The organism is Rhizobium sp. WW_1 (genome assembly GCF_003610155.1).
GTDB classification, from domain to species: Bacteria; Pseudomonadota; Alphaproteobacteria; order Rhizobiales; family Rhizobiaceae; genus Rhizobium; species Rhizobium tropici_A.
This window is the reverse complement of record NZ_RAIN01000002.1, coordinates 112,217-169,633: the sequence shown is the minus strand read 5'-3', so window position 1 is coordinate 169,633 and position 57,417 is coordinate 112,217. Positions and strand designations below refer to the sequence as shown.

At 59.6% G+C, this 57,417-nt stretch carries 53 protein-coding genes (2 of these 53 only partly in view); 35 read left to right on the top strand and 18 right to left on the bottom strand.

The genetic code is table 11. The annotated features are described in order from the left end of the window. On the bottom strand, positions 1-1,495 hold the 5' portion of the coding sequence (locus BJ928_RS08255; RefSeq protein ID WP_082011976.1) for an MFS transporter. 50 nt of this gene lie to the left of the window's left edge; only the first 1,495 of its 1,545 coding nucleotides appear in the window; the start codon lies at positions 1,493-1,495; the stop codon falls past the left edge of the window. A 412-nt stretch (positions 1,496-1,907) separates the two neighbouring features. Here BJ928_RS08255 and BJ928_RS08250 point away from each other — a divergent pair, with 412 nt between their 5' ends. From BJ928_RS08250 to BJ928_RS08240, 3 genes are read left to right on the top strand one after another with little or no spacing between them, the layout of a single operon-like run. After that, positions 1,908-2,888 carry an HlyD family secretion protein gene (locus BJ928_RS08250; RefSeq protein WP_047635459.1) on the top strand — a complete coding sequence of 327 codons (981 nt, stop codon included), beginning with the start codon at positions 1,908-1,910 and terminating at the stop codon, positions 2,886-2,888. A gap of 1 nt (position 2,889) precedes the next feature. After that, entirely contained in the window at positions 2,890-4,107 is a 1,218-nt protein-coding gene (locus BJ928_RS08245; protein WP_047635458.1) for an ABC transporter permease, read from the top strand. Then, positions 4,104-5,258, top strand: a complete 1,155-nt coding sequence (locus BJ928_RS08240) for an ABC transporter permease (RefSeq protein ID WP_047635456.1) — start codon at positions 4,104-4,106, stop codon at positions 5,256-5,258. Before BJ928_RS08245 ends, BJ928_RS08240 begins: the two co-directional genes overlap by 4 nt. A gap of 30 nt (positions 5,259-5,288) precedes the next feature. On the opposite strand, the gene BJ928_RS08235 is transcribed toward BJ928_RS08240, so the two are convergent. Next, positions 5,289-6,296 (bottom strand): LacI family DNA-binding transcriptional regulator, encoded by a 1,008-nt coding sequence (locus BJ928_RS08235; RefSeq protein ID WP_047635454.1) that lies wholly within the window; start codon positions 6,294-6,296, stop codon positions 5,289-5,291. Positions 6,297-6,514: 218 nt separating this feature from the next. On the opposite strand from BJ928_RS08235, the gene BJ928_RS08230 reads away from it, so the two are divergent. From BJ928_RS08230 to BJ928_RS08200, 7 genes are all read left to right on the top strand, one after another. Beyond that, on the top strand, positions 6,515-7,819 hold the full coding sequence (locus BJ928_RS08230) for an alpha-L-fucosidase (RefSeq protein WP_281024123.1): 1,305 nt from the start codon (positions 6,515-6,517) through the stop codon (positions 7,817-7,819). 34 nt (positions 7,820-7,853) lie between these two features. Next, positions 7,854-8,639 (top strand): DUF4037 domain-containing protein, encoded by a 786-nt coding sequence (locus BJ928_RS08225; RefSeq protein WP_047635452.1) that lies wholly within the window; start codon positions 7,854-7,856, stop codon positions 8,637-8,639. A gap of 86 nt (positions 8,640-8,725) precedes the next feature. Next, entirely contained in the window at positions 8,726-9,940 is a 1,215-nt protein-coding gene (locus BJ928_RS08220; RefSeq protein WP_047635451.1) for a sugar ABC transporter substrate-binding protein, read from the top strand. 75 nt (positions 9,941-10,015) lie between these two features. Beyond that, positions 10,016-10,942 (top strand): sugar ABC transporter permease, encoded by a 927-nt coding sequence (locus BJ928_RS08215; protein ID WP_047635530.1) that lies wholly within the window; start codon positions 10,016-10,018, stop codon positions 10,940-10,942. Further along, a complete protein-coding gene (locus BJ928_RS08210; RefSeq protein ID WP_052227909.1) occupies positions 10,932-11,786 on the top strand; it encodes a carbohydrate ABC transporter permease in 855 nt (284 codons plus the stop codon). Before BJ928_RS08215 ends, BJ928_RS08210 begins: the two co-directional genes overlap by 11 nt. Before the next feature lie 31 nt (positions 11,787-11,817). Then, positions 11,818-12,885: a sn-glycerol-3-phosphate ABC transporter ATP-binding protein UgpC gene (gene ugpC / locus BJ928_RS08205; protein ID WP_047635449.1), complete on the top strand. Its 1,068-nt coding sequence runs from the start codon at positions 11,818-11,820 to the stop codon at positions 12,883-12,885. A 139-nt stretch (positions 12,886-13,024) separates the two neighbouring features. Beyond that, positions 13,025-13,717: a class I SAM-dependent methyltransferase gene (locus BJ928_RS08200; RefSeq protein ID WP_047635447.1), complete on the top strand. Its 693-nt coding sequence runs from the start codon at positions 13,025-13,027 to the stop codon at positions 13,715-13,717. Here BJ928_RS08200 and BJ928_RS08195 read toward each other — a convergent pair. From BJ928_RS08195 to BJ928_RS08160, 8 genes are all read right to left on the bottom strand, one after another. Continuing rightward, positions 13,707-14,495 carry an ABC transporter ATP-binding protein gene (locus BJ928_RS08195; RefSeq protein ID WP_047635446.1) on the bottom strand — a complete coding sequence of 263 codons (789 nt, stop codon included), beginning with the start codon at positions 14,493-14,495 and terminating at the stop codon, positions 13,707-13,709. The two genes, BJ928_RS08200 and BJ928_RS08195, sit on opposite strands and share 11 nt — an antisense overlap. 7 nt (positions 14,496-14,502) lie before the next feature. Then, positions 14,503-15,531 (bottom strand): iron ABC transporter permease, encoded by a 1,029-nt coding sequence (locus BJ928_RS08190; RefSeq protein ID WP_245432273.1) that lies wholly within the window; start codon positions 15,529-15,531, stop codon positions 14,503-14,505. A gap of 2 nt (positions 15,532-15,533) precedes the next feature. Next, positions 15,534-16,538 (bottom strand): iron ABC transporter permease, encoded by a 1,005-nt coding sequence (locus BJ928_RS08185; RefSeq protein ID WP_047635445.1) that lies wholly within the window; start codon positions 16,536-16,538, stop codon positions 15,534-15,536. Between the two features lie 24 nt (positions 16,539-16,562). Next, positions 16,563-17,531 carry an ABC transporter substrate-binding protein gene (locus tag BJ928_RS08180; RefSeq protein ID WP_047635444.1) on the bottom strand — a complete coding sequence of 323 codons (969 nt, stop codon included), beginning with the start codon at positions 17,529-17,531 and terminating at the stop codon, positions 16,563-16,565. A 92-nt stretch (positions 17,532-17,623) separates the two neighbouring features. Further along, positions 17,624-18,910: an ABC transporter permease gene (locus BJ928_RS08175; RefSeq protein ID WP_047635443.1), complete on the bottom strand. Its 1,287-nt coding sequence runs from the start codon at positions 18,908-18,910 to the stop codon at positions 17,624-17,626. Beyond that, entirely contained in the window at positions 18,907-19,593 is a 687-nt protein-coding gene (locus BJ928_RS08170) for an ATP-binding cassette domain-containing protein (RefSeq protein WP_047635526.1), read from the bottom strand. Before BJ928_RS08170 ends, BJ928_RS08175 begins: the two co-directional genes overlap by 4 nt. Before the next feature lie 5 nt (positions 19,594-19,598). Next, positions 19,599-20,063 carry a hypothetical protein gene (locus BJ928_RS08165; protein ID WP_047635442.1) on the bottom strand — a complete coding sequence of 155 codons (465 nt, stop codon included), beginning with the start codon at positions 20,061-20,063 and terminating at the stop codon, positions 19,599-19,601. A 77-nt stretch (positions 20,064-20,140) separates the two neighbouring features. Continuing rightward, positions 20,141-21,895, bottom strand: a complete 1,755-nt coding sequence (locus BJ928_RS08160) for an alkaline phosphatase (RefSeq protein WP_047635441.1) — start codon at positions 21,893-21,895, stop codon at positions 20,141-20,143. 325 nt (positions 21,896-22,220) lie between these two features. Here BJ928_RS08160 and BJ928_RS08155 point away from each other — a divergent pair, with 325 nt between their 5' ends. From BJ928_RS08155 to BJ928_RS08110, 10 genes are all read left to right on the top strand, one after another. Then, complete coding sequence (locus BJ928_RS08155) at positions 22,221-22,715, top strand: Lrp/AsnC family transcriptional regulator (protein WP_047635440.1); 495 nt, start codon at positions 22,221-22,223, stop codon at positions 22,713-22,715. 175 nt (positions 22,716-22,890) lie between these two features. Then, positions 22,891-23,607 (top strand): class I SAM-dependent methyltransferase, encoded by a 717-nt coding sequence (locus BJ928_RS08150; RefSeq protein WP_047635439.1) that lies wholly within the window; start codon positions 22,891-22,893, stop codon positions 23,605-23,607. Between the two features lie 171 nt (positions 23,608-23,778). Then, the gene (locus BJ928_RS08145; protein WP_047635438.1) at positions 23,779-24,762 is read left to right on the top strand and encodes a TerC family protein; all 984 of its coding nucleotides are present in this window, start codon (positions 23,779-23,781) and stop codon (positions 24,760-24,762) included. Positions 24,763-24,831: 69 nt separating this feature from the next. Then, on the top strand, positions 24,832-25,143 hold the full coding sequence (locus BJ928_RS08140) for a hypothetical protein (RefSeq protein WP_047635436.1): 312 nt from the start codon (positions 24,832-24,834) through the stop codon (positions 25,141-25,143). Positions 25,144-25,191: 48 nt separating this feature from the next. Then, complete coding sequence (locus BJ928_RS08135) at positions 25,192-25,821, top strand: exopolysaccharide biosynthesis protein (protein ID WP_047635434.1); 630 nt, start codon at positions 25,192-25,194, stop codon at positions 25,819-25,821. A gap of 171 nt (positions 25,822-25,992) precedes the next feature. Next, the gene (locus tag BJ928_RS08130; protein WP_047635524.1) at positions 25,993-26,709 is read left to right on the top strand and encodes a hypothetical protein; all 717 of its coding nucleotides are present in this window, start codon (positions 25,993-25,995) and stop codon (positions 26,707-26,709) included. Positions 26,710-26,810: 101 nt separating this feature from the next. After that, complete coding sequence (locus BJ928_RS08125; protein WP_047635432.1) at positions 26,811-28,133, top strand: flagellar hook protein FlgE; 1,323 nt, start codon at positions 26,811-26,813, stop codon at positions 28,131-28,133. A gap of 206 nt (positions 28,134-28,339) precedes the next feature. Then, positions 28,340-28,759, top strand: coding sequence for a GFA family protein (locus BJ928_RS08120; protein WP_047635431.1), 420 nt, complete (start codon positions 28,340-28,342; stop codon positions 28,757-28,759). A gap of 119 nt (positions 28,760-28,878) precedes the next feature. Next, entirely contained in the window at positions 28,879-29,487 is a 609-nt protein-coding gene (locus tag BJ928_RS08115; RefSeq protein ID WP_147413894.1) for a hypothetical protein, read from the top strand. Positions 29,488-29,883: 396 nt separating this feature from the next. Then, complete coding sequence (locus BJ928_RS08110) at positions 29,884-30,885, top strand: murein L,D-transpeptidase catalytic domain family protein (protein ID WP_047635429.1); 1,002 nt, start codon at positions 29,884-29,886, stop codon at positions 30,883-30,885. Positions 30,886-31,291: 406 nt separating this feature from the next. Here BJ928_RS08110 and repC read toward each other — a convergent pair whose 3' ends face one another. The 4 genes from repC to BJ928_RS08090 form a co-directional block, all read right to left on the bottom strand. Then, positions 31,292-32,587, bottom strand: a complete 1,296-nt coding sequence (gene repC / locus BJ928_RS08105; protein WP_047635428.1) for a plasmid replication protein RepC — start codon at positions 32,585-32,587, stop codon at positions 31,292-31,294. Positions 32,588-32,743: 156 nt separating this feature from the next. After that, on the bottom strand, positions 32,744-33,745 hold the full coding sequence (repB, locus tag BJ928_RS08100; RefSeq protein ID WP_047635427.1) for a plasmid partitioning protein RepB: 1,002 nt from the start codon (positions 33,743-33,745) through the stop codon (positions 32,744-32,746). 4 nt (positions 33,746-33,749) lie between these two features. Then, complete coding sequence (gene repA / locus BJ928_RS08095) at positions 33,750-34,943, bottom strand: plasmid partitioning protein RepA (RefSeq protein ID WP_047635425.1); 1,194 nt, start codon at positions 34,941-34,943, stop codon at positions 33,750-33,752. A gap of 544 nt (positions 34,944-35,487) precedes the next feature. Beyond that, a complete protein-coding gene (locus BJ928_RS08090; protein ID WP_047635424.1) occupies positions 35,488-35,970 on the bottom strand; it encodes a ProQ/FINO family protein in 483 nt (160 codons plus the stop codon). A gap of 1,026 nt (positions 35,971-36,996) precedes the next feature. Here BJ928_RS08090 and BJ928_RS08085 point away from each other — a divergent pair. Then, positions 36,997-37,533, top strand: coding sequence for a hypothetical protein (locus BJ928_RS08085; protein WP_047635423.1), 537 nt, complete (start codon positions 36,997-36,999; stop codon positions 37,531-37,533). Between the two features lie 406 nt (positions 37,534-37,939). Then, positions 37,940-38,473 (top strand): AAA family ATPase, encoded by a 534-nt coding sequence (locus BJ928_RS08080; RefSeq protein WP_245432255.1) that lies wholly within the window; start codon positions 37,940-37,942, stop codon positions 38,471-38,473. 191 nt (positions 38,474-38,664) lie between these two features. Here BJ928_RS08080 and BJ928_RS08075 read toward each other — a convergent pair whose 3' ends face one another. Then, a complete protein-coding gene (locus tag BJ928_RS08075; protein WP_052227907.1) occupies positions 38,665-39,081 on the bottom strand; it encodes a hypothetical protein in 417 nt (138 codons plus the stop codon). A gap of 550 nt (positions 39,082-39,631) precedes the next feature. Here BJ928_RS08075 and BJ928_RS08065 point away from each other — a divergent pair. Beyond that, on the top strand, positions 39,632-41,485 hold the full coding sequence (locus BJ928_RS08065) for an ABC transporter ATP-binding protein (RefSeq protein WP_047635420.1): 1,854 nt from the start codon (positions 39,632-39,634) through the stop codon (positions 41,483-41,485). 300 nt (positions 41,486-41,785) lie between these two features. Beyond that, the gene (locus BJ928_RS08060; RefSeq protein WP_147413893.1) at positions 41,786-42,340 is read left to right on the top strand and encodes a DUF4946 domain-containing protein; all 555 of its coding nucleotides are present in this window, start codon (positions 41,786-41,788) and stop codon (positions 42,338-42,340) included. Between the two features lie 76 nt (positions 42,341-42,416). On the opposite strand, the gene BJ928_RS08055 is transcribed toward BJ928_RS08060, so the two are convergent. Next, positions 42,417-43,304, bottom strand: coding sequence for a LysR substrate-binding domain-containing protein (locus BJ928_RS08055; protein WP_047635418.1), 888 nt, complete (start codon positions 43,302-43,304; stop codon positions 42,417-42,419). 111 nt (positions 43,305-43,415) lie between these two features. Then, positions 43,416-44,375: an HD-GYP domain-containing protein gene (locus BJ928_RS08050; protein ID WP_047635417.1), complete on the bottom strand. Its 960-nt coding sequence runs from the start codon at positions 44,373-44,375 to the stop codon at positions 43,416-43,418. Between the two features lie 318 nt (positions 44,376-44,693). Here BJ928_RS08050 and BJ928_RS08045 point away from each other — a divergent pair, with 318 nt between their 5' ends. The 4 genes from BJ928_RS08045 (at position 44,694) to BJ928_RS08030 (ending at position 49,323) form a co-directional block, all read left to right on the top strand. Continuing rightward, positions 44,694-45,563 (top strand): LysR substrate-binding domain-containing protein, encoded by an 870-nt coding sequence (locus BJ928_RS08045; protein WP_047635416.1) that lies wholly within the window; start codon positions 44,694-44,696, stop codon positions 45,561-45,563. A gap of 405 nt (positions 45,564-45,968) precedes the next feature. Next, complete coding sequence (locus BJ928_RS08040) at positions 45,969-47,330, top strand: chloride channel protein (RefSeq protein WP_052227906.1); 1,362 nt, start codon at positions 45,969-45,971, stop codon at positions 47,328-47,330. Between the two features lie 215 nt (positions 47,331-47,545). After that, positions 47,546-48,247, top strand: coding sequence for a GntR family transcriptional regulator (locus BJ928_RS08035; RefSeq protein ID WP_047635415.1), 702 nt, complete (start codon positions 47,546-47,548; stop codon positions 48,245-48,247). 113 nt (positions 48,248-48,360) lie between these two features. Next, the gene (locus BJ928_RS08030; protein ID WP_047635414.1) at positions 48,361-49,323 is read left to right on the top strand and encodes a dihydrodipicolinate synthase family protein; all 963 of its coding nucleotides are present in this window, start codon (positions 48,361-48,363) and stop codon (positions 49,321-49,323) included. A gap of 95 nt (positions 49,324-49,418) precedes the next feature. Here the strand turns inward: BJ928_RS08030 and BJ928_RS08025 are convergent, their stop codons facing one another. Continuing rightward, positions 49,419-50,456 carry an Ldh family oxidoreductase gene (locus BJ928_RS08025; RefSeq protein WP_047635413.1) on the bottom strand — a complete coding sequence of 346 codons (1,038 nt, stop codon included), beginning with the start codon at positions 50,454-50,456 and terminating at the stop codon, positions 49,419-49,421. A gap of 367 nt (positions 50,457-50,823) precedes the next feature. Between BJ928_RS08025 and BJ928_RS08020 the strand changes: the two genes are divergently transcribed. From BJ928_RS08020 to BJ928_RS07990, 7 genes are all read left to right on the top strand, one after another. After that, a complete protein-coding gene (locus tag BJ928_RS08020) occupies positions 50,824-51,630 on the top strand; it encodes a transporter substrate-binding domain-containing protein (protein ID WP_047635411.1) in 807 nt (268 codons plus the stop codon). Between the two features lie 69 nt (positions 51,631-51,699). Next, positions 51,700-52,365: an amino acid ABC transporter permease gene (locus BJ928_RS08015; protein ID WP_047635410.1), complete on the top strand. Its 666-nt coding sequence runs from the start codon at positions 51,700-51,702 to the stop codon at positions 52,363-52,365. Between the two features lie 11 nt (positions 52,366-52,376). Next, on the top strand, positions 52,377-53,030 hold the full coding sequence (locus BJ928_RS08010) for an amino acid ABC transporter permease (RefSeq protein ID WP_047635409.1): 654 nt from the start codon (positions 52,377-52,379) through the stop codon (positions 53,028-53,030). After that, on the top strand, positions 53,023-53,745 hold the full coding sequence (locus BJ928_RS08005) for an amino acid ABC transporter ATP-binding protein (RefSeq protein ID WP_047635407.1): 723 nt from the start codon (positions 53,023-53,025) through the stop codon (positions 53,743-53,745). Before BJ928_RS08010 ends, BJ928_RS08005 begins: the two co-directional genes overlap by 8 nt. Continuing rightward, entirely contained in the window at positions 53,745-54,986 is a 1,242-nt protein-coding gene (locus BJ928_RS08000) for an FAD-binding oxidoreductase (RefSeq protein WP_047635406.1), read from the top strand. The genes BJ928_RS08005 and BJ928_RS08000 overlap by 1 nt, the downstream gene beginning before the upstream one ends. Positions 54,987-55,059: 73 nt before the next feature. Further along, entirely contained in the window at positions 55,060-56,748 is a 1,689-nt protein-coding gene (locus tag BJ928_RS07995; protein ID WP_047635519.1) for an aconitase X, read from the top strand. 189 nt (positions 56,749-56,937) lie between these two features. After that, positions 56,938-57,417, top strand: the 5' portion of a protein-coding gene (locus BJ928_RS07990; RefSeq protein ID WP_120296476.1) for a GntR family transcriptional regulator. 195 nt of this gene lie beyond the right edge of the window; 480 of the gene's 675 nt are visible here — the first part of the coding sequence; the start codon lies at positions 56,938-56,940; the stop codon falls past the right edge of the window.

The window sequence follows — 57,417 nt, the reverse complement described above, 5'->3', positions numbered from 1 at the left end:
GTAGCATCAGCAGCAGCATCGAGGCGGCCACCATCAGGAAGCCGGCAACCGAGAGGCCGACGGCAAGGGCGATGCGATAAGCTTCGAGAACGGCGGCTTGTATGGTCGGCGGCAACTCCCTGATCTGCTCCACGTTGGCGACGATCATGGCGTGCGGATTCATGGCCAGACCGATTGTCGCAAAATCCTGCGTCAGCCACGCAACCATCATTCCGCCCGCCAGCGTCGCGCCCAAAGAGCCGGCAAGCGAGCGGACGTAGGATATCGCCGCAGTGCTCGTCCCGATATTGGCGTCTCCCACCGAGTTCTGCACGACGACCGTCATGCAGGGGGCGAACATTCCCATGCCCAGGCCGAGGCAGATCAATGCCAGGGAGAGTGCGACGCCGTTAGCCCCAATGGCGATGAATACGGAGAGGGATATCAGTGCGACGGCTTCCAGAAATACGCCCAGCAGAACGAAGGGTTTGAAGAGGGCGAAGCGAGACGACAGATAGCCACTGGCAATGGCTCCGATCGCCATTGCGGCAGCTTGCTGCATCAGCATGATCTCGGTTTGACGAGGATCTTGCACAAGCACTATCTCGAAGTAACGCGGCAGGAAGACCAAGGCTCCAAGCATCGAAAACGTCGTGACGCCCGTTACCGCAACCGCAACCGAGAATGCACGGCGGCGAAAGAGATTGAGATCGAGCATCGGCTGTGCCGTATAGCTTTGCTGCAGCAGAAACAGCATCCCGATCACCGCCACAAAGCCGACGATCGCCACCGTCATCGGCGAGGTCCAGGCAATGAACGAGCCGATATTGGCGAGCAGGAGCAACAGTGCCGTGCTTCCCGCGGAAAACAGCAACGCGCCGGCAATATCGAACCTTTGGCTGAGGCGGCGCGGTACGGAACGCAATCCCGTGAGGATGAGCGCGAGCGACAATGTACCCAAGGGCAAATTCGCGTAGAATATCCATTGCCAGGACAGATGCGCCGTCACAAATGCACCGATGGTCGGTCCGGCCGCACTGGACAGCATGAAGGCGCCAACCAATATCCCCTGATACTTGCCGCGTTCCCGCGGCGATGCCAGATCGGCGATCGCGATCTGCGAGAGTATCAATAGGCCGCCCCCTCCAAGCCCTTGCAGGGCACGCGCCAATATAATCTGCGTTTCAGACATCGCCAGCGAGCAGAACAGGGAGGCGGCCAGAAAGATCGCGAAGCTCGCGGCAAACACGCGCCTGCATCCATATATGTCGCTAAGCTTGCCGTAGAGCGGCGTGGCCGTGGTCATGGCGATCATATATGCGGTGATAGCCCAGCCGATGTATTGCGACGCATCGAACTCCATGGCCATTTGCAGCAGCGCACTATTGACGATATTCATATCGAGAGCGCCGAGAACCGTCGCAATCACGGCTCCACTACAAACAATTCCCAAGCTGTTGAACCCGACATCCACCGGGCGATAAGGCTTGATATGACTGAATGTATGATTGTCCATCTTAGACCATGTACCCGTCGGAACAACGATATTTAAATATTACCCCTATCAGTTCCGCTGGATTCCATGTGTTAAGTAATATTATTTCTTATTTCGGATCTATACTTAGGCCTATAATTCTCGGTGCGTGAGTTGATCGCGGCAGCTTTCCATTGTCGCGTGTGCCGATCCGTTTGATCCAATATGGAAGCCGGCCGGCCCGACGCATATCCCGATCTTGATCGCCGCTGCAGCAAGCCGTTCAAAACCAAGTGCTTTTGTCAATTTCCTCTGCTACAGTCCGTCGGGCAGGGACTGCTGAGACGTGGCCGGACGACGGGTAAAGCCTCTTGGTGCCGATTGATGTCGGAGCTCGCGCGATGGCCGTTACGGTGTGACATACGTTTCGAAAATCGGAGTGGGAGGCGACTGGATGTGGCGCGTGGTTCGTGTTCTGATTGGCATCGTGATCCTCGCTGGACTTGGTGTCCTCCTATGGTTTGCCACAAGGCCACCGCCGCTCATCGTGCAAGGTGAGGTATCCGCCAACCGCGTCGACATCAGCCCTCGTGTTTCGGGCCGTGTTGCGAAATTGAACGCCGATGTCGGCGACAACGTTGAGCGTGGTACCGTGATCGCCGAGCTGGAAAGCCCGCAGCTGACGGCCGCTCTTCACATGTCCGAGGCAGCACTTGCCGTCGCGCAGGCCGATCTCGTCAGGGTCAACAGCACCAGACCGGAAACGATCGCAGCACGCCAGGCCGAGCTGGCTGCGGCGGACGCGGATGTCACGCTCTATCAGGAAGACTCCGGCCGCCAGGCAAGGCTGATTACGACAGGGGCGTCGACGCAATCGCGCGTCGACGAAACGACCCGCAACCTCGAGGCCGCCATCCGCAAGCGTGAGTCCGCCCAGGCCAATCTCCAGCTTGCCGTCGTGGGTGCGAGCAAGGAAGAAAAGGCCTTGGCGGCGACACAGGTGGAGCAGGCGAAGGCTTCGCTCAACCAGCAGCAGACCGACGTTCACGAATTGACCATCGTCGCGCCGATTTCAGGGCAGGTCACCACGCGTGTCGCCGAACTCGGCGAGAATTTTTCGGCAGGGGCGCCGATCTTCTCGCTGATCGACCTGCAGAATCCGTGGTTCACCTTCAATCTTCGCGAGGATCTGCTGAAGGGTTTGAAGGTCGGCGACACCTTCGACGTCACCGTACCCGCGCTCGGCGACAAGACGATCGCGGTCAAAGTGACTGTTATCAATGCCCAGGGGCAATATGCGACCTGGCGTGCGACACGGGCGACCGGGGACTTCGATCTTCGCACTTTCGAGGTGCGGGCGAACCCCGTCCAACCGGTGCAGGGCCTGCGTCCGGGCATGAGCGCCATTGCGTCCTGGCCGCCGGCGGGGCGTTGACATGATCGGGAAAGGGCGGTTGCGCCCCGGCTTCCTGACAGTCTTTAGAAGGGAGTTCGATCGTCTCTGGCGCCGGCCCTTCCTGCTGTTCCTCACCACCATCCTGCCTCTGTTGCTGATGGGAGTGCTGGCCGCAGTCTTCAGCGCCGGCCTTGCCACGCGCCTGCCGATCGCCGTGCTCGATCTCGACAATACCGATCTTTCGCGGACGATCATCCGCACGGTGGATGCCACGCCGGATACGGCTGTCGTCCGCAATGTCAGCGATCTCGCGGAAGGCAGGCGGCTCATCTTGTCCGGTGAGGTGCACGGCCTGCTGATGCTGCCGATCCATCTTGAGCGCGATGTCCTTTCCGGCCGCCGCCCCGAGGTCGTCTTTTTCTACAACACCCAGACGATGACGACAGGCAATCTAACGCTGCGCGGCGTTAGCGCCGCTGTTCCCTCCGTTGCAGCCGGCATTCGCCTGGCGCTCAGAACGGCCGAGGGCCAACCCGTCGACGCCGCGCAAGAGGCGCTGGCGCCGATACCCGTCCAGGTCAATCCGCTCTTCAACCCGACGCTCAACTATGCGCATTTCCTGCTCGCCGCCCTGCTGCCGAGCGTATTGCAAGTCATTATCGTCACGACGATGGCCTATACGATCGGGCTCGATGTCGAAACGGTGCATCGCCTGCGTCTGCTGCGCCGCCTGGGCGGGGGATTGTGGCCGGCGATGGCCGGCAAGATTCTCCCCTATACACTACTGTTCCTGGTGGTGCTGGGCATAGCCGACTGGGTTCTTTTCGGCTTCCTGGACATGCCGCTACGCGGTGATCGTTATCTGCTCGTGCTGGCTGGCATCCTCTTCATCCTCGCCAACCAGTTCATCGGCGTGCTGCTGGCTTTGCTGCTTCGGCCGATGGCGAGCGCCATCAGCATCGGAACGCTCCTGATGGCGCCAGCCTTCGGCTTCATGGGCATCGGCTTTCCGCGCATCGGCATGAATGCCTTTGCCTATTATTGGGGGCAGATCATCCCCGGCACATGGTATCTGATGGCGCGCATCGACCAGACCATCCGCGGCACGCCGATCGATCTCTCGTGGAAGCCGATCGCCGTTCTGCTTTTCATGGTGCTTCTGCTTGCGAGCCTGACGGCATTGCGACTGGAGATGATCCGGGCACGACGGCAGCGTCGCATGGAACAAGCGGCAGCAACCGGGAGGGTAGCGGGATGAGGTCCATTTTCACGGTCTGCCGCATCGAGCTTGGCCGCATTCTCTCCCTGAAGCCGGCCTTTTCGGTATTGATCGTCGCCACCATCATCTATGCCGCCCTCTATCCCCAACCCTACCGCACGGAAGCCCTGCGCCACGTACCGATTGCCGTCGTCGATCTCGACGGCACCGACAGCAGCCGTGAACTCGCCCGACGCGTCGATGCGTCGGCGGATGTCGCGGTTGCGGCCGTCCTTCCGGATCAGGCAAGCGCCGAGCGCGAGGTCCATGCCCGCAATCTCTTCGGTATTCTCGTCATTCCGCAATATTTCGAGCGCGATCTGCTGCATAATCGACAGTCGCCCGTCGCACTTTATGCCGATGCCAGCTATTTCCTGATCTATCAACGCATATCCGGCGGCGTGACCGCAGTTGCGAAGACCATGGGGGCGGAGGTCGAAACCGCAAGGCTGATTGCCGTGAACGTCGATCCGAGAATTGCCGCCGCAGCCTCGGACCCCATGCCCTTGACGGCCGTGCCACTCTTCAATCCGCAGGGCGGATATGCGACCTATATTCTGCCGGCTGCCTTCGTTCTCATCATGCAGCAGACATTGCTGATCGGCGTCGGACTGCTCGGAACCTATCGAAACGATGCGCTCAGAACCGGGCCTGCGGCTTCAATCGGGCCTATTTCGGTCGTTGCCGGAAAGCTGCTTGCCTATCTGATCCTCGAAGCCGTTGTCGTACCTTTCTACCTGATCGTCATTCCCTATCTCTACGATATTCCCCGTCTCGGCACGCCACTTTCGATCTTCATTTTCGCGCTCCCCTTCGTGCTTGCCGTCGGCGCTCTCGGAATGGTGATCGCCAGTCTCTTCCGCAATCCGCTGACGGTGCAGCTCGTATCGGCCGCGCTGGGCATACCTTTCCTCTTCCTCGCCGGCTTCTCCTGGCCGACGGAGGCAATGCCGCCCTTCCTGCATGCCATCGCAACGGTATTGCCGAGTACGTCGGCGATCAACGGCATCGTTGCCGTCTCGCAGCTCGGCGCTCCCCTTCCCTATGTTCGCCAGCCGTTTCTGACGCTATGGGTGCTGGCAGCCGTCTACACGGCGATCGCCATTCTGTTGGAGAGCGGCAGCCGGCGGCGGCTGGCCGCCAAGGCCTAGGAGAATTCCTTCGCTGCCGCGCCCAGAGTATTAAATCCTCCGGCAGGAATTGCCGGGCACGAATTTTGGCGTCAGCACGAAATCCTGTGGGGGTTCGACCGCCCCTTGTGGGCTGGCGATGCGGTGCATGAGGCGGCGCGCGATGATACCGCCGAGCGCCAGCGTATCCTGAACCACCATGGTGATGCGCGGTGTGATGACCGAGCTCCACTGCACATTGTCGATCATGGCGAGCGAGATGTCTTCGGGACAGCGGAAACCCAGCTCCTGCATGGCCTGCAGCGCCGAAAGCGCCACGGTGTTGTTGGCGCCGAGGATCGCGGTCGGGCGCTCGGGCTGAATCAGCAGGCGCATCGCTGCCTCGTAGCCAGCTGTGCGTGTGAACTGGCCGTCGACGATGAAGTTCGGGTTCACCTCGACGCCGGCATTGGCCATGGTCTCGGCAAAGCCGCGATATCTCTCGGTCGCCGTGTGCATATGGCTCGGGCCGGTGATGAAGGCGATGCGCCGATGGCCGAGCTGCAGCAGATGCTCGGTCAGCATCGCGCCAGCGAGGTAATTGTCCGAGCCTACGAAATCACGCTCGATGCCGGCGACCTTCTGGTCGAAACAGACGATCGGCACGTTCAGGCCAGCGATGAAGTCGAGATAATCCTGGTCGTAGCCTGAGGGCGCAAGCGCCAGGCCGGCTGTCTTCAGACCGATCAGATGCTCGACCATCGCCCTCTCGCGATCCGTCTTGCCCGAGGAATCCGTGACGACGACGAAGTGCTGGTGGTCGAGCGCATAATTTTCCAGCTCACGCCGGATATCGCCGAAAAACGGGTTGCCGACATTGCCGACGACAAAGCCGATCATGCGGCTGCGGCCGCGCGCCAGGCTTTGCGCAAGCGGATCAGCAACGAAGCCGACCGCGGCGATCGCCTGACGAATTTTCTCCAGCGTCTTCTGGCTGACCCGCGCCGGATTGCTCAGAGCCAGCGACACCGTCGAGACGGAGACGTCAGCGAGTTTGGCGACATCGCGAATTGTGGCCATGATTTTATCGAACCGTTTCTATCGCCTTTGGCTTTCCACTCGAAGATGATTTCCTCAATGAATCGCTGTCACAAATCTAACATTTGTCGGCAATGAAGCAATATGCGGAAATAGATTTCAACAGCGTGCTTGACATATGGGGCAAGTGGATCAATGATTAAATCGAACCGGTTCGATAGAACCTCAACACTTGGGAGGATAGTGTGAGCGACGCAGCGATCAGTGGCGGCCAGAATGTGGCCGATGGCAAGACATGGTTTGGACACGACCGCTTCGGCATGTTCATCCACTTCGGACTTTACGCTCTCGGCGCACGCCACGAATGGCTGAAGAACCGCGAGGAATTCACCACCGAGGCCTATCAGAAGTATTTCGACAACTTCGATCCCGATCTCTATGACGCCCGCGAATGGGCACGCCGCGCTCGCGAGGCCGGCATGAAATATGTCGTCCTCACCGCCAAGCACCATGAAGGCTTCTGCCTTTGGGACAGCAAGGTCACCGACTACAAGGTCACCAACACGCCCTATGGCAAGGATCTGATCGGCCCTTATGTCGAAGCGCTTCGTGCCGAAGGATTGAAGGTCGGCTTCTACTATTCCCTGCTCGACTGGCATCACCCCGATTTCCCGATCGACGCGCATCATCCGCAACGCAATCATCCCGATGCCGCCAAGCTTAACGAGGGTCGCGACGTCAAGCGCTATGCCAAGTACATGCGCGACCAGGTGACCGAACTCCTGACGAACTTCGGCAAGATCGACGTGATCTGGTTCGATTTCAGCTATCCGCGCCGCGTCTACAAGGGCTTGCCCGGCAAGGGTCGCGCCGATTGGGAGAGTGAAGACCTGATCAAACTAGTGCGCCAGCTGCAGCCCGATATCATCATCGGCGATCGTCTCGACCTGCCGCGCGACGCGGACCACATGCCCGACTTGGTGACGCCGGAACAATACACGCCCCGCGTCGCTCCGACCGTCGCCGGATTGCCGGTGCGCTGGGAAGCCTGCCATACCTTCAGCGGTTCCTGGGGCTATTACCGCGACGAGACAACCTGGAAAGATGCCGGCCAGCTGATCAACATGCTGATCGACACGGTTTCGCTCGGCGGCAATCTGCTGATGAATGTCGGCCCGACCGGTCGTGGCACCTTCGACGCCCGCGCCATCAAGGCACTCGACACCTATGGCGAATGGATGCGGCTGAATGGTCGTGCGATCTACGGCGCCGGCCCTTCCACCCATAAGGCGCCAAGCGGCTGCCGCTTCACACAGAAGGGCAACCGGCTCTATCTGCATGTCCAAACCTGGCCGTTCCGGCACATCCACATCGAAGGGCTGGGCCGCAAGGTCAAATATGCGCAGTTCCTGCACGATGCCAGCGAGTTGCACTGGCTCGATCCGGATGCCGACGTCGATTCCAATATCGGCGTCGCCGTCGGCGAAGGCATCCTGACACTCGAACTGCCGGTTCTGAAGCCTGACGTCGTCACCCCGGTCATCGAGCTGATCCTCAAGGACTGAAGGAGATCGTGGAATCCAGCCTCCCGGTATCATCATGAGCCGAGAAACCGAACTCATTGCCGCGATGACGCCCTTGATCGCCGACCTGGCCGAGGACGGCAATGGCGCCGTCGCGCTCGCCGGCTCGCGCGGCAAGGGACGGTCGGATGCACAATCGGATTTCGATTTCCGGGTCTATGCCGATGCCTATCGCGGGCCGGAGGTTCGCGAGACCGCAGCGTGGCGGCAGTTCGATGCCGCGCTGCGGAGCTGGCAGGCCGAGGGCATCCGCATGGATGGCGTCTGGATGCGCCGTTATACCGGCGTGCAGCGCGATCTGGACTCCTGGCTTGCCGGCATCGTCGTGCCGAAGAGCTTCGAATGGACGATCTGGGGCTATCACTTGCCAACGGATCTTGCCAGCCAGCAGATCATCGCCGACCCGCGTGGCTTGCTTGCCGGCTGGAAGCAGCAGCTGGCGCAATACCCGGAAGCGCTGAGGGCCTCGGTCCTCAGCCAGTATATGGAGATCCTGCGCTACTGGGCCGAGGATTACCACTACGAGAGCAAGGTCGTTCGCCGCGATCTCGTCTTTCTCGTCGGGCTGACGGGCAAACTTGCCAACGCCATCCTGCAGGCGGTGTTCGCCTTTAACCGGGTCTATTTTCCGGGCGATGGCTGGAACCTGCCCATGGCGGCCGAACTGGAGCGGCTACCGCCCGACTTCCTGCAGCGGATGACCGCCATCCTGGAGCCGGGACAGGGCCCAGATAACTGGCGGCGTCAGCGAACGGAGCTGATCGGCCTGATCGCCGACCTGGAGGTCATGATCGCGGCCTGAATCGGCCGCAAGACCAAGCCGGAGGGGAGCGTCCGGATAGTGATCAACGTCACTGCAACCAAAGTCATTAAGGAGGAGGAACAATAATGAAACATTCGTTGATATTTGCCGCCGCCCTTGCGGCGAGTTCGCTATACGGCATCGGCGCCAAGGCAGAAGATGCCCCCGTGACCCTGACCTGGCAGATGTGGGGTCAGCCGAACGACGCCGAGCTCTGGCAGCAGCTGGCCGATCTCGTCAACAAGCAATATCCGAATATCACGGTCAAGCTGCAGCTTTCGGGCTGGACGGATTACTGGACGCGCTTGCCGGTTCTGGCGGCATCGGGACAGGTCGCCGACATCGTCTCGATGCAGTCGATGCGCGTGCCGAATTTCTACTCTATCCTGACGCCTCTCGACGATTACGTGAAAAGCAGCGACGTGAAGGTGGCGGACTTCGAGACGTCGATCATGTCCGGACTTTCCCGCGACGGCAAACTCTACGCGCTGCCCTATGATGTCGGCCCCTGGATGGTCTTCTACAATCGCGACAAGTTCGCCGCCGCCGGCTTGAAGGAGCCCGCCAAGGACTGGACGTTCGACGATTTCAAGGCCGACGCCAAGGCACTGACGAAGGACGGAACCTATGGCTATGGCACCCAGGCCTTCGATTTCATCGCCGGCCCCGTCGCGCTCGGCGCTGACTATTTCAACGCCGACAATGAATTCGACCTTACCAATGCCGGCTTTGTCGATGCCTTCAGCAAGTACGCCGATCTCACCGCCAAGGACAAACTCTCACCGGTCTTTGCCTCGGCAGCCGATGCCTCTGCCGCAAGCGGCCGCTTCGCCTCAGGCAATGTCGCCATGTATATCGACGGTCCCTGGTCGCTCATTACCGGGCAGGCCAATGTCAATTTCAAGATCGGCATTGCACCGCTGCCGCGCGGCGCCGGCCCGTCGCGCTTCATCACTGCCGGCTCCGGCTGGGGCATTTCCGCCGCCAGCCAGCACAAGGACGCCGCCTTCAAGGCGCTGCAGGTCCTGACCGGCCCGAAGGCCGCGGAAATTCTCGGTTCGGCCGGGCGCGCGCTGCCGGCCCGGCTTGCACAGCAAACCGCCTGGTATGATGGGGCAGCAAAGAATGTCGCCGGCACGCGCGACACGCTGGAATACATGTTCGCCCATACCACGCCGTTCCGCATCAACGAGAAATGGAACCAGTTCGAAAATCTGGTGATGCAGTATGTGCCGCTGGCGCTGACGGGAGATTCGAAACCCCAAGGCGTATTGAGCGACATTCAGAGCCAGCTTCCGTAATCCGGGCACCTGGCCGGCCTGCGGTCGGGCCATCGGCTCGATCGCAGCGCCCCTGCCGAGAAGGAGAGGCCCATGATGCTGGGCAAACACACCGACATGATTGCAAGACCAAGGCCGCGCTCGCGCAGATGGTTCAGAGGCGAGGGATGGACAGCCCTGTTCTTCCTGCTGCCGGGCCTGATCGGCATCGTGCTGTTCCTCGTCCTGCCGATCCTCGCCTCGATCGCGCTCAGCTTCACCAACTGGCAGTTGCTCGGCACACCGCGTTTCGTCGGCCTCTCCAACTATGTGCGCCTGTTCACGACCGACCCTCAATTCTGGACGGTCATGCGCAACACCATCTTCTTCACGGTCGAATATCTGGTGCTCAATATCGTCATCTCGCTGGGGTTGGCGACCTGGATTTCGAGCCTGAAGATCGGCCAGCGCTGGTTCCGGGTGATCTTCTTCCTTCCGACGTTTACCCCGCTCATCGCCGTCGCCATGGTCTGGATGCTGATCTTCACGAGCGGCGGCCTGTTCGACAGCCTGACGGCGGCGCTGTCGCTGCCCCTCGCCGGCGTTCTGAACGATCGTACGCTCGCCATGCAGGCCGTCGTGCTGACATCGATCTGGGCCGGCGTCGGCTACAATACGGTTCTCTTCAACGCCGCGCTCGACATGGTGCCGGCAACCTATCTCGAAGCCGCACGCATCGACGGCGCCACGGCCTGGGACCGGTTCTGGAAAATTCGCCTGCCGCTGATCTCGCCGACACTATTCTTCGGCACCGTCATGACGGCGATCACCTCGCTGCAGGTTTTCGACCAGATTTTCGTCATGACCAAGGGTGGCCCGGGATCGTCGACGGCAACGCTCGGCTACGCCATCTACCAACGCGGCTTTCAGAACTTCCAGATGGGCTATGCCTCCGCTATCGCCTGGGTGATGTTTGCGCTGATCATGGTGCTAACTGCCCTGCAATTCTGGTTCCAGCGCAAATGGGTGCATTATGACGCTTAAATCCGAGGCCAGAGCGCGCCGGAAGCTGGTGCTCGATATCGTCAACCACACAGCGCTTGCGCTTGTCGCTCTTGCCTTCCTCTTTCCCTTCTTCTGGATGGTGTCGAACGCGGTGCGCTCGAATGCCGAGGTAACGGCAATACCCCCGCATATCCTGCCGGAGGTCTTCGAATGGGGTAACTTTGCCGCCGCCTGGACCCAATTGCCTTTCGGCCGCTTCTTCCTCAACAGCGCCATCATCGCCATTTGCGTCACGGCGATCACGGTCGTCGTCTCCTGCCTGTCCGGCTATGCCTTTGCGCGGCTGAAATTCAGGGGCCGAGAAACGCTGCTGCTCGGCTATATCGGCACGCTGATGGTACCGCCGCTGATGCTGATCATTCCGCTGTTTCTAATCGTCAACAAGCTGGGTCTGGTCAACACCTTCCCCGGCGTGATCCTGCCAATCTCCTTCGGTACCTTTGGCGCCTTCCTGATGCGACAGTTCTTTCTCTCCATCCCCATGGAGCTTGAGGAAGCGGCAAGAATTGACGGCGCCTCGCGCCTGCGCATCCTCGTCAGCATCATCGTGCCGCTCTCCATGCCGGCGATCGGGCTTCTGTCGCTCTTCACCTTCATCGGGCAGTGGAACAATTTCCTCTGGCCGCTGATCGTCATGACCGGTGCCGACAATGCCACCCTGCCCGTCGGCCTCACCATGTTCCAGACGCAGCAGGGCACGCAGTGGAACTACCTGATGGCAGGCGCCACGCTTTCCATGCTTCCGGGCATCCTCCTCGCGATCATCCTGCAGAAGCTCATCTACAACAGCATCGCCCTTAACGCGGGCATGGGCGGGCGCTGAAGCGCCGCCCAACATTCTTGGGAGCAAATTCATGGCGAAACTGACCATTCGAAACGCCATCAAACGCTACGGTGCGCTCGAAGTGCTGCATGGCGTCTCCGTCACCGCACAAGACGGCGAGTTCATGGTGCTCGTGGGACCCTCGGGCTGCGGCAAATCCACCTTGCTGCGGATGATCGCCGGGCTAGAAGGCATCAGCGGTGGCGAGATCGAAATCGGCGACCGAACCGTCAACGATCTCGAACCGAACGAGCGGAACATCGCCATGGTGTTCCAGTCCTATGCGCTCTATCCGCACATGACGGTGCGCGACAACATGGCTTTCTCGCTGAAACTCGCGCGCCGCAGCAAACACGAAATCGAGAAGAAGGTGAACGATGCCGCCGCGATCCTCGATCTCGCCACTCTCCTCGATCGCTACCCCCGGCAATTGTCGGGTGGACAGCGCCAGCGCGTGGCGATGGGCCGCGCCATCGTTCGCAACCCCGCCGTCTTCCTCTTCGATGAACCGCTGTCCAATCTGGATGCAAAACTCCGTGTCCAGATGCGCACCGAGATAAAGACGCTGCATCAGCGGCTCGGCACCACCATGGTCTATGTGACGCACGACCAGATGGAGGCCATGACGATGGCCGACCGCATCGTCGTCATGCGTGGCGGCCATATCGAGCAGATCGGCTCGCCGCTTGAAATCTACGATGCGCCGGCCAACAGTTTTGTTGCCGGCTTTATCGGCTCGCCATCGATGAACTTCATAGACGGTACCGTCACCGATCGAAACGGGGCTCTGGGACTGGAGGACGCGGAAAACCTGCATTGGCCGCTGCCGGAGAGCGCCCGCCGCCATCTCAGCCGATCCGTCCAGCTCGGCATCCGCCCGGAACATATCGCCATTGACACCGCCGGCGTGCAGGCCAAGGTCATCATCATCGAGCCGACGGGCTCAGACACGCATCTGCAATTGCAGGCCGGCGCGCAATCGATCGTCGCAGCCGTAAGAGATCGCCCCTCTGTGTCTCCAGGCCAGCCGATTCAACTGAGGATCGATCCGTCGAAGGCACATCTGTTCGATCCATCGAACGGCCAGCGCCTGCATTGACTGTATAGCCTTTACTCTCCGGGTTACTGCCGCAGATAAAATCGTCTGTCGGCACGGCTTTTGGGTTTCAAAACCTAGCCATGGGCCGAAGTCCGGCCTAAAGACAGGGCACGTTTCGAACAGCCTGGAGAGAAAGCCGATGAGCCAAGAAGGTCAAAAGACGATCGCCACCTGGTATGTCGACCCTGATGCGGAAGATAGGATGGCGGATGGCCATGCGCCGATCTGGAGGCATCTGATCGAACTGATCGTCGAGCGCGATCTGTCCGCCAAGAGCGTCGTCGACTTCGGCTGCAATCAGGGCGGCCTGCTGCGGCACCTCTATGCCATCAGGCCGTTCCGTAAGGCTCTCGGCATCGACATCGCCGAACAGTCGATCGCCAAGGCCGAAGCCTTCAAGGGCAACCTGCCGGTCCAGCATGCAGTGGGCGGTACGCTCGACGGCTGGGTCGAGGAATTCGATCTCGCGATCAGCCACGAAGTCATCTACCTCGTCGAGGATATCCACGCGCACGCAGCGGATATCTGGAAGGCATTAAGGCCCGGCGGCGTCTATTATGCCGTCACCGGCTGCCATACGGACAACCCGCTTTGGCCGAAGTGGCGCGATCTCGTCGCCAAGCGCACGAATACCGTCGTCCAGGATCGTTCGATTTCCGACTACGGCCGCGCCTTCGCCAAGGCAGGCTTCGCGGTCTCCGGCCGCAAGCTTGAATATGACGGATTCATCCCCTTCGTCGAGGATGGCTGGACGCCTGACTTCGCTGATGCACTCGACTACTATACCCAGACCAAGATCGTCTTCCGGCTCGTCAAACCCCTCAATGGCTGAGCCGCTTAAGCTCGACATCGAAATGCGGCGGTGCGTCCGGGCTTACCTGCACGAACCGCCCTTTCACCCGGAAAGTCCTCTCGATCAGTCCGCTTTCGGCGAGCGCCCTCGGCTCACCGTCGAAGCGCAGCTCGCCCTTTTCCAGCAATGAGATGCGATCGCTGACGGCAATCGCCTGATTGATATCGTGGATTGCCATGATGATGGTGACGCCCCTCTCGCGGCTCAGGCGATGAACCAGATCCAGCACCTCGACCTGATAGCCGATATCGAGGAACGAGGTCGGCTCATCGAGCAGCAATATGCCGGCTTCCTGCGCAAGTGCCGCTGAGATCCAGGCCCGCTGCCGCTCGCCGCCGGAAAGCTCCTGCAGGGTGCGGTCGGCAAGGCTCGAAAGTCCGGTGCTCTCAAGCGCCCATTCGATCGCCTCTTCATCCCTACGATCGTAGCTGCGGAAAAGCCCGACATGGGCGAAGCGGCCCTGCCGCACCAGCTGCGCGATCGTCATCTCGTCCGGTGCCGAGGGCTGCTGCGGCAGGAAGGCGAGTTTCTTGGCAATCGCGCGCCGCGACATGGTTGCAACCGAGACATCCTCGATCGTCACCTTCCCCTCGGCTGGGGCAATCAGGCCGGCAAGCGCCTGCAGGGCCGTGCTCTTGCCCGAGCCGTTCGGGCCGATGAGCGTCCGGATCTCGCCCTTCTGCATGGCAAGCCCGAAGCCGCTCAGCGCCTTGCGACGACCATAGAAAACGGAGAGTTGCGAACAGGACAGCGGCATGGCGATCTCACGGAATTTTTCTCAAGAGGACAAGTAACACGGGCACGCCGACAATCGCGGTGACGACCCCGATCGGCACTTCCTCCGCCTGCCCGGCGAGGCGGCCGATCAGATCGCCGAGCGTAACGAAGATGGCGCCAAGGACGACTGTGAGAGGCAGAACCAAGGGGAAATGCCGGCCGGCGAGAAAACGCGCCAGATGCGGGACGACAAGCCCGACGAAAACAATCGGGCCGACGGCACCGACGGCACTTGCCGCAAGGGCGCAAGAAACTAGGAGGACAACGGAAAACTGCCGGCGATAGGCAAGGCCGAACGAACGGGCGACCTGCGCATCGAATTGCAGCATGACCACGGGCCGATAGATCACCGGTAGGACGAGGAGGCCTGCGATCGTGAACGGCAGGAGAAACAGCGCATGGTCCCAGGTGCGTGCGTAAAGGCTACCGGAAAGCCACTCGAGAATGATCTCGATGCGCGCCGATCCCCAGCCGGCAATGAGGCCGACCGCAAGCGCATGCAGGACCGCACCGATGGCAACACCGCAGAGCGTGATCCGCAGCGGGCTGAGCTCGAGCCGAAAGGCGAGCAGATAGATGATGCCGCCGGCGATCATTCCGCCGGCAAGACCTGCGACCGGAAGCCAGGCGATCGGCAGTTCCGCCACCGTATTCTCGCCGGGATTGAAGATGTAGACGGTGAAGAGCAGGAACAGCGTGACGGTCAGCGTCGCGCCCTGCGACACACCCATCAATGAGGGATCGGCAAGCGGGTTTCGCGTGATCGTCTGCAGGAGCAGGCCGGCTATGCCGAACTGAATGCCGGCAAGAATACCGGTGACGATGCGCGGCAACCGAATATCGAGAATGATCGATTGCGCCTCGGGCGAGCCCTTGCCGCTGAAAACCGCCAGCACATCGGCAACAGGCAGATCGACAACGCCTAAGAATATCGAGGCAATCAGTGAGAGAAGCGCAATGACGATGACGATCGGCAGCATGCCTCTTCGCGGCAAATAGGTGGCGGGGGCATCCATTATCATAGGCCATGCCCCCGAAATTGCAGGCGACCGCGCTGGATGAGGTAGATGAAGACAGGGCCGCCGATCAGTGCCGTGATGATGCCGACGGGAAGTTCCTTCGGAATGGCGATCGTGCGGGCGATGAGATCTGCGACCGTCACGATCAGAGCTCCGATAGCGGCAGAAAGCGCGATTTCAGAGGCCGCACCGCGCGGCTTCAGCAAGCGGGCGATATGAGGCGCCGCCAACCCGACGAAGGCGACCGGCCCCGCAACAGGTGCGACACCGGCGACGGGACAGACGCCGAGCACGAGCAGCACAGGCTTCCAAAGATTGAGCTGCACGCCCATGCCTGCGGCAGCATGATCGCTGAGCGCAAACATGCCGATCACGCGATGGAGCGCCAAGGCACCCGCAACCCCGACGACGACCCAGGGGAGCATATAGGTGAGATGCGACCAGGACCGCCCTTGAAAGCCGCCGGAGAGCCAGAACAGGAGCGACGTCGATTGTGGCCCGGTCAGAAGCAGCACGTAGATCGTGATCGCGCCGAGAAACAGCGAGATGCTGACGCCAGCAAGCGCCAGATGCAGCGGCCGCCCCTGCCCACCCTTCGAGACCCAGAAGGTGACGGCAGCGGCCGCAAGGCCACCCGCAAGGCCAACGAAGGGATAATAGGTGGACGAAAGCCAGGGAAGGAAAACGAAACAGCAGACGATCGGCGTGACAGCGCCGGCGGTGACGCCGGTAATTCCGGGGTCGGCGAGCGGATTTCGCGTCAATGTCTGCAGGAGATAGCCGGAGACGGCAAGTCCGGCGCCAGCAACGGCTGCAGCAAGGCTTCGCGGCAGGCGCAGTGTCCAAACGAGGATCGAATTGATCTTGCCGTCCGGCGCAAAGAGAGCCCGGCCGGCGTCCGCAATCGTCAGGACCTTCGCGCCGGGCAGCAAACCGATGAAGACGATCAGAAGGGTCGCAGCGACGAGGACTGTGATCATCGCCAGCGACTTGCGCGCATTCATCGTGGCCACGGCCCGAAGCACTTTTTACTTCTGGATATCGGCAGGAATGATCTTGGCGGCTTCCGCCCTTACATCGACGGCGGGGAAAGCATCCGGATACAGATAATGCGCGGCTTCGCGCAGCACAATTTCGCGCGCGATCGGACCATTGGTCTCGACCCACTGATCCCCAACGTAGAAGACCCGCTTGTTCTTGACGGCGGTCAGTTCCTGCCAGATCGGGTTGTTCTCATGCGGGCGATCCGGGCCGGAGTCGTAGATGAACAGGACTTCGGGGTCTTTCTCCAGCATGGTCTCCAGGCTCAGATCGATGCCGAAGGGGCCACCGGGCGTTTTCGGTCCGGCGATATTGTCGCCGCCAATCGCGGCAACGATCGAGGCTGAGGTGTTTTCCGTATGGAAGGCGAAGGGTGTCTCGCCGCCCCACATGATCGCAAAGCGCGGATGCACGTTCTTCGGGGCCTTGGCGGCGATCTCATCGAGATGCTTGTGGAAATCGGCATTCAGCTGCAAACCGCGTTCGGGCTTGCCGAGGATCTTCGAGAATTCGGCGATTTCCTTATCGCTCTCCGTCAGAAGCTCCATGTTGTAGGCGAGATAGGGCGCAATCTTTTCGAGCTGCGGCGCGTTGCCGACCGTATAGCGACGGATGGCGACGATGAGATCGGGCTTGGCTTGCGACAGCAGTTCCAGATTAGGCTTGGCGCGCTGGCCGATCTGCGCCATCTGCGCGGTCAGGCCGAGGAGAAAATCCGGCTGCCGGCCCGCCGTCATATAGGTGCTCGCGACCGGCTTGATGCCAAGAGCGAGGGCGACGTCGTCGGCAAAATAAGAGATGGCGGCGATCCGCTTCGGCTGTACGGGCACATTGACCTTGACGCCACGATCATCCGTCACGGAGAGGGTCTTTGCATCTTCCGCTGCGGCAGAACCGGCAGCCAGCAACGCGATCAGGCCGAACATTGAAGCGATTTTAATTGCACCATTCGCCATCACGAGATCCTCCATCAGATGCGCGAGATGGCTTTAGTCAATAAACAGGAGTTTTGCAATCCAGTTTCACCTCGACTTTTGCGGGTGCCGCATCAGGCGCGCAGCGCCGTAGCCGGACTGGAGCGCAGAGCACTGATCGCCGGGACGATGGAAATGATAGCAGCAACAGCAGCAAAGCCGCCGACGAGCCATAAATCGTCGAAGACGAAACCAACAGGCAGACGCACCGCTGTCGATGCGGCGAGCCGGGCGGAGATGGTCAGTGCTGCGAGATAGCCAAAGACGATGCCGAGCGCGATGCCGGCGGCAAACAGAACGAAGAGCTCACCCCAGACAAGCGAGACGATCGAGCGGACCGGCGTGCCGAGCGCACGCAAGGCACCGATCTGCCGGCGACGCGCTCCGACATGCATGATCGTGACAAGCACGATCGCGGCAATTACGGTCGCCTGCGTTCCAAGCGCGATCGCCAACAAGAGGCTGCGGGCATCGCCAAGCGTCGCATAGAGCCTCGTCAGCACTTCCGCGGGAAAGACGCCGAGCGTCGCGCCGGTGCGATATTCCTGCCGCAGGCGATAGGCATCGGCAATCGTCTTCGGCTTCACAAGAACGGCCGGAACGCCGGGTGTCTGCGCGTTGAAATGCTCATCGATCGGGGCGTCTGCATCGACGTGACCATGCTCGTGCCCATGGTCTTCGTGATGATCCTGGCCGGGGTTCTCAGCGCCATGCGCATCCGCCTCGTCGCCATCATGGTCGTGGTGCCCGTCCTCTCCATGCATGCCGTGCAACTGCCAAACCGCACGGATCGGCACGAGGATCGCCCGGTCCCAGGCCGTGCCGGTCGGCGCCATGCGACCGGTAACCTTATAGGTGATCGCGGTATGGGTTTCGCCGCCGGTTTCGGCCGTGCCATGCATCGGCTTGATTTCCGCACCCTGCGACAAGGCGACGTCGGAGCCGACCACCGCCTCGCCGAGGCGCGAGAACATCGCACCTTGCGCCAGCGATGGCGAAAGGGAAGAGATCAGGCCAGTGGTCGTGCCGACGATCGGATGCCCGTAAGCGGAATCGCCGAAGCCAACGGGCGCGGCCAGCTCGACGCGCGGATCATTGGCGAGACGTGAAAAGACGGCGCCCTCCATCAGCGGCAGCGGCGCGGGCTGGAGGAAGACGGCGGAAAGCGCCAACTGCGTTTCGCTGCCGGCTGCCCCCACAAGCAGATCGAATTTTTCGGCGGCGCGCGCGCTGCCGAGACGAACCGCCCGCTCCTGCAACGTGACCGTTACGCTCAAGGCAACCGATAGGGCAATCAGCACCACGACGGCCAGCGCTCCACTCCAGAAGCGCCGGAGATCGGCGAGAATGAAAGTCATCATTGCGCAACGACCTCTTGGCTGTCCTCTTCGATACGCCCGCTCGCCAGATTGATGCGGCGGCCAAGACGCTCGGCAAGCGTGGCATCATGCGTCACGACGATCAGCGTCGCCCCCTCTTGCGCCGACAATTGCAGCAGAAGCTCTGCAACATCGCTGCCAGCACGGCGATCGAGGCTCGCCGTCGGCTCGTCCGCAACGATGACGCCCGGACGCGACAGCAGCGCGCGGGCAACGGCGACGCGCTGCATCTCGCCGCGCGACAGAGTTTCGATCTTCTGTTGCGGGCGAGCAATGCCGGTGGCAGACAAGAGTTTCAGCGCACGCTCCCGCTCCTCAACCGTGAGACGCCGCGCCAGCTTCACGGGAAGCACGACATTCTCGAAGGCAGACAGGCCGGGAAACAGATGAAAGTCCTGCATGACAAGGCCGATATTGCGGGCGCGAAAGGCATCCCGGCGAGCGGAGGAAAGGCGCGTGATCTCCGTCCCATTCCACGACACGCTGCCATCCCTCACGTTTTCCAAACCGGTAATGGCATTGACGAAGGTGCTCTTGCCGGAACCGGACGCACCCGTGATAGCCAGCCGGCCGCCAGCCGGTAGATGAAGCCGGTCAATGGCAAGCACCGGCGCGGCCAGACCCGGAAAATGCATCTTCAAGCCGGAAACGTCGAGAGCGAGCATGGAAATCAAACAGTCCTGAAGGAGGCGTCCCTCAGACGCAATTGGCTGATGAAGCCGGTTTCGGGGTCCGTCCACGAGCCGTATTCCAGCACGCCGCGTGCCATGATCGGCGCGTTGTACTGGACGAATGTCTGCTTGGAGGCGAGATAGACGACCATGATATTGTCAGGCCAGTCGGCATCGGAAGAGCAGAACGGGCAGAGCGACATCGGGATTTCCGTGAGCACGAAGAAGGCGGCCTCCGCCTTCAACGGCGGTGCCATGAAGCCATTGATGACGATTTCCTTGCCGCTCAACTGCTTTACCTTGTCGGAAAATTCGAGACCGAGCGGGCCGAAGCTCTTGTAGAGCTGATCGAAGCCCAGTTTCTCGGAGGCGCTGGCGCGCATCGCGACGCCCATGACCGGCAAGGTCGCGACAGCAGCCAGAAAATTCCGGCGATTGATGGTGGCGATCGGATTCTTCGACATCGCATGACCCCATAAAAGATGGAGAAAGACAGGCGGCCTAGAAGCCGCCTGTCCGTGTTCGCATGGTCTCTAAAGGCTTACATCTTCTCGGTGCCGAGCGCGAAGGTGTCGGCCAGCACGCGATAGACGTCGCTCTGTTCCATGTAGCCACGGAAGCCTTCAGCACCGGGGCCGGCAGCCTGCAGCACGACATCGTCGACCGCGTGGACACCGCTGTCCTCGTCCTTCGGGATGTTGCCCTGCACGAAGACGGCACCGGGCACGTCCTTGTAGGCTTCGTTGGCGACATATTCCTTCTTCTCGTTCTGGATTGCCGGAACGAAAGGACCGTCGAGCTTCGGACGGAAGGTCTCGTAATGGTCGGGACCGTTATTGGCAGCAATGAAGAGACGACGGGAAACGTCGACGCGATCCGGATAGCCGTCGCCATCCTTGTCTTCATAGTTCGGGAAGCCGGCGGCCGCATAGGTGCCGACCTTCTCGCGCATTTCGGTGCCCGGTTTGTCGTCGTCGACAGTGCCGATGATCGAGACGCCATGTGTATGGTCGCCGGTGACGACGATCAGCGTGTCCGGGTTCTTGGCCTGGAACTCGCGAGCAACGGCAACGGCCTTGTCGAATTCGATCGTATCGACCAGAGCACGATCCCAATCCAGCGGATGGCTCATCTTGTCGATAGATGCGCCTTCGACCATCAGGAAAAAGCCCTCGGGGTTCTTGGAGAGCTTGTCGAGCGCGACCTTGGTCATGTCGACGAGACCCGGCTGGTTCGGGAACTTGCCGACGGTACCCTTTTTCAGGAACTCGCGATCGAGCGTGACGTCGAGATTGCCGGTGTGGAACAGGCCAAGCAGCTTGTCCTGGTTCGACCCGGCAGCCGCCGCCAGCTCGTTCTTGTCGGTTGCAACGGCATAGCCTGCATCCTTGAAGAGCGCGATATAGTCCTTGTCGTCCTTGCGCTTAGAACCGGGAACATCCTTGGCCAGGAAGTAGGCCGAGCCGCCGCCGAGCAGCACGTCCGGCTTGACGTCGTACATCATGCCGACGATCTCGGCCTTGTCGCCGCGCTTGCGCGTATGGGATACCAGCGCTGCCGGCGTTGCGTCTTCGACTTCGGCCGTGGTCACGATGCCGAGCGACTTCTTGCCGGTGCGACGCAGGGCTTCGCCGATCGTTTCGACCTTCGGATCGTCGAGGCTGGCCGGCGTGCGGTCGGCATAGACGCCGAGCGCGTTCACGGCGGACTTGTGACCGGTCATATAGGCCGACATGGTGTTGGCGCTGTCCGTCGCAATAGCCGACGTCGACGAGGTGCCGATGAAGGCGACCGGCGGGATGTCGTCCATGGCGAGGCGGCCATTGGCCTTGCCTTCGGTCATGCCCTTGGACATGATGCGGGCGCCGGTGCGATGCGCAACGGAGAGACCGTCACCGAGCAGGAAGATGATATTCTTGGCCTTAGGCGTCGCGGATGTGCCGTAGACGTCCCAGTTGACGGATTTTTTCTCGTCGCCTGCCGAAACCTCGACCTTGTACTGGCCGGGCTTGCCGAGCTTGACGCCGCGCAGGATCAGAGCCGAGCCAAGGACCTTGTCCTCAGCGCCCTTTTCTTCCGCGACGAAATCGGCAGCCTTGCCGAAGACGGCGTCGTAGCTTTCGCCGTTGACGGTGACCTTCACGTCCTCCGGCTTGACGACTTTGCTGAATTCCACCTTGAAATCGAACGGCGAACCGGCGAGTACCGTTGCCCGGTCCAACGGGTAGACTGTCGCTGCATGGGCCGCGCCGGACAATACGGTCGCAGACATCATGGCGAGAAGAAGTTTACGCATTTTTTACCCCCTGCGTTGGTTGCTTCCCACCCCCCACTTATAAAAGCCACATGACAATCACGTAAAAAAGCGTCAACTTTCTGCAACCGGAAATTCAGATGGCACAATCGATAAGTAAAGCTGATTGTATGTGCAGCATCTAAAAAGGCCGATGCAAGCATCCACGATCGCATAATATCTCTTCCCTTCATTCGCACCAAGCCGGCTGAAAGCCACCGCATCCACCGCGCAAGACCTGGCGACGGTGCCGCCTGAAAATTTGCAATTTTCAGAAGGAGGGATCAAATTTGTACAAGCTTCGTGAGGATCTTGGGAGTTTTGCGCAATGGATGAACAGCTCGATAAGTTGGACCTGCGTCTGCTGGAAGAATTGCAGAAGGACGGCAGACTGACGAACAACGAGCTCGGCGAACGCATCGCGCTGTCGCCGTCGCAATGCTCCCGCCGCCGCACCAGGCTGGAGGCCGAAGGTTATATCCGCGGCTACCAGGCCAATCTCGATCGGCAGAAGTTGGGGTTCGACATGCTGGTGGTCATTTCCGTGACGCTCGCTACCCACAACAGGGATAATGCCCGCCGTTTTTCGCAGCTCATCAACGGGCTGCCGGAGGTGTTGGAAGCCTACGCGCTGACGGGCGAGATGGATTACCACCTGAAGGTGGCAACCCGCGGGCTCGCGGGCCTTTCGAGATTCGTCAACGACGTGCTGCTGCCGCACGAATCGGTGCAGCATGTGAAAACGTCGATCGTGCTTGACACGCTCAAGACCTTCGAGGGATTTCCCGTACCGACGGCACACAACTGGCACGGCGACCGGTAAACGACTGCTTCGCCCGGTTCCAGATCTCCCAAAGGCACGGTTCGGGTGGCTGCCGACGATAAAGCTGTGACTAGCGCGGTCCATCAAGGACAGAGGGCGGGTGAAGCACTTGCTTTGCGGCTATGCTCCCTTCCGACAATTCGGAAGAGTATATCTCCAGCGAGGACGGGCTTGCATGACATACGTGGACGTACAGGTGCGGCACCTCGAAGGTTTTGCCGAGACACTTCTAAAGTGTAATCATCTTTATCACCCGAATAGCGACTCCATTGCTTTGCTCAATGCTGTCAATAGCCGGCGACAGATCGAGATATTCGATTATGGTCGCTCGGCCGATGCTTTCACCCGTGCGTTCGGAATGCGGAATTCTCTGAAGTGCCTGCGAGCGCTTTCCAGCCTCGGAGGGGCCATCCACCAATATGAAAGGGTGTGCGATCTCGGCTGCGGCTCAGGCGCCTTCAGTCTCGCTTTTGCCTATCTCGCCGACAATCCCGATCTCGAGCTTCGAGGCCTGGACGCCTCGGAAAGTCAGCTTCTGCTGAGCCGGGAACTCATGTCGACTGCCGGGCTTCCCGGGCGCTTTGCCTTCGAACGACGAAACCTGCCGGCGCAGATCGGCTATCTCCCCGATCTGACCATCGCCTCCTACTGGTTTTGTGAAAACGACCACGTGATTACCAATCCCGCATTGTTCGATCTCATGGTCGGCCGCGAGATGCTGATCGTCGACTATGAAAAGATCATCGAGCGCATTGCTATTTGCCTTCCAAGAGGATTCCGCATCTTAGCGCGAAACAGCGCTCTTGTCGAAATTCCCGCCGCGCTCACCAATTTCGTCGCTCAGGAATGGGCAAGCGTCTACAGCATCCACATCGGCCGCACCGCGGATTAGGCGAGCGGGAAAATCGCAGCTCTCTCACAAAGCGTCCGCAGCCCCTTGAAACGCGAACTTCAGCTTCCCAGCTATTGGCCAACCCGCTGGTCCGGGCCCCTCTGGTGAGAGCCGTCGGCGCTCTTGCGATGTCGGACCTTTCCGACACTGCGCCGACAGAGGTTTTCCGTCATGGAAACGTCTTTGCTCGTCGTCGAGTGGCTGGGAAAGCCGCTCTGGATGTGGGCGAGCTTCCTTGCGCTCGTCGTCGCCATCCTCTCTTTTGACCTTGGCGTCCTGCATAAGGAAAACAAGGAAATCGGCGTTGGCGAGAGCATCAAGCTCTCCGTCCTCTACATCACGCTCGGCCTCGCCTTCGGCGGTTGGGTATGGTGGTATCTCGGTGCCGAGTCCGGCCTTGCTTACATGACAGGCTTCGTGGTCGAAAAGACACTGGCTCTCGACAACGTCTTCGTCATCGCCCTCATCTTCGCCTTCTTTGCCGTCCCACGCCTTTATCAGCACCGCGTGCTCTTCTGGGGTATTCTCGGCGTTATCGTGCTGCGCGCGATCATGATCGGCGTCGGCGCGACGCTGGTAGCCGAATTCTCGTGGCTTCTCTATATTTTTGCGGCCTTCCTCATCGTGACCGGCATCAAGATGCTGGTCGTGAAGGATACGGAGCCCGATGTCTCGAAGAACCCGCTCGTGCGCTTTATGCGCAACCGGTTCAACGTCACCGACCATCATCACGGCGAGCGCTTCTTCGTCAAACAGCCGCATCCGCAGAACGGCAAGATGGTCTGGTTCATCACGCCACTCTTCATGGCGCTCGTGGTGATCGAAGTGGCCGATGTGATCTTTGCCGTGGACTCGGTTCCCGCGATCTTCGCCATCACCACCGACCCCTTCATCGTCTACACCTCGAATATCTTCGCGATCCTCGGCCTGCGTGCTCTCTACTTCGCCCTCGCCGCGATGATCCACCGCTTCCAGTATCTGAAGCCGGCGCTCGCCATCGTGCTGGTCTTCATCGGTTCGAAGATCTTCGTCGCCGACATGCTGGGCCTGGAAAAATTTCCGGCCGCCCTGTCGCTTGGCATCACCTTCGCCATCATCGCAAGCGGTGTCGGCTGGAGCCTGCTGAAGACGCGCGACAAGGCTGAAAACGCCTGATGTCTCGAGTGCCCGCACGGTGCGGGCACTCCCTCCCCGCTTCAAACAGATTTCCGACAAGGTACAAACATGATCTCCAATCTCCTCGCAGCCCTCTTTGCAACCTTCGCCCTTGGCCCGCTTCAAGCCGAGATCGAGCGACATGCCGTCGCCGCCGGCCAGCCGGTCGAAATGGTCAGGCAATCGCAGGCGTGCCTCTCCTCCGAGGTCCCCGCGCTGGCGAAGCGTGCATCGGAAGACACTTTCTGGGCGATCTCCACCGTCATCGGTCTTTCTACCGGCTGGAGCAGCCCCGCCGACCTGCTCGACAAGGGCAATCCGGCTTGCGCGACGGTCATCAAGCTCATTCAGGGAAAGAGCGAGGGGGCCGATGAGGCCTGAAGCTCCATCCAGGCAAACCGGTTCAGTGAACATGTCGGGTGACGTCGGATGACGCAGCAGACAGCAGGCACGGCATCGCTTGACGATACTGCCTCCGCTCGCCTGCGCGACCTCGCCAGGCTCGCCCATGAGCAGGACGGAATCTCCGTCGGCGAAGTGCTCTGCGGCCTCGGTCGCACGAGCATGGCCTTTACCATCCTCTTTCTCGCTTTGCCCGCGCTGATTCCGATACCCGGTCCGTTCGGTATCGTATTCGGCAGCGCACTTGCCCTGGTGGCGGCACAGATCGCGCTGGGCCGGCGGACCATATGGCTACCGGCCTTCCTCAGTCGGCGCAGGCTTTCGCCGTCGGTCGTGGAACTCATCGTGCGTTACAGCGCGCCGATCCTCGCCAGGATCGAAGCTGTCGTTCGCCCCGGCCGGCTGTCCGTCTTCACTGGCGGCACCATGCAATGGCTGCTGTCCTTTCCGATCTTCCTGCTCGCGGTCGCGATTGCCCTGCCGATCCCGCTCGGCAACTACCTGCCGGTCTTTGCACTCGTAGCGATCTCGGTTGCCTTGATGGCGAGAGATGGCCTTTTGATCCTGGGAGCGCTGTTCGTCTCCGCATTGGCCTTCGCCGCCACCGCCGGGCTCATTCAGATGGCCGTCACGAGCCTGAATGCGATCGGATCGTAAGTACACCGCAGGGCAAAGGTGACCTTGCTTTGCAGCCGTTTGCCGCGCCTGCCGGTAACGGTACTTTCAGGCCTTGCCAACAGCGGCGAGCCTGCCATCTATGCCAGCGGTGCATTTTTCGGCCATCAGATTTCGCCTCGTCAAAACATCCCGCGCGGAGGGTTTCATCGCATGCCGCCAAAGTCTTCGTCTTTCGTCCGCATGATCGCCCTCGGCGGTTCCGTCGCCATCGCGCTTGGCGCACAGACGGCGGCGGCGCAGGAGATGCCGGCCGCCTCCCAGTGGCCCGATACGCCGACCTCGCGTCTGGAGGCGCTCGCAATCCTGCAAACCCTGAACGCCGATCTCCTCAGCAATGCGAGTGCCACGCTAACGCTCGACCGCTGGTGCGCCGCACATAAGCTTGCACCGGAAGGCTCGAAAATCGTCGCGCAGCGCGTGCGTGGCCAGGACAAGCCAGCGGATGAAGCAGTCCGGAAATTGCTTGACGTCGGAGCCGACGAACCCATCGCCTATCGCCGCGTGCGCCTGGCCTGCGGCGATCGTATCCTGTCCGAGGCGGATAATTGGTATGTACCGGCCAAGCTGACGCCAGAGATGAACAAAGCGCTCGATACGAGCGATATCGCCTTCGGCCGCGCCGTCCAGGCGCTCAACTTCTCCCGCACCAACCTGTCGGCGAAACTACTCTGGTCGCCTCTCCCGCAAGGATGGGAAACCGGCGCCGATCTGCCGCCATCGGGAACTGCGCCTCTTGCTCTTCCTTCGTTTGTCCTTGAACATCATGCCGTGCTGAAACTGCCGGACGGGACGCCATTCAGCGCGCTGATCGAGAGTTACACCAACCGCGTTCTGGATTTTCCGGCGCCGCATCTGCCGTCACAATAGGCGGTGCGAAGAGGTCTCCTCGCCTTTGCCGTCGGGAAAAAACCAGTTTCACGCAAGTCAATCTGGTTATCGTGCCGGCATCAGCAACGTGCGAGGAACCAATGAGCATCTTTGGTAGCATGAAAACGGCAGTTTCCGGCATGAACGCGCAAGCAAACAAGCTTAGCACCGTGTCGGACAACATCGCCAACGTCAACACAACGGGTTACAAGGCGGCAAGCACCAGCTTTTCGTCGCTGATCCTGCCTTCGGGCGGCGGCAGCTACAATTCCGGCAGCGTCGAGACGAATGTCAGCTATTCGGTGACGCAGCAGGGCGATGCCATATCCACCAACTCCGGCACCGATCTGTCGATCCGCGGCGCAGGCTTCTTCGTGGTGCAGGGCGCAGACGGCTCGACGGTTCTGACCCGCGCCGGCGACTTCACCCCGGATGCCAACGGCAACCTTGTGAACTCTGCCGGCTATACCTTGATGGGTTATTCCTATGCATCGGGTGCTCCGGCCGTCGTCGTCAACGGCTTTGACGGCTTGGTGCCGATTAATGTCAATCAGAGCGGCCTTGCCAACTCGGCCTCGACGTCGGGCAGCTTTACCGGCAACCTCAACTCGAATGCGACAACCGTTACCGATCCGAACACACTGCCGAGCAAAAACGGTGCAAACAGCGCGACAGTAACCGCCAACACGCAGAAGAGCTCGGTCGTCGGCTATGACAAGCTTGGCAACACCGTCATGTATGACGTCTATTATACCAAAACTGCCGATGCCAAGCCCGCTGATAACACCACGAATCCGCCAACGCCGGCAACGTCAGGTACTTGGGAAGTCAGCGTCTTCCGTAATGCCGACGCCAATACTTCAGGTAGCGGCTCGTCCTTCCCCTATTCTTCCGGTCCTGTTGCCACCAGCACGCTGACCTTCGATACAAACGGCAATATGGCAAGTGGCGGCAAGTTCACCATCACCGATCCGACGACTGCCGGCTCGATCGCCATGGATCTCACCAGCATGACCCAGAAAGCCTCGGCTTTCGCGTCCACCGGTTCGACCAATGGACAGGCGGCAAGCCCCGTTACCGGTGTCACCATCGACAAGAACGGCGTCGTCTATGCCAACTACGCGAAGGGCGACCCGAAGGCGATCTACCAGATTCCGCTGGCGACCGTTGCAAGCCCGGACAAGCTGACGCTCATGAGCGGCAATGTCTATCAAGCCAATGCCGATTCCGGCGTGACCGTTACGAGCTTCGCCAACAGCAACGGCCTCGGCTATATCCAGTCGAACTCGCTGGAAGCATCGAACGTCGACCTGGCAGGCCAGCTCACCGACATGATCCAGGCACAGAAGAGCTATACGGCCAACTCGAAGGTATTCCAGACCGGTTCCGACCTTCTGGACGTTCTGGTCAATCTCCAGCGCTAAACTTCGCTTCGACCAGTCACGGGGGCCCTTCGGGGCCCTTTTTCTTTTGCCTGATACCTGGCCGCTCGGCAAAGCACCGGCGGCGTCCTTCGTGTCGATGATGTTCAAGCCGCGACCAAGCGTCATTTGCGGACATGGCTTTGTGCCGATACATTCGCCGCGTCAACGTCTCAAACAGATTGCGGATTTCAGCGGGGAGCCAATCAATGACGCGACTTCACACAGGAGGCTGCCGTTGCGGCGCGATTAAGTTCGAGGCTTCGGCGGAGCCGTTCTACACGAGCTACTGTCATTGCAGCGATTGCCGCAGGGCAAGCGGCGCACCCGTTGCGGCTTTCGTGGGCTTCCTGACGAAAGACCTGACTTTTCGAGGCCGTGAGGAAGCGACCTATGGACAATATCCTGTCAAACGAAGCTTTTGTCCGAACTGTGGGGCGCCAATCGCCTATCGGGATGCACGCATCGACCATCAGATATTTCTGATGCTGGGTGCGATGGACCATCCGGAATTCTATGCACCAACGGTGCATGGATATGTGAGCGAGCAATTGCCATTCCTTCACATGGACGACGGCCTGCCCCGCTTACAGAAGCACACGGCGCCGCGCCCGGGTGACGTGACGTGACGTGACGTAGGTGGAAGAAAAGCTCACGGCGCTCAAGGCAAGAAACATCGCAACGACGTTTAGGCGATAGGGTTCAGGCACAGCGCATGTTTCGACATTGCCGTCATGTTGAAGCATTCATGGAAGAGTTTTTTTGGGGACACCCTGTAACTTCACCCGCAACGTGGGGTGGCGCGATGGTGCTCTTAGACAATGGCTTCCTTTCGAGTTTCGACTGCGGTCATCGCATGGGTGCCATATTCCTGAGCAGCTTTCTGATGCAGATGGCGATCGTTGCGAGCTTTTCTGCATCCGTCCGCAGGCCCAATCGCTACGGACCGGGAGTGGAAATGCTGGACGAAGGTCCGTTCTTCACGCGTCGGAGGATTGCCGTCTGGGCCGTCTGGTGTATCGTCTTCACGATCGTTTCTGGAGTGTCCACCCTCTTGCGGACGCCGACAGCAGTGCTGCTGGATCAGACATCGATCGTCGAAACGAGCTGCACCGGACCATTTGTCAGCGAATACCGCCTCGACCGCTCCAAGGTGGATATTACCTTTGGTCATGAGTCGGAATGGCTCACCAAGCGGCCCCTTGAAACCACCTATCTGGCGATCACGCAAACGGACAAGCCCCGGCCGATATTCATCCATCTTAAAGGACGCCCTGGCCCTAAGGAGCTTCAAGACCTGGCACCGGCGGCAATGGCCGAGTACGCCCGATACCGGTCGAGCCAGTGGTTTCGCTAGAAATCTTTATCCTGCGTAATCCCGGAAGGGCACACGCACTTTTGCGGATATTGCTTTGAGCTCCAGCACCAGCCGCGTGCACGACAAGAACCGCCCGATCTTCGGCCGCGAGCCTTTGTTGTGCGTCGCTCGCCCGAAGTCTGCCATATTTGCGCCGCGATCGCTGGAGAATGCTGGCGCAAAGCGGGCGGAAGGCCGGCAGCAGGCGTACAATTCTCGTTGGCAGTCAGGATTTCCCGCTCCTGTTAGGGTCTCGTTCAGCAAAGCGGCGCACAACTGTGATTTCTGGATCTGGGTGCATGGCAGCGTGGTTTGTGGGGCAGACAGGCTGTCAATATCGCCTCTACCGGCAGCGATGCATCCGGGCCTGGGATATTTGATAGGAGAACCAATTCCGTGCGGTTGAGATATGCCCTTCGAAGCGTCGCCCAGACGCTCAGCCTTTGCTCCCTCGCCATCCTTATTCCCGCAACATCGCAATCCCTGGCAGCGGCACGGCAGCCGGATATTCCAGCTTGGCTGGGAGCCTATGTCGGCACGGGCGAAGGGCAGATTGCACTACCCGTCCTGCAAAGGGCCCGAGCGCTCTACATGCGGAAAGTAAGCGAGGGGAAAGTTAGAAATCCCTGCTATTTTGCCATGGACGCGACCCGCCCGAACACTCCGAACGACGGCAAGTCCGCGGGACGCTTCTATATTGTCTGCGAGGCGACACAGACTTTCCGCGTAGTTTCATCAGGCCATGGCAGCGGCCGCGATCTCAAAGGCGTCGTCGATTTCGGCAATGGACGTATGTGCGCGAAGAACTTCGGCAACGCGATGGACTCGAACCTGACGATGGGAGGCTCTTACGTCACGGAGGAGACGAAGACGAGTTTCAAGGGTTATTACCGTCTCCCGCAGAGCAAGGATACCGCCTATCTTCGTACATTCCTCCAGTTCGATGGTGAAGGCGAGACAGCCAATGCGCGTCAGCGGGCGATCGGCGGACACGCGGCAGCGAAGGTTGCCGGCATATGCATGAAGAAGGACCCGCATAGCCCCTACGCCAACCGGGACGGATACGTTCCTCTCGGGAAGCTGGTGGAATATGCCGGCGGGCGCAGCGATGGCTGCACGAGCTGGGCGGCGTCGGACGCCAATCAGATCATCTCAATGGTGAAGGACAATCCAACTTCGCTCTATATCTATCCGGAGTCCTCAGACATCAAGGCGGTCGCCAAGGCCGTTGCCGCGGGGCAATCACCTGCTCAATCCGGATTGTACTGGAACGAGTCCTGCCTGAAGGAGATCGGTGCCCCGAAATTCTGGCCCAAGGAAACACTTGAGCCGGTCATTGTCCAATACAAGAAGGACCATCCGGCGCCGCCTGCCAAGCCGATACCGATCTGCGATTAGCAGGGCGGAGAGCAAGGACGGGAAATTTTCCATACGAGGGCCTCGATCGTTGATTGACGTCTCCACGGTGCTGGATCGACCGTATACGCGAGAAACCTATGGACATTTATCGGCAAAGGCGGCATAAAATCCCTATAAAGGCGGGCGATAGGCGCGTTTCCCATCGCTAATTTGGTCACTTTGGCCGAATTTTATGTACTCCTCAGCCGATTGTTTTCATTAAGATAAAACACGAACCGGAAGCGATCTCCATGTTTGCTTCCGCTAGCTCTATATGAATGCCGCACGCCTCCTTCCACGCCAACGAGAGCCGTCTGCGATGCGTTTTGTCAGACTTGGATGGTCCTGCGAATTCAGAACCGAGATGGAACCGGTATCGGCTCTTTCACATTGAAGATGAGATTGGCTAGGCCACCTTTCGTTCCGTTGTGTTCGCCCTCAAAAGGCTCATGAGCATGGGGCCAATGGCAAACTCCCCCTTTTCTGTTCGCTGCGTGAGATTGCGGAGATAACCGCCTGCTGAATTGATCTGCGGGGCGCGCTGCAGGATGCAGGCAACCACGGTTGCAGCATTTTCCGACCCCATGACTGTGCAGGCCTCTTCATAGGCCCCAGGGCTGATGTCGAGCATTGATTTGACGATGATCGAGGCTCCAAGCAGATCACGCCAGTTGTTGATCGAGCCTGTTGGTCCATAGGCCGCAATGTCTGGGCAGGCGCGCAGAACGAGATCGAGCGGGAATGATTTCAGGTCCGTTCGATGCTCTTTGCGGGAGACTGAGTTCGATTTTGGAGGTTTTGTTGTGCTCGGCTCGCTGTTTCTCGTCGGGGTGTTTTCGGTTGTCGGTGTTGTCCGTGGTGCGGCGATCTGCGGTGAGTTTTGCGATTTAGCTGCCCCTTCAGATTCAATTTGAGATTCGGAGTCTGAATTCTGTATGTGCCGCTCATTGTGATGGGGATTGCCGCTCAGTTTCGACGCTTTTACGTGCTTTTCCAATTGGTTGATGATTTCATCATGCAAACGGCCGAGCTTGCTCAGAAGAGCTTCGAGCTCTGCTGCGATGGGAGAGCGGGAGACATTGTCGATCAGGGAACGGAAACCTGCATAGATGGCGTCCCAGGGCCCCTGGACTGCTTCGGCAAGAGCGGTTTCGATCAGCTTGGTAATGTCGCGCCTGTGGAGGCTGATGCGTTCGCGCAGGCTCTGGATATGAAGGCGCTCGGCAGCGACCTGGGCTGCGAGGCGTTCGATCTCTTCCGAGCGTGCGAGAAGAGGCGCCAATGAGAAGCCATAGGCCTCGTTGAGGTCCCCTGCCCTGTTTCGGCGGGCATAGCGTTTGCCATTGGGACTGTCCCTGCGGACGAGTAGACCGGCAGCGACCAACGCAGCCAGGTGGCGGCGAATGGTCTGCTCTGCCATGCCGTGAGCGCGCAGGGATAACTGAGCGTTCGAAGGGAATACGATCAAGTTGGCGTCATCCGATAGTTCGTTCTTCGGATAAAAGCTCAAGAGCGCATTGAGAACGGCCAGCGCGCGATCGGTAACCCCGAGAAGAGGCTTGGCTTCGCAGAGCGCTCGATAAATTTTCCATTTGTCTGCGGACCGGATCGGCTTCCCATGTTCGGCTCGTCTTTGAGCCATCAACATGGCAAGCGTCATCGGCCGCCGCCCAAAGGGCGTCGTCACATATTCGGCTTCCATTTTTCCTTTACCTACGTTGTGGCAAAAGAAATCTGCTCACCAAAACGGCGTCAAAGACTCTTGACTGTGATTCGGGGAAATGCGATTCTCGATTTGCTTAAGATCAGAGAAGGGCTTCCACGACGACGTCGTTTGGGGGCCTTTTTCTTTTGCGGGTTACGTTTCCTTTCCCTGCTGAAACTCGCTGAAGAGAGATTGGAGTCTCTCCTGCACGAACTCGTCGAAACCGGGCGCAGCCTTGCTGTCGAAAACAAAGGTGGCGCGCGCCGGCGTTCGCTTAAAAGTCACCGGAACTCCGGTTATGGATTTAGGAGTGGCGGTAGCCTTCGCTGATGCGGGTTTATTCGTTGCCAGAATGAGTGCACGCTGGAAGCGCTCATCGCTCGACATCTTCCGATAGTTGTCCGCGGACAACTCGGCAATAATTGGCTCGGCAGCAGCAGTCTCGAGGTGCTCTCCGAGCTCCAGCCACCGCCTGCGGCCGATCTCGGGAGCGGGGCCGATAGCACTGATGAGGGGCAAAGGCACCTGTCTGGTGACAATCAGCATCTTGGAAAGCGCCGCCTTATCCACGCCGAGTGCGGCCATGATGATATCGCGGCCGAAACCATGTTGTTCGAGCCGCAATCCGAACAGAGCACGCTCGACATAGGACAGATTGGTGCGGGCGCTGTTTTCCTGGCCCTGGCTGACCACCAGTTGGTCGTCGGTGAGCTGCCGCACGACGGCGCGCACCTTGATGCCGAGTTCCTTTGTTGCTGCCAGACGACGATGGCCGTAGGCGACCTGGAAGCGTCCTTTGATCTCCGGATGTGGACGCACGAGGATCGGCACCTGCTGGCCGTGTTCGCGTATCTGTTCGACAAGCTGGCCAAGTTCGACCGGGTCTATTTCGAGACGATCGGTAACGAAGGAGCCGTCGATGAGATTGGGGTCGATGTCTACGACCGTCTGGCCTTCGGCGAGCTGTCGTTCGAGATCGCTGGCGCGCTCCATCTTCTCGGTGATGTTTCCAAGTGTTCTCGTAATGCCGCCGACCGGGCCGGCGCCCCTCGCCTGCGGTAGGAAGCCAGCAATCGGACGATTGTCCTTTGTCGCAGAGGCATCGGTTCGCGTCGTGTTCGGCGCCGAGATTTCAAGGAGGTTTTTGCGCGCCATCTATTTATTTCCTTCCCCAGGTCAGGCGGATATGCGTCTCGATCTCGCTGTTGACGAGATTGAGCGAATCCAAAGCGCGGTCGTAGGTACCCCTGGTGAACTGGGCACGATCGACCTCGTAAAGGGTTTGCTTGGTGACGCCGGCATCGGCAACGGCTGTCGACTTGACCATGGCGTTCTGCAACATGCGATTGCCGAAGATTGCTCGCATGAAGCCGGTCATTTGGCTTTGCGGTCCGTCATTCGGCTCGAAGCGGGTGACAAGGTAGCGCATCCAGTCGTAGCTGGTGCGACCGCCCGCATTTTCCACCACGGACATGAGTTCGCTCGTCATGGTGAGAAACTGCGACATCGACATGACGTCGAGCATCTGCGGATGAACGGTAATCAGTATCGACGTCGCCGCGCACAGCGCCGACATCGTCAGGAAGCCGAGCTGAGGCGGGCAGTCGATGACAACGACATCGTAGAAGCTCTCGATCTCGGTCAGGACTTCGCCAATGCGGGCGAAGAACATTGTCTCGGCACGACCGGCCGCCATCGCGCGCGGGGTCTCGTGCTCGAATTCCATGAGTTCGAGGTTTCCGGGGATCAGATGCATGTTCGGCGTATAGGTCGAACGAACGATATCGGCGATTGGGCGCGGATCTTCATAGCGGATGGCGCCGTAGAGCGTTTCATTTTCACCGACATCGATCTCGGGCTGATGGCCGAACAGCGCCGACAAGGACGCCTGCGGGTCGAGGTCGATGGCAAGCACGCGGTAACCCCTCAGCGCCAGATATTGCGCGAGGTGGGCGGCGGTGGTGGTTTTGCCCGAGCCACCCTTAAAGTTCATGACGGAGATGATCTGGAGCTTTTCGGAACCTCTGCGCCACGGCACATATTTCGGGGTGCCGTTACGTTCATCCAGAACCTTGCGGATGCGATCCATGTCTTCGGCGGCATATAGCCGGCGGCCGTTGGAAAGAGGATCCGGCCCATGGCCCTCGGCGGCGATCTGACGAAGGTAACCCTCCCCGATGCCGATAAAGGCAGCAGCTTCGGCCGGCGAAAACATCCGCATAGTCTTCTGTGACTGAGGCGGGAAGATCTTTGCCTGATGTTGCTGGAGCTGATATGACAATTCCTGCGCATCTGTCGCCAGAAGCGTTGGAAGGTGCTCTTGATCTTCTTGTAGCGCGAGACTCGGCTGCATCGTTGTTTTCCCAATTAACTGCGCAATTGTGACAGAATGCTACTGAACTACGCAGTTACAATATGCTCCGATTCGTGTCCGTTTTACAAATGCTTAGATAAAAGGCAGCTTTTGGCGGCTTTTTACGCATTAACAGCGCGTGAGGACGGGTGGCCGGGCCGCCCTTTACTGTCTTAAGGATTTGCGGCAGCCGGTCCGAATAGTGATTCGCTCGGCCTGTGAGCCGCGCGTGATGAGGAGTAGTCCGCGGACTACTTGCGCCTCGGCAAGCGCCAATAGGTAGCGGATAATAGTCGTGTCCAAGAGAAAGATTGACTGTCGCAATCGGAATTCGATTGAGGGGTAGTCCGCGGACTACCAGGGTGAGCATCGGCGCCGTTGATCGTCACTGGGAATTGATGCGACTTCCTTGCCGGCAACGGTAACATTCAATGAAAGAGCGGGATGCGGCAGGCAACCGTGGCGACAAGGATCGGTTGCCCTGTCGAGGCGCGCGCCCATCATCATCGTCGCAATAAGGTAACTTGGCTGTTGTCGATGTGCGTCAGCGGGCAGCTCGGTCGGAGCGTCTGCCGAGCAGGGAGGCTCGGATGAGTTCCGCCTTGCTCAACACGGGCGGTGCGGGCGGTTCTTCATGCTGCACCGTCGCTTTGGCCTGGGCCTGGGTCTGTCGCAGCGTAGCCAGTCGCTGGTGCGCGGCAAGCCGATCTTCGTCCGAAAGAGGTTCAACCGGATTGCCGTCAAGGTCGTGCCGCATGGAGCCCTGCTGGGCGCAGGCATGGTAATAACGTTTGGAATGGAGGAACGCGCTGGTGGAGCGACGAAGCGACATAACCGGCACGTCGGGTTTCAGGAGCGGGCGGATTTCATTCCAGAGGCCAAGCGCAAAGGGACGGATGGGGTCGCCGGCTTTAACAGGCAGGATGCCGATGGGGCGAAGCAAAAGCGTATTGATAGCCGCCGCCTTCTTGACATCGAGCTCGGTCGCCAGGATCGGCTCGCGATTGGTCGTCCGGGGTTCTTCCATGAAATGGTTCCTCTGCGTGCAATTCCATTACGGATTGATTGTGAAGTGATTTTGACGGGACGGCAAAGAAATCCGCCCCAACTTGTTCGCCCTCACGCCAAGCCGACGTTCATATATGAGGTCGCGCATTCTGCAGCAAGTTTTGGTTAACGAGATTTTCATGGTTGGGCGGATAGCTTTCGCAAGGCCGCGGGAGGTAAAGTGTACGCGGCGCATCTTCCCTCAATCTCCAGTTCGTAGCAAGCCGCTGGCGAAAATGTCGCAGGATCTTGGCCTAGTCGCTGCAAGCCAGATCCGGGCGATGCGAGGTATGGCAAGCCGATCGCCGGAGCGAATGCCCGGCAGTTGTCGCCCATTCGGCAAGGGTGGTTATTTTACGCACAATTGTCAGGCAGTTGCGGATGATACGATACGAGCTCGAAATGGCTCGGGCCGGACGATTGTCTTAAAGCAATTTGTCGAAGCGCTCCCATCGGTCTGGCCGAGGTCCAAAGGCGTTTCGTAATTTCAGAGGACTCTGCAGTCTTTAGCGTGGTTCCTGCCATGCCCGCCGCCAAATCCGGCCCAGTCATGATTGCTCGTGGCCCTTGCCTGTTGTCCACGGTCGGCTTTGGTGGGCTCGGGGCGGCAATTTCCATCTGTCTGATGCGACAGACGAAGAAGTCCATGCCGAACACGACAGCATGGAGGGAAGGGGGAGGGGCGCGGCTAGGCTCGATCGGATTGGATCTTTCCGTCGAACCGGATGACCGCAGTTCACCGCTGGGCGGACTGCACGATCCGCCATCTTTCATGGCAGAGTCGAGCACCAGCTTCCCGGCGCATTGATGTGGGGCGACCTGATCTCGGATTGATGTCTTGGCTTGCAGCAATTCCGCGCTCGCCCGAGCTTTCCGTTAGCATTGACGAAAAAAGCTGGAGATAATTGCCATCGGCGGCTTGGCCAGTCGCTTTCAGGGCGGTAGGGAAGGTGTGCGGCCGCCGCAATTCAAGCTTGAATGGCTCGTGTCATCTGGAGAACTGTCCATGAAGATTGCAGCATCCCTGTCATTGGGCGTCATCGTTTCGTTCGTGCTTGGTTCGAGCGCATTGGCTTTCGACAAGCCGTCTTTCTTTGATGCGGCGCTTTGCAAGCCGGCCTATTCGACCGCGACCGCGACGACGATGTATAATGAGGCCGAGAAGCTCGCCAAGGCGGATACGTCGAATATGACGGCTGCTGTCTATAAGATGTCCGCGGATTTCGGTCGGCAAGGCTTCAAGACGAATGAAATCGTCTTCGCCGGCACGGGCTTCGGCGTTCTAGTCGAGGGCTTGCGTGCGGACGATTTGGCCAAGACATACCATCTGACGGCAGATGGCCTGGGCAATCTCCTCGGCACGGCGACAAAATCATATGGGCGGCCATTGTCCACTGCAGAGCAACCCGCGGCGGAGATGGGGGTGGTGTCCGTGGTAGCCCGCGAATCCGCGGCTTTCCCGGGCAAGACCCTGCTGGCTTGCGAGTTCGTTTCGCATGAAGACCTCGAAGCTATGAAGAGCCTGCAATCTCTGCCGAAATAGCACCGGCTCGACGGCAACGTGGCTATCCCTATGTTGTGACTTGGAGGCAAGTATCATACAGGCCTCGTCGAGCGTGGGTCAGAGAGGCTTGATCAAGGCGCCGAAACGACGCCCGGCCCGACATTTTCAACAACCTGGCTTTTTGCGTCGGCACAACGCGTGACGAGGACGACGATAAGTGGCGGAAGTAAAACGTTAGATAGCTTCAATTAGACGAAGCGTTAACCATGATCTCAAGCCATTGCGAAACGCATTATTTGATCTACCGAGCGTAAGCGGAGGGGTAAGTGGGGCAAATTCGAGGGCAGCGCCGAATTGCTGGGCAACTGCCGCTCCGGCTCTCCATATTGTATTAAATTTCACCGTCGAGTCTAATCTACGGTGCCTGAATGCAGGAGAGAGACCATTGCACTCAGCAGATCTTGAAGACCTTCGGCGGATGCTGATCTTTGGAAACGGCGGGACAGGTAAAACATGGCTTGCTCGTGAAGTCGGCGTTATCATCAAACGTCCCATTGTTCATCTCGACGACTTGCGTTGGGCTCCCGGTCAGTACGGTGTCGCAAGAGAAAACCAACTCGTGCTCAGCGAGGTTATCGACGCCGGAAGAGCCGAGGCCTGGTTGATGGAAGGCGTATACGGCTGGCTAGTGAACGCCGTGTTGTCACGGGTGACGGCGCTGGTCTGGATTGATCTTCCAGAGGAAGAGTGCATTGCCAACGTGAGGGCCAGGGGCATTCAAGGCGGCAGCGAGGAGAGTTTCCGAGAGCTTATCGAGTGGGTGAGAGAGTATCGCCAACGGGAGAACTCGTCGACCAGCTACTCAAGTCATCAAAAGCTGTTTGATGCATGCACAGGCTCGAAAGTGATCCTAAAGAGCCGGGCCGATATTGCGGCATATACGGAGAGCATACGTGCGATGACCGCTTCGAGCCGATAAGGAACAGCCTCGACAAAAGCAGTGAGAGGTCACGATGACGCCCGCATCCGCCACCCAATTTGCCCCACTTACTAAGTGGAGCAAATTGGGTGGCATGTGATGCCTTTCGTCCTTCAAGGCCCAATTTATCAAACCGCTGCTTGCGCAAGGTCACTGACCGAAGGGAGTGAGAAGGGCGGCCCTTTACTTTCTCAGCTCGCAACTGGATTTTGACCCGCGATGACATAGCGGCCGTTCTTATCCAATTCGTCAGGGTCCACCAGGACGACCGAGGCCTGCCCGAGTCTGGATATCCGAATGAAGGAATATGGATTCGCGGTATCGTCATTGGCGACCAGCAGCGATGTCTCGAGCAAACGTGCAAGTCGATTGGCCGCTTCGAGGATAGGCATCGGATGGAGGTCGCCGGTGTGGTAAATGCTGATCATCTGTGAATAGTCACCCAAAGCCTCTAAGGTCACGAGGCAGGTCACCGGTGCATCCGAGATTTGGTCCATGTCGTGGATGACGTCCAACCCGCGGGCATCGATATTCAGTACGACGGCGATGCAACGCCGCAGAAGATCATCGTCTGCGGTCTTTTCCAGTAGAGCATCAAACCAGATCATTGTCCGAGATCCAGATTTTTGAGTTAGACGGCGGAGCCACCCCACGCATCCAGAGGCCTGTCCGTTTAGCAAGCCTAGCCTTTAGGCAAAGCGAACTATCCACACGATGAGGAGCATGTCGATTAGCAATGCAATTACCAGAAGGAAGCTTATGAGCTTTCGTCGCTCGACCGTCTCCTTGGTTTCAATTTTGAAAGCCGCTTTGTAGGCGTTTTCGGCGTCACGGTCACTCACTGGTCTAATCGAGTTTCGAGGGCGTGTCATATTGACGAGGCCGCATGTGACGAAGAGGAAAAATAAAAGCAGATAAGGGGCCATCTCCAACGCAGCCTTTTGCTGTCCGCCACTTGAAGTTTCTCACTAGATAAACAGGTTTCGCTGTCCATCGCAATTGAATGCCATTTGTGAATGCCAGGAAGTCTTCCGCGCGATTACCATCGCAAGAAGCTCGACATTTACTGAGATGTTCCAATTGAGATTGCAGCCGGAAGGTGGTCTTGTTCCGTCTGCCGAGTCCTCGCCCTCCCATCCATCTAGAGTTCGAGCGCCCATGCCAATTGCAGATGCGATCTACCGCCCCTTCGAAAGCCTGATCCGGCCGCTCGATATCCCCTACCGGCCGCTGCCGTCGAAGGGGCCCGTGGCCGTTCTTCTTCACTTCGTCATGATGTTTCGCGGCGTTCTGATCACGCTCGCCCTCTGCACCATGGCGATCGAGGCCATGAGCCTGACGATGGTCTGGGGCCTGTCCGTCATCGTCGATGGCGTCACGCAGCAGGGTGCTGCCGCTTTCCTGCATAACGACCGGATGCTGCTGATCTTCCTCGGGCTGATGCTTTTCCCCTGCATCCCGATTGGCTCTTTCCTCGTCAATACGCTCACTTCGCATACGCTCGGCATCGGCATGCCGGCGGCTATTCAATGGCAGGGCCACAGGGCGGTGGAGCGGCAGGACCTCGCTTTCTTCCACGATCTCTATGCCGGCCAAGTTGCTTCGCGCCTGCAGCAAGTGGCGTCAGCCGTGCAGCAGCAAGTCATCTCGGCCTTCCAGTCCATCCCGCGCTTCATCATGCAGATGGTCGGCTCCGTTGTCCTTCTGAGCGCGCTCTCGTGGCAGCTTGCGCTTCCGTCCATCATTTGGATCACGCTCAACATACTGCTCGCAGTCAGGCTGGCGCCCGTCTTCACTGAGCGCTCACGCCGCTCCGCCAAGCGTCGCAGCCTGATCTCCGGCGCCATCACCGATCTCTACGCCAATATGCAGATGGTCAAGCAATTCGCTGCGGAAGATAGCGAGGCCGGGGCCATCAGAGGCATAATTGGCAAGGCTATCAAAGCGCAGCAGAGCGAACAGCGCATCTATCGTACCTCTGAGGTCATCGTCGTTGTCCTCAACATGATGCACTGGCTGGCAATCCTGTCGATCGGCTTTACCGGGCTCGTAGATGGCTTCGTCACGATCGGCGAATTCACAGCTGCCGTCTACATTCTCAACCGCTTCTCAGGTCACACATTTACATTCCTGCAGATGGGCCAGCAGATCTTCCAGGCGATCGGTACGATCAAGGACGCCATGCCGGTCATGACGACACCGCCCACCATCACCGACGAGCCGGACGCACCGGATCTTGTCGTCCCGAACGGCCAAATCCGCTTCGACAACGTTCGTTTCGCCTACAAATCTGGCAAGCCTGTCATCGACGATCTTTCGCTGACGGTGCGGCCCGGCGAAAAGGTCGGCCTCGTCGGCCTCTCAGGCGCCGGCAAGACGACACTCGCTAATCTGCTCCTGCGCTTCTACGATATCAAGGATGGCGCGATCCGGATCGACGGGCAGGATATCCGGGCGGTGACGCAGGCAAGCCTTCGCCGCGCGATTGGCGTCATCGCCCAGGATGTCGCGCTGCTGCACCGGTCCGTCGGTGACAATATCCGCTACGGCCGGCCGGAGGCGACGCAGGAAGAGGTCGAAAGGGTGACGAAGATGGCAAGTGCGGACACCTTCATTGCAGATCTCGCCGACAGCGAGGGTCGCAAGGGCTATGACGCCTTCGTCGGTGACCGCGGCGTTAGGCTGTCCGGTGGCCAGCGCCAGCGCGTCGCCATCGCCCGCGTCCTCCTAAAGGATGCACCCATCCTAGTGCTCGACGAGGCGACCTCCGCCCTCGACAGCGAGTCGGAGGCTACCATCCAAGAGAGGCTCAATCTCATCATGGAGGGAAAAACGGTGATCGCCATCGCACATCGCCTCTCCACAATTGCGAGGATGGACCGGATAGTTGTGCTCGATCAGGGACGTATCGTGGAGGAAGGCGGGCCAGACGAACTGATCGAACAGGATGGTCTGTTTGCCCGTCTGTGGAAACATCAAACAGGCGGCTTTATCCCTGACGAGATTAGCTAACCTAGCCCTTGTCGCAAAATATCCAATTTATCGCTGGGTGGACCCGTTGAAAGATCACGAAGAGCGAGCCGCACTAAGCCGCGATCCGTGAATTCCCAGCTTCGCCTGTGCCCCCTCAATGGGCCCGGCCACACATATTTCTATGCTCGTTCGCTGAAATGCTGCCATCGATTTTGCCCCACCTAGGTTGCGCAGGCACGCGGAGCCGAACGGAAGGATTGCCAGAAGTGGGATTGATAGACGCGGGTGCCGAGATCGGTTACAGCCGTTATCAGGTTAATCTCTCTGATTTCTTTCCGATTGAACATTGAAGTGAAGACCATGTCGATGCGTGTCTTTTCTGTCATTGCGATGATGGCGTTCCTGCCGATAGCGCCGGCTGCGGCTGCATCTTCGGTTACCTGGCCGCAAGGATGGGAATTGCGGCAATCGCCGGTGCCTACATCGAACTCAGGGGAAAAGTTTGATGGGTCGAACCAGTTGGCGGTGAAAGTCGATAAGCAGGGACAGATGCTTGCGGTGCTGAACCTCATCGTGCTCACGATCAAGGAAGGTGACAAGCCAACGTTGGAAAGCCAGACGGCATCGCTGGCCAACACCATGCGCGCGGGATATGCGGAGAAGGGGATGACCTCGTTGTGTCAGCAGCCGGAAGACACGACGCTCGGCGGCTTTCCAGCTCGGCAGATGCGATGCTCGGTGCTCAAGGATAAGACGGATGTCCTGGAGCAATTGTTGATCGTCACTATCGGCCGACACACGGTGCAGGCGTTAAGCCTCACCACGTCGCCGGCCAGTTTCGAGACTTATGAGCCGGACTTCGTGGCGACCCGCGACAGTCTGCGGATTGATTGAAATCTCCGTCGCAAGCGCCTGGCAGATGACACGTCGCACCGCGAGCATCCATGGGCATTTCGGGGTGGCCGTTGAGCTAGATGCCGGCGATATCATCCCGGTTAGCCTCGATGGCCAGCCAGTTCAGCAGGGGAGTGATCGCGGGCCGGGCATATGCGCGCGGCATCACTGCTGCCCGGAAGCCATCGGCTACTCTCGCAAAGCCGAGGGGTGCGACCAGGCGTCCCGATGCGATATCCGCGCGGACTAGTCTCTCCTCGGCCAGCGCCACACCTTTGCCGGTGGCGGCTGCATCAAGGGCGAGAAAGTGATGCATATGCTCGACAAGCCTGTCGGACGCTAGTTGTGTTCCGGACAGGCGTTGCCATGCTTCCCAGGTATGGGCAGCCCCTTTCTGGAAAAGGCGCACGGGAGCGAACCAATGATGATCATCGCGTTTCACGAGATAGCCGGGAGCGCAGACCGGACCATAGAGCGCATCGCCGAGCGGCAGATAATCCTCATATCTGAATGAATCACGCAGCCGATCGTAGCTCAGCAGGATATCGATCTCGCTGTCCGGTGCTCGCATCAGCCTGTTGGTCACGATGCGAACCTCTATCCCCGGATGCTGAGCGTAGAATCGGGGCAGGCGTTGCGAAAGCCATCGAACCGCCAGCGTCGTGCTCAGACCGATGAGGATTGCGCGATCCTCGGCCTCCGTGCGCAAGGCATGCGACACCATGTGCAGATCGTTCAGCAAGGGTGTAAGTAGCCTCGACAACTCTTGGCCCCTTGCTGTCAGTTTCAGGCCGTTGCCGTTTTTCTCGAAAAGGTGGCCTCCAACATCGTCGCTCAATTGGCGGATCTGCTTGCTCACCGAGCTGTGCGTGCGCCTGAGTTCACTGGCCGCCGCCGTCACCGATCCGAGACGGGCAGTCGCTTCGAAGGCTAGAAGCGCAGGCAAGGGGGGCAGGCGTCGCATCTATGTTCCATTCGTTCGCTTGCCTCCGTGCCAGGAGGCTATCGGGATGGCCGGTATCGTTGTTGCGCCCATCGGCTTTGTAGGGGCGGGGTTCCCGATCCCCGCGCCACGCTACAGAATGCCTCTCGTCAATTGCGGCTCCAGGCTGAGCATGAACTTCCAGAGCAGCGCCTTGTCGAATTGCCCCTGGCAGGTCAGCATCCACTTCAGGGCCTCCTGGGACGACCAGCCCTTTTTATAGGGCCGCGATGCGGTCAGGGCGTCGAACACGTCGCAGATCGTTGTCATGCGCACGTAAAGGCTGAGGTCGGCGCCCGATAAGCGATCCGGATATCCGCTGCCGTCGGGACGCTCGTGATGATGTCGACAGATATCCGCCAGCAGGGGAGGGAGAGTTTCCATCCGGTCGAGCAATTGCGCGCCTTTTTCTGCATGGCTTTCCATAACGCGCCGCTCCGGAGGGTCAAGCGGTCCTTGCTTCTGGAGTATGGCCTGGGGGATCAGCAGTTTGCCGATATCGTGCAGCAGCCCGGCGAGACAGAGCAGCTCAGCGAGACCTTGCTCAAGCTCAAGCGCGAGCGAGAAGTTCCACAGTAGTGCCGCAACGGCGAGTGAATGCGTGTAGGTCGCCGTATCCTGTGCCCGAAGTCTGGTCATTCCGAGATAGAGCGATGGGTTTTCCCGCATCGCCCTGGCGATATCAGTGACTATTGGAGCAAAGCTGTCAGGACTTGTCTGCCGCCCGGTCCGGATATCCTCCATGAGGCGCTTTGCCAGAGAGAGGTTGCGCTGGACATTCCATTTCATCTCCTGCAGCCGCGCTCTTGGCGACAATTTGTATCGGCCCGCCGTTTGGGGGCCGGGAGCTGCAGCCGCCGCATCGGATTGGGCTCCGAGGTCGGTATTGATGAAGATGCCACTGATATTGCTGTTTCGGATCGCTTCAATCTGCGTGAGATCCTCGACCTTGAAGCGTCGCCCGACATTTCGCTCGGCGGTCCAGATTCCCTCCACCGCTTCAATGAACATGCCGAGCGTCAGTTGAGATTTGTCGATTTTGACGATCGGCATATGTCACCGGTGGCCTCGCGATTGCAGATCAGTCGAGGCTTTGTAAGGAGAGTGTATCTTGAGAGTGTTCTGTATAGTTCGAAATAACTCACGACGACTCTCAATATAATTAAATTAGCATTCATCGAATACGTGGCTGCGACACGCCGTAAATGCAGTTGTTTGTGGGTTATTACGAGAGAAGTCCACAGAAGACTCGACTAGTGCGAGGAAATAGGGAATGGAACTGCATATTTGTTCTGCATATATTATCTACACATCAATTATGCGGAATAAAATTGAGAAATATTCGGGCCTCTGTGAGTAGATGGAACATAGATGCGACGTTTGCCCCCTCTTTCGGCGCTCCCGGCTTTCGAAGCCACGGCGCGTCTTGGTTCGGTAACAGCTGCGGCCAATGAATTGGGACGCACGCATGGTGCGATCAGCAAGCAGATCCGGCAGCTGAGTGACGATCTGGGCGGCGGTCTTTTCGAACGAAGCGGCAACGGTCTGAAGTTGACAGGACGTGGCGAGAGGCTGCTGCGTTCGGTGACGCCTCTCCTGAATGAAGTTGGCGCGTTATCAGTGGTCCTGCGCATGGAAATCGACGGGCGTCCGCTCGTGATCGGCGCGAGCGCTACCCTGGCGGGCCGGTGGCTCACCAAGCGGCTGCCGCGATTTTACGAGCGGTTTCCGGGGATCGAGGTGCGCGTGCTGACGACCGGTCAGGTCAAGGTTCCGGACTACGAAATTGATATACTGCTGAGCTATGATCGTCTGCGCGGAAAGGCCAGGCACGACGAACAGGTGCCGCTTGGTGATGCATATTATGGGCCGGTCTGCGCGCCGGGTTATGATATGGAGCAGAGGCAGGATCGATGGTTCACCCCGGTCCGTCTCGTCCAAGTCGGGGCGGAACACAGCTGGATCGCATGGCAGGATCTGTCCGGCACGCAGCTGCAGTCCAGCAAGCTCGTGGAGCATGCCCATCACTTCCTAGCGCTCGAGGCGGCAGCCGCAGGGATGGGCGTAGCACTTGCCGAGGAACGGCTGGTCAGGGCGGATATCGCTTCGGGACATCTCGTCGCACCATTTGGCTTCACACGGGTCGGCGGTGGATTTCTGGCGATGGTCATGCCGCGTGCACGCGGTCGTCCTTTCGTGGCGGCACTTCTCGATTGGTTGATTTCGGAGGCGGGTCAATAAGGGCTACGGCCCCGGTTTGTCCGCTTGGCGCTCTAAATTCTCACGACCGCGATCGATATTGGCTGCGCGTGCGGGTCGACACTGAAGCTATATCGTTTGCCCCGGGCTTGCGGCAGCGCGACGACAACGCCCGGGCATTTGCCAATTTTCCGCCATGGTTGTGATGCGAAACATTCTCGATGCCACCGATATGGTTGGGGTTCGACGCATTGAACGGCGTTTCCCGGATGGCCGTTCAGATCGCCAAATCTCCTTCGTCTGGCTTGAAACAGTTCTGATTGTGAACAAAATGGTTTCACTGCCGGGAAGTCTTCAATCCTTTGCATCTTTGAGACGTGCATGTGCATGAAGGTTGTGGCGCTGAAGGTCGACCGATCTCGCGCCGTTTGAGTAGGTCTGCAATAAATGGTCAATGAAATATCTGCCTCCAAGGCTGTTCCTGATGCCGGTGCCCCAGCGGCTTCATTCAACGCTGTCTCGTCCGAAGACTTCAACGAATTTTGGCGATTTCCGCTCGCCGTCCTGTTTGTCGGCATTCTGGCCGGCTTATCGGGAATGTTGCTGGCGCTGCTCCTGCATGGGCTGCAGCATCTCGCCTTCGGATATAGTCTGGATGTGATCATCGGCCATGTAAGCTTTCTTGAGGGTGTCGAAGCATCCTCTTCGATAAGACGGGTCGTGGTACTTCTGTGCTGCGGCGCGATAGCGGGTGTCGGATGGTGGACCGTCTATACGTTCGGCCGCCCTTTGGTTTCCATTCGCAAGGCCGTGGCCCATCCCGATGCGCCGATGCCCGTTGCTGAAACGACGGGGCACGCGCTGCTGCAAATCATCACCGTGGCGCTTGGGTCGCCGCTCGGACGTGAGGTTGCTCCCCGGGAAATCGGTGCCCTGATTGCCGGATTGCTGGGAAGGGCGCTCGGACTTTCGCGTGAGGATCTGCAGATACTCATAGCCTGTGGTGCCGGCGCCGGTCTTGCCGCCGTCTATAATGTGCCCTTTGCCGGCGCGCTCTTCACTCTCGAAGTGCTGCTTGTGACCTTCAGGCCGAGAGTGGCCATTGCGGCTCTCTTTACGGCGGCGATAGCTTCTTATGTTGCATGGGTCGGCTTGGGGGATGAATCGCAATATGTCCTGCCGCCTTTGGATACGGGATTTTCCCTTGTCATATGGGCTGCGATCGGCGGCCCGGTTTTTGGCTGCGCCGGCTTCTATTATCGGCGGATCGCCAATTGGGCGCGTGAGAAGGCGCCGCGTGCATCGCCGAAAATCATATCCTACAGCATTGCGGCATTTGGTCTTATCGGGCTCCTCTCGATCGGCTTTCCGCAACTGCTCGGAAATGGCAGAGGTCCGATCCAACTAGGTCTGAACGGCAATATCACCGTCGGCCTTGCGATGGCGCTCCTTTTCTTGAAGCTGTTTGCAACGACTCTGAGCCTCAGGGCCGGCGCCGAAGGTGGCCTGTTGACGCCAGGAATGACGATAGGCGCCCTGATTGCTATTGTCCTCGGCGGCGTGTGGAACGCTTTCGGCCTTCCGCCGATCGTGGTCGGGGCATCCGCGCTGATCGGCGCCGGCGCATTTCTTGCGGTATCGATGAACATGCCGCTGACAGCCATTGCGCTGACTTTCGAATTCACCGGTGCAAATCGAGACTTTTATATTCCCATACTGGTTGCCGTGTCGCTCGCGGTGGCGGGCGCAAAGCTGCTAGAAAATTTGGAAGTTGCCGGGGCAGCAAGGCGCAAAGCTGCCATCGGGTGATGGATGAGGGGATGGCCTGCACCGTCAGAAATGATGGCATTGGCGAAGGCTTGGAAGATCATCGAACCGAGTTGCGGCGGCGATTACTGGAGTATGGCAAATCTGCCATATCCTCACATGTGCTGTGCTTCCGGCGTCGGCCAGGCCCGGAAGTGCCGTTGATTTAGCTGGCTTGCCCCTTTATTTCTCACGCTGAAAGAAGAGGTCAGCTAGCCATGGATAATGAAACGAGCCTCCGAAACGAGCGCAAGCGCGGCTCCGGCGTGAAGGTGGTCTACGATATCTTGCGGGACGAGATTCTGGACCTGGAACTGCCGCCCGGCAGCCCCATCGACGAGGTGCAGCTTTCCGAGCGCTTCGGCATGTCGCGCACGCCGATCCGCGAAGCGTTGGTGCGGCTTGCGGGCGAGGGGCTGATCGATACACTGCCGAACCGTTCGACCATGGTATCGCAGATCGACTTTCTCAACATGCACAGCTATTTCGATGCGCTGGTGCTGATGTATCGGGTCACGACACAGCTTGCGGCGAAATATCACCGGCCTGAAGATCTCGAGGGCGTTCGCGCGCTGCAATCCGATTTCGCCGATGCGGTCGAGGCACAGGACGCGCTTGCGATGATCTCCACCAATGCAGCGCTGCATCTCGCGATCGCCGAAGCCGGGCGCAATCCCTATTTTACCAGCCTCTTCTCGCGTCTGTTGAACGAAGGCAGGCGCCTGCTGCGCCTTTACTACCAATCCTACAATGATCGGCTTCCGCGCCGCTTCGTCGAGGAGCACGATGAAATCATCGCTGCCATTGCGGCACGCGATATCGAACTTGCCGAGCGTCTGGCGCGCGAACATGCCGAGCAGATCGTTGCGCAGATCCAGAAATTGCTGGTGCGCGGCGACCGCCTCGATGTCAGCCTCTAGTTTGCATATTTCTTGTCGACAAAATAAATACAAAGGTATATCAATGCTGCAAAGACGGTGAGGCGCGGCTGCGGCTCGTTGCCGATCCATCCAGAGCCCAAGAGGATAGACAGATGAAAGCCAGCATTTTTTCCGGGGTGATCCCCGCTTTGATGACGCCCTGCAAGCCGGATCGTAGCCCCGATTTCGATGCGCTGGTGCGTAAGGGCAAGCAGTTGATCGCGGCGGGAATGTCGGCTGTCGTCTATTGCGGTTCGATGGGTGATTGGCCGCTGCTTACCGATGCGCAGCGCATGGAAGGCGTGGAACGGCTGGTCAAGGCGGGCGTGCCCGTCATCGTCGGCACCGGCGCCGTCAACACGGCATCGGCCGTCGCGCATGCGGCGCATGCCCAGAAGATCGGGGCTCAAGGCCTCATGGTTATCCCGCGCGTGCTGTCGCGTGGTTCGGTGATCGCCGCCCAGAAGGCGCATTTCAAGGCGATCCTCACGGCAGCGCCCGATCTCCCTGCCGTCATCTACAACAGCCCCTATTATGGCTTTGCCACGCGTGCCGACCTGTTCTTCGCGCTGCGCGCCGAGCACGCCAATCTCGTCGGCTTCAAGGAATTCGGCGGTCCGGCCGACATGCGCTACGCCGCTGAAAACATCACCAGCCGCGACGATGACGTATCGCTGATGATCGGTGTCGACACCGCCGTTGTCCACGGCTTCGTCAATTGCGGTGCAACGGGCGCCATCACCGGCATCGGCAACGTCCTGCCGAGGGAAGTCATCCATCTGTGCAATCTCGCTCAGGCTGCGGCCAAGGGCGATGTCGACGCGCGTCAGCGCGCGCTTGAACTAGAGCAGGCGCTCGCCGTCCTCTCCTCTTTCGATGAAGGTCCGGATCTGGTTCTCTTCTTCAAGCACATGATGGTGCTGAAGGGCGACGAGGAGTACGAACTGCACTTCAATGAAAGCGACGTCCTGAACGATAGCCAGCGCGGTTATGTCGAAGCGCAGTTCAAGCTGTTCAACAGCTGGTACGCCGAGTGGAGCAAGCTTCCCGGCGCCGTGGAGAAGTACAAGGCCTAGGCTGCTGCACTGGCATATGCCCAAAATGCTGGAGGCCCCGAAAGGGGCCTCTTTTCATTATCTTATGTTGCCATTCGCTTACATTTTGATGCCGTTCAGGCGACGGCGTCGAGGCCTTGTTCCAGCAGACGGTCGAGCTGACGGATTTCCTCCGCGTTCAACGGGATACCATCCTTTTCAGCACGGGCACGGGCGGCGAAACGGCGCTGTGAGGGCAGGCGGGCGCCCTGGCCGGCGATGGCTTCGAACAGTATTTCAGCGCGGGCAAGCGGATCGCCTGGCCGACCGACTGCGAAAGCCTGAGGCGAAAAGGCGACGATGAGTTCGCCATGACGCGGGGCAAACGCCGTCGTGCCGAGGTAGTCGAGTGCCTCGCGGCTGGTAAAATCGCCGATCATGATGCCGGCCAGAAGTTCGATCATCGTGCCGATGGCTGAACCTTTATGACCGCCAAACGGCAGCATCGCACCAGCAAGCGCCGCCTCCGGGTCTGTCGTCGGCTGGCCGTCCGCGTCGAGCGCCCAGCCCTCCGGAAGAGACTTGCCGGCGCGCCGATGCAGTTCGATCTCGCCGCGCGCGGCGACCGAGGTTGCAAAGTCGAAAACGTAAGGCGGATTGTCGAGGCGTGGCCAGCCGAAGGCGAAGGGGTTGGTGCCTAGGAGTGGTGCCGTGCCTCCGGCGGGTGCCACCGTGGAATAGCTCGGACACATGGCGAAGGCGGCAAGGCCTCGATCCGTCAGCGCCTCCACTTCCGGCCAAAGGGCGGCGAAATGCGTGCAGTCGTTGATGGCAAGCGCTGCGATGCCGAAGCGGCGAGCCTTCTCCGCAAGAGCCGGCACGCCAAGCTCGAACGCCGCGTTGGAAAAGCCGCTCTTGGCGTCCACGCGAACGATAGCGGAGCCCTCCTGCTCCTCCAGCACCGGCACGGCATCCGGTCGTGCCTTGCCGGCTTTAACCGCCCGCAGCACGCCTTCGATGCGGTAAATGCCGTGGGATTTGCAGGCGTCGCGCTCGCCGGCGACGATGACCCGCGCGATCGCGCCGGCCTGCTGCGAATTGAAGCCGGCTTTCGAAAGGATCGCCACGACGCGGCTTTGCAGCGCATCCGGCGTCAGGGTGGTCACGTCGCTCATCTGAATTCTCTCCCGTTATTTCGCCTTGCTTGCATCATAGGTGCGAAAATCTAAAATACAAAAAGTATACAAAAAATCGACACGAGAACAAGCTGTCCTCTTGGGCATTTCAGCGCCTTGGCTATCCAAAGGGAAGACCGTGGCTTTCACGCTCCACTGAAATCGTATCTCCGTCCCTTCGGCATGAAGCCAAACTCTCGTTTATCGCTTCCGATCTGAGGTCGAAAACGCGAAGTTCCACCGCGTCCTCCCCATGCTTCTGAATTCTTTTTGTATACTACATGTATTTTCAATTTGATTTGCGCCGGCAAAAAGCGTTTATTGACCGCGGCCGCGAATGGCCGATCAAACGGGAGGACAAATTCTAATGAAAAAAATAGTCATCGCATTCGGCCTTCTGGCCGCTGTTACAGCTATCACGCCGGCTAAAGCCGATAAGCTTGATGATATCATCTCCTCGGGAACGCTCCGTTGCGCCGTCGTGCTCGATTTCCCGCCCATGGGCTCGCGCGACGCGAACAACAATCCGATTGGCTTCGACGTCGACTATTGCAACGATCTGGCCAAGGCGCTCGGCGTCACGGCCGAGATCGTCGAAACGCCGTTCCCCGAGCGCATTCCGGCGCTGATGTCCGGCCGCGTCGACGTCGGCGTTGCCTCGACCTCGGATACGCTGGAGCGGGCCAAGACCGTCGGCATGACCGTTCCTTATTTCGCCTTCGAAATGGCCGTCACCTCCAACGACAAGTCGGGCATCAAGTCCTTCGAAGACATGAAGGGCAAGATCGTCGGCGCAACCGCCGGCACCTACGAGGCGATCGCGCTCGAAAAGCAGGTCAAGGAGTGGGGCACAGGCGAGTTTCGCCCGTATCAGACGCAGGCTGATGTCTTCCTGGCGCTGAGCCAGGGCCAACTCGATGCGACCGTTTCCACCTCGACCGTCGCCCAGGCAACCGTGAAATCAGGCAAATTCGCCGGCATCTCCGTCGTCGGCAAGGCACCGTTCCAGACGGATTACGTCTCTCTCTTCACTAATCGCGAAGAATACGGCCTCATCAACTATCTCAACCTCTTCATCAACCAGCAAGTCCGCACGGGCCGCTACGCCGAGCTCTACGAAAAGTGGGTCGGCGGCGCCCTGCCGTCCCTGACTGTCAATAGCGTCTATCGCTAATCGGATCGATTTCAACGACGGCGTGGCCATGACGGCCGCGCCGTTTGACCTTCCGAAAGGTGGACGTTCATGTTCAGCTACACCTTCCACTGGAACCAGGCCTTCAAGGTACTGCCGCAGCTGCTCGATGGCGCGGTCGTCACCCTGCAGATCGCTGTTCTGTCGATGGCGATCGGTCTTGCCTGCGCCCTGGCGCTGACGCTCTTCCGGCTTTCTGGCAGCCGGCTGCTTTCCGGTATCGCTTCGGCTTGGGTGGAGATCGCCCGCAATACGCCGGCGCTTTTTCAGATTTACATGGCCCATTTCGGGCTCGGCAATTTCGGCATTCACTTGAGCCCCTATACGGCGCTGCTGGTTGGCATCGCCTTCAACAATGCCGGATATCTTGCCGAGAATTTCCGCGGCGCGCTGAAGGCAATCCCCGATACGCAGACGCGTGCAGGCCGGTCTTTGGGCATGACATCGCTGCAGGCCTTCCGGCTGATCGTTTTGCCGCAGATGCTGCGTATCGCATTCCTCCCGATCACCAACCAGATGGTCTGGGCAATCCTGATGACGTCGCTCGGTGTCACCGTTGGCATGAGCACCGATCTTGCCGGCGTCACGCAGGAGCTGAATGCGCGGTCATTCCGCACCTTCGAATTCTTCGCGCTGGCCGCGGTGATCTACTACCTGATCGCCAAGCTCGTCACACTTGCAGCCCGGCTCGCCGCCTGGCGTATGTTTCGCTACTGAGGGGGTGAGAGATGTTCGATACCGCGCTCACCTGGAATGATCTCCTCTTCCTGGCCAAAGGTGCCTGGATGACACTCGTGGTGACCGGCGTGTCCGTTGCAGCAGGCACTGTCCTTGGGATCGTCTTCGGGATCATCCGCGTCCAGGCTGGATCGATCTGGTCGGCGCCGCTGACCTTCCTGCTGGACGTGTTTCGTTCGGTACCGTTGCTCATCCAGCTGGTTCTCGGAAATGCACTGCAGGCGATCCTGAAGCTCGGTTGGGCGCCATTCACCACGTCCTGCGTGGTGCTGTCGCTCTATACCGCCGCTTATTGCACTGAAATCGTGCGCGGCGGCATTGCCGCGGTTCCGCCCAACACCCGTCGCGCCGCCCGCTCGCTCGGCATGAGCTGGCGGCAGGACATGTGCTACATCGTGGCGCCGCTTGCCACGCGCGTCGCGCTTCCCTCATGGATCGGTCTTTCGCTCGGGGTCATGAAGGATTCCGCGCTGGTCCTGTGGCTGGGACTGATCGAGCTGTTGCGCGCCTCGCAGGTCCTCGTGACCCGCCTGCACGAGCCGCTGCTGATCCTGACGATCTGCGGCGTGATCTACTTCATTATCAGCTTCCCGATCGCCCGCCTCGGCGGTTATCTCGAAAAACGGTGGTCCCCCAATGATTGAGATCGAAAATGTCCGCAAGTCCTTCGGACCGCTCGAAGTGCTGAAGGGGATCAACCTCACCGTCAACAAGGGCGAGGTTGTCACCATCATCGGCGGCTCCGGTTCCGGCAAGTCGACGCTTCTGACCTGCATCAATGGTCTGGAGCCGATCGATTCCGGCCGCATCCGCATCGACGGCACGGAAGTGCATGCGAAATCGACTGACCTCAACAAGTTGCGCCGCAAGGTCGGCATTGTCTTTCAGCAGTGGAATGCGTTCCCGCATTTGACCGTGCTTGAGAATGTCATGCTAGCGCCGCGCAAGGTGCTTGGCCTCGGCAGGCAGCACGCCGAGGAAATGGCGGTCAAGCAGCTGACGCATGTCGGCTTGGCCGAAAAGCTTTCCATCTATCCGACCCGTCTGTCCGGTGGTCAGCAGCAGCGCATGGCGATTGCAAGAGCGCTTGCCATGTCGCCGGAATATATGCTGTTTGACGAGGTGACATCAGCGCTCGATCCCATGCTGGTCGGCGAGGTGCTTGATACGTTGAAGATGCTGGCGGAGGAGGGGATGACTATGATCTGCGTGACGCATGAAATGGCGTTTGCCCGCGATGTCTCGGATCGAGTCGCCTATTTCCATCAGGGCGTCATGACCGAGATCGGCAAGCCCGAGCAGATTTTTGGCGCCCCGCAGCATCCTGAAACGCAGAAGTTCCTTGCGAGTGTACGCTGATGTCGAGACCTGACATTATCGTCATCGGGGCCGGTGTGGTCGGCCTTTCGGCCGCGATTGCGGCCCAGTCGCGCGGCTTGAGCGTCTTGTTGGTCGATCGCGAGGGGCCGGCAGCAGGTGCATCAGCCGGTAATGCCGGCGCCTTTGCCTTCACGGATATCCTGCCACTGGCGTCTCCCGGCATTTTGAAGAAGGCGCCGAAATGGCTCCTCGACCCCCTTGGACCACTGTCGGTGCCGCCGGCCTATGCGTTGCAGATTGCACCCTGGATGTTCCGCTTCTGGCGGGCCTGCCAGCCCTCGCGCGTCGCTCACTCCACGGCGGCCCAGACGAGCCTGATGGATTTGTCCAAGGCGGAGCTGGAACCGTTCCTTGCCGCGACAGGAACGCTCTCGATGCTGCGCAAGGAGGGCAATCTCCAGGTCTATGAGAGCGAGGCGGAATTCCAGGCTTCGCTGCCCGGCTGGGATGTGCGCCGCAATCACGGCATTGAATTCCAGCATCTGAAAGCTGACGAGATGGCGGCAATCCAGCCCGGGCTTGCCTCACGCTTTATGCTCGGCACCTTCACGCCCGGCTGGTATTCCATTGCCGATCCCAAGCTTTACACGCTGGCGCTGGCCTCGCATTTTCGCAGCCGTGGCGGCGTCATTGAGATATCGGAGATTTCCGCGCTCCGCGCGATCCCCGCGGGGATCGAGGTGGTGGCGACGGATGGAAAGCTGCGTCAGGCCGGCAAGGTCGTCCTCGCCGCCGGCGCCTTCTCGCATCGGATTGCCAAAACACTCGGCGAACATATCCCGCTCGAAACCGAACGCGGTTACAACACGACGCTCCCGTCCGATGCCTTCGATCTGCGCACGCAGATAACCTTTGGCGGCCATGGATTCGTCGTCAGCAAGCTTTCGACCGGTATCCGTGTCGGTGGTGCGGTGGAACTGGGCGGATTGGCCCTGCCGCCGAACTTTCGCCGTTCCGAAGCGATGCTGCAGAAGGCCCGCACCTTCCTGACCGGCCTCAGGCCGGAGGGCGGCAAGCAGTGGATGGGCTTCCGGCCGTCGCTGCCCGACAGCCTGCCCGCGATCGGCCGCGCCAAGGCGACGCCGGATGTGATCTATGCTTTCGGCCATGGCCATCTCGGCCTGACCCAATCGGCCGGTACGGCGTGTATCGTTGCCGACCTCCTCACGGGACGGATGCCGGCGATTGATCTCGCGCCGTTCTCGCCGCAACGCTTCTGACAGAAACCGTAAGATCACGTTCACCTCCCTACGTATCGGTGATCATGATCTCCTGCATATGGACTTTGGTGACATGAACCATACGGCATCGGCTCGCAGTATTATGGGCGGCACGGCGGAGGGCCGTGTCGTCGCCACGCAGGAAGCGCTCAGCTTCTGGGGTGGGGTCGATCCCGCCACCGGCAAGGTGATCGATATCCATCATCCCCTGCATGGCGAATGTCTGACGGGCGCGATACTGATGATGCCGTCGAGCCGGGGCTCCTGCACCGGCTCCGGCGTGCTGCTCGATCTCGCGCTGACCGGCCGCGCACCGGCTGCTCTGATCTTTTGTGAAGTCGAGGATGTACTGACGCTCGGCGCGCTTGTCGCTGCCGAAATGTTCGCCAGGCAGCTGCCGGTCGTGCGCCTCCAGCCAGATGTCTTTGCCCGTCTATCTAAGGCAAAGACCATCCGGATTGAAACCGCTGCCGTTGTGGCGGACGGCGAGACCATCGCGCTTCTGCCGCCGGCGACCTCGGCGCTCGCACTGACGGACGGCGACCGCTCCATGCTTGATGGTGACGAGGGTGTCGCGGTTGCCCAGGCCATGCGCATCTTGACTGCCATGGCCGCACAGCAAGGTGCCACTTCCCTCATCGACGTGACGCAGGCGCATATCGACGGATGCATCTATGCGAGCCCGGCCAATCTTACCTTTGCAGAGAAAATGGCCGATCTCGGCGGCCACGTGCGCGTACCCACGACCATGAACGCCATTTCGGTCGACCACGCCAATTGGCGGTCGCAGGGCGTGCCGGAGGGTTTCGGCGATCCCGCCGCGCGGCTGGCGGATGCCTATGTGCGCATGGGCTGTCGCCCGACTTTCACGTGTTCTCCCTATCTGCTCGGCAGCGCGCCGGGCGCCGGCGAGGCGATCGGCTGGGCCGAGTCCAATGCCGTCATTTTCGCCAACAGCGTGCTTGGCGCGCGCACGGCCAAACACCCAGACTTCTTGGATCTCTGCATCGCCTTGACCGGTCGTGTCCCGCTTTCAGGCGTCTATCTCGATCAAAACCGCAAGGCGACACGTATCCTCGATGTCGAGTTGCCCGAGGGCCGTGACGATGCCTTCTGGCCGCTTATCGGCTATCTCGCCGGCAGGGCCTCGCCGGATCGCATTCCATTGCTCCGCGGTCTTGCTCTAGGAAACCCATCCCGCGACGATCTGAAGGCGCTTTGCGCGGCTTTCGGCACGACGTCCGCAGCGCCCATGCTGCATGTCGAAGGCGTAACGCCGGAGGCTGCCGATGCTATCAATCCGAATGGCGATCGCTTCGCAATCACACGTGCCGACATGGCTTCTGCCTGGAAGATGCTGAACGAGGGGCCGGATGCCGTCGAGCTCGTGGCCATCGGCAGCCCGCACGCCTCGCTAGCCGAATGTCGCGCGCTCGCCGACGCCTTTGCCGGCCGGCGACGGCTGCCTGACGTGATGGTCATCGTCACGGCGGGACGCGACGTCATCACCGCTGCCGAGGCGGATGGGACGCTTGCGCGATTGCGGGCGAGCGGCGTAGAGGTTCTGCCCGACCTTTGCTGGTGCTCGATCTCGGAGCCGGTCTTTCCGCCCGGAACGCGCGCGGTCATGACGAATTCGGGCAAATACGCGCATTACGGGCCGGGCCTCAGTGGTCGGGTCGTGCGTTTCGGCAGCGTTGCCGATTGCGTGCAGGCAGCGATCGCGGGACGTGTTCCGGCGGATCCGCCAAACTGGCTGTAAGCGGCATTCGGCATCGGGATTGGCTGCGATATCGATGTGTCCCGTATCGGGGCTCCCATGGTAGGGAGCCGGTCCCTTGGGCAGGCGTTTGACGCGCTTGCGCGAGGGAAGGAGATGACGATATTGAGGAGAGGATGCGGTCTCGCAACCGTTGATCACCTCACGCCGTTTCCAGGGAACAAAGACTGCATGCCTCTCAATATCGAAGAGATACCCAATCTGGGAAAGGCGCCGAGCACATCCGATGTGATCCTGAAGTTCATCCGCGATGCCATTGCCGACGGCTCGCTCGACGAAGGCGAGCCGATCCGCCAGGACGATGTCGCGCGTCTCTTCAATGTCAGCAAGATCCCGGTTCGCGAGGCGCTGAAGCGCCTTGAGGCCGAAGGGTTGGTGGAGTTCCATCGTAACAGGGGCGCGATCGTTACCAGCGTTTCGGAGCCGGAAATCGTGCAGATCTTCGAGGTGCGGAGCATTCTGGAATCCAGCGCCCTCAAGCTGTCGGTTCCGTTCATGACGGAGAGAACCTTCAGAACGGCGCGGACCTATTGCGACGCCTTTATGGAGGAAGCCGATGTCGCGCGCTGGTCCGAGCTGAACTGGCAATTCCACAGTTGTCTCTATGAGGACGCGCAAAGACCCTATCTGGTCAGCACGATCCGCTCCGTC

Bases quoted from the DNA above. Each gene is read 5' to 3' on its own strand.
- BJ928_RS08250 (WP_047635459.1), top strand. From the start codon at position 1,908: ATGTGGCGCGTGGTTCGTGTTCTGATTGGCATCGTGATCCTCGCTGGA.
- BJ928_RS08245 (WP_047635458.1), top strand. From the start codon at position 2,890: ATGATCGGGAAAGGGCGGTTGCGCCCCGGCTTCCTGACAGTCTTTAGA.
- BJ928_RS08240 (WP_047635456.1), top strand. From the start codon at position 4,104: ATGAGGTCCATTTTCACGGTCTGCCGCATCGAGCTTGGCCGCATTCTC.
- BJ928_RS08235 (WP_047635454.1), bottom strand. From the start codon at position 6,296: ATGGCCACAATTCGCGATGTCGCCAAACTCGCTGACGTCTCCGTCTCG.
- BJ928_RS08225 (WP_047635452.1), top strand. From the start codon at position 7,854: ATGAGCCGAGAAACCGAACTCATTGCCGCGATGACGCCCTTGATCGCC.
- BJ928_RS08220 (WP_047635451.1), top strand. From the start codon at position 8,726: ATGAAACATTCGTTGATATTTGCCGCCGCCCTTGCGGCGAGTTCGCTA.
- BJ928_RS08215 (WP_047635530.1), top strand. From the start codon at position 10,016: ATGCTGGGCAAACACACCGACATGATTGCAAGACCAAGGCCGCGCTCG.
- BJ928_RS08210 (WP_052227909.1), top strand. From the start codon at position 10,932: ATGACGCTTAAATCCGAGGCCAGAGCGCGCCGGAAGCTGGTGCTCGAT.
- ugpC (WP_047635449.1), top strand. From the start codon at position 11,818: ATGGCGAAACTGACCATTCGAAACGCCATCAAACGCTACGGTGCGCTC.
- BJ928_RS08200 (WP_047635447.1), top strand. From the start codon at position 13,025: ATGAGCCAAGAAGGTCAAAAGACGATCGCCACCTGGTATGTCGACCCT.
- BJ928_RS08195 (WP_047635446.1), bottom strand. From the start codon at position 14,495: ATGCCGCTGTCCTGTTCGCAACTCTCCGTTTTCTATGGTCGTCGCAAG.
- BJ928_RS08190 (WP_245432273.1), bottom strand. From the start codon at position 15,531: ATGGATGCCCCCGCCACCTATTTGCCGCGAAGAGGCATGCTGCCGATC.
- BJ928_RS08185 (WP_047635445.1), bottom strand. From the start codon at position 16,538: ATGAATGCGCGCAAGTCGCTGGCGATGATCACAGTCCTCGTCGCTGCG.
- BJ928_RS08180 (WP_047635444.1), bottom strand. From the start codon at position 17,531: ATGGCGAATGGTGCAATTAAAATCGCTTCAATGTTCGGCCTGATCGCG.
- BJ928_RS08175 (WP_047635443.1), bottom strand. From the start codon at position 18,910: ATGATGACTTTCATTCTCGCCGATCTCCGGCGCTTCTGGAGTGGAGCG.
- BJ928_RS08170 (WP_047635526.1), bottom strand. From the start codon at position 19,593: ATGCTCGCTCTCGACGTTTCCGGCTTGAAGATGCATTTTCCGGGTCTG.
- BJ928_RS08165 (WP_047635442.1), bottom strand. From the start codon at position 20,063: ATGTCGAAGAATCCGATCGCCACCATCAATCGCCGGAATTTTCTGGCT.
- BJ928_RS08160 (WP_047635441.1), bottom strand. From the start codon at position 21,895: ATGCGTAAACTTCTTCTCGCCATGATGTCTGCGACCGTATTGTCCGGC.
- BJ928_RS08155 (WP_047635440.1), top strand. From the start codon at position 22,221: ATGGATGAACAGCTCGATAAGTTGGACCTGCGTCTGCTGGAAGAATTG.
- BJ928_RS08150 (WP_047635439.1), top strand. From the start codon at position 22,891: ATGACATACGTGGACGTACAGGTGCGGCACCTCGAAGGTTTTGCCGAG.
- BJ928_RS08145 (WP_047635438.1), top strand. From the start codon at position 23,779: ATGGAAACGTCTTTGCTCGTCGTCGAGTGGCTGGGAAAGCCGCTCTGG.
- BJ928_RS08140 (WP_047635436.1), top strand. From the start codon at position 24,832: ATGATCTCCAATCTCCTCGCAGCCCTCTTTGCAACCTTCGCCCTTGGC.
- BJ928_RS08135 (WP_047635434.1), top strand. From the start codon at position 25,192: ATGACGCAGCAGACAGCAGGCACGGCATCGCTTGACGATACTGCCTCC.
- BJ928_RS08130 (WP_047635524.1), top strand. From the start codon at position 25,993: ATGCCGCCAAAGTCTTCGTCTTTCGTCCGCATGATCGCCCTCGGCGGT.
- BJ928_RS08125 (WP_047635432.1), top strand. From the start codon at position 26,811: ATGAGCATCTTTGGTAGCATGAAAACGGCAGTTTCCGGCATGAACGCG.
- BJ928_RS08120 (WP_047635431.1), top strand. From the start codon at position 28,340: ATGACGCGACTTCACACAGGAGGCTGCCGTTGCGGCGCGATTAAGTTC.
- BJ928_RS08115 (WP_147413894.1), top strand. From the start codon at position 28,879: ATGGAAGAGTTTTTTTGGGGACACCCTGTAACTTCACCCGCAACGTGG.
- repC (WP_047635428.1), bottom strand. From the start codon at position 32,587: ATGGAAGCCGAATATGTGACGACGCCCTTTGGGCGGCGGCCGATGACG.
- repB (WP_047635427.1), bottom strand. From the start codon at position 33,745: ATGGCGCGCAAAAACCTCCTTGAAATCTCGGCGCCGAACACGACGCGA.
- repA (WP_047635425.1), bottom strand. From the start codon at position 34,943: ATGCAGCCGAGTCTCGCGCTACAAGAAGATCAAGAGCACCTTCCAACG.
- BJ928_RS08090 (WP_047635424.1), bottom strand. From the start codon at position 35,970: ATGGAAGAACCCCGGACGACCAATCGCGAGCCGATCCTGGCGACCGAG.
- BJ928_RS08085 (WP_047635423.1), top strand. From the start codon at position 36,997: ATGAAGATTGCAGCATCCCTGTCATTGGGCGTCATCGTTTCGTTCGTG.
- BJ928_RS08075 (WP_052227907.1), bottom strand. From the start codon at position 39,081: ATGATCTGGTTTGATGCTCTACTGGAAAAGACCGCAGACGATGATCTT.
- BJ928_RS08065 (WP_047635420.1), top strand. From the start codon at position 39,632: ATGCCAATTGCAGATGCGATCTACCGCCCCTTCGAAAGCCTGATCCGG.
- BJ928_RS08055 (WP_047635418.1), bottom strand. From the start codon at position 43,304: ATGCGACGCCTGCCCCCCTTGCCTGCGCTTCTAGCCTTCGAAGCGACT.
- BJ928_RS08050 (WP_047635417.1), bottom strand. From the start codon at position 44,375: ATGCCGATCGTCAAAATCGACAAATCTCAACTGACGCTCGGCATGTTC.
- BJ928_RS08045 (WP_047635416.1), top strand. From the start codon at position 44,694: ATGCGACGTTTGCCCCCTCTTTCGGCGCTCCCGGCTTTCGAAGCCACG.
- BJ928_RS08040 (WP_052227906.1), top strand. From the start codon at position 45,969: ATGGTCAATGAAATATCTGCCTCCAAGGCTGTTCCTGATGCCGGTGCC.
- BJ928_RS08035 (WP_047635415.1), top strand. From the start codon at position 47,546: ATGGATAATGAAACGAGCCTCCGAAACGAGCGCAAGCGCGGCTCCGGC.
- BJ928_RS08030 (WP_047635414.1), top strand. From the start codon at position 48,361: ATGAAAGCCAGCATTTTTTCCGGGGTGATCCCCGCTTTGATGACGCCC.
- BJ928_RS08025 (WP_047635413.1), bottom strand. From the start codon at position 50,456: ATGAGCGACGTGACCACCCTGACGCCGGATGCGCTGCAAAGCCGCGTC.
- BJ928_RS08020 (WP_047635411.1), top strand. From the start codon at position 50,824: ATGAAAAAAATAGTCATCGCATTCGGCCTTCTGGCCGCTGTTACAGCT.
- BJ928_RS08015 (WP_047635410.1), top strand. From the start codon at position 51,700: ATGTTCAGCTACACCTTCCACTGGAACCAGGCCTTCAAGGTACTGCCG.
- BJ928_RS08010 (WP_047635409.1), top strand. From the start codon at position 52,377: ATGTTCGATACCGCGCTCACCTGGAATGATCTCCTCTTCCTGGCCAAA.
- BJ928_RS08005 (WP_047635407.1), top strand. From the start codon at position 53,023: ATGATTGAGATCGAAAATGTCCGCAAGTCCTTCGGACCGCTCGAAGTG.
- BJ928_RS08000 (WP_047635406.1), top strand. From the start codon at position 53,745: ATGTCGAGACCTGACATTATCGTCATCGGGGCCGGTGTGGTCGGCCTT.
- BJ928_RS07995 (WP_047635519.1), top strand. From the start codon at position 55,060: ATGAACCATACGGCATCGGCTCGCAGTATTATGGGCGGCACGGCGGAG.